Annotated in this window: 41 protein-coding genes and 3 pseudogenes; 15 read left to right on the forward strand and 29 right to left on the reverse strand. The window is 63.7% G+C overall.

Going from position 1 to position 47,625, the window contains the following annotated elements; translation table 11 throughout:
• Window positions 1–197: 197 nt before the first annotated feature.
• The gene (locus tag HX855_RS26990) at window positions 198–797 is read right to left on the reverse strand and encodes a helix-turn-helix domain-containing protein (protein ID WP_177090897.1); all 600 of its coding nucleotides are present in this window, start codon (window positions 795–797) and stop codon (window positions 198–200) included.
• 282 nt (window positions 798–1,079) lie between these two features.
• Between HX855_RS26990 and glnT the strand changes: the two genes are divergently transcribed.
• From glnT to HX855_RS27015, 5 genes are all read left to right on the forward strand, one after another.
• Window positions 1,080–2,414, forward strand: coding sequence for a type III glutamate--ammonia ligase (gene glnT / locus HX855_RS26995; RefSeq protein WP_177090895.1), 1,335 nt, complete (start codon window positions 1,080–1,082; stop codon window positions 2,412–2,414).
• 22 nt (window positions 2,415–2,436) lie between these two features.
• Entirely contained in the window at window positions 2,437–3,342 is a 906-nt protein-coding gene (locus tag HX855_RS27000) for a glutamine amidotransferase family protein (protein ID WP_177090893.1), read from the forward strand.
• A gap of 11 nt (window positions 3,343–3,353) precedes the next feature.
• Entirely contained in the window at window positions 3,354–4,028 is a 675-nt protein-coding gene (locus tag HX855_RS27005; protein WP_177090891.1) for a protein glxC, read from the forward strand.
• A gap of 15 nt (window positions 4,029–4,043) precedes the next feature.
• Window positions 4,044–5,366, forward strand: coding sequence for an FMN-binding glutamate synthase family protein (locus tag HX855_RS27010; protein WP_027603581.1), 1,323 nt, complete (start codon window positions 4,044–4,046; stop codon window positions 5,364–5,366).
• A gap of 199 nt (window positions 5,367–5,565) precedes the next feature.
• Window positions 5,566–6,891, forward strand: coding sequence for an ammonium transporter (locus tag HX855_RS27015; RefSeq protein ID WP_177090889.1), 1,326 nt, complete (start codon window positions 5,566–5,568; stop codon window positions 6,889–6,891).
• 311 nt (window positions 6,892–7,202) lie between these two features.
• On the opposite strand, the gene HX855_RS27020 is transcribed toward HX855_RS27015, so the two are convergent.
• The 9 genes from HX855_RS27020 to HX855_RS27060 form a co-directional block, all read right to left on the reverse strand.
• On the reverse strand, window positions 7,203–8,108 hold the full coding sequence (locus tag HX855_RS27020; protein WP_177090887.1) for a bifunctional 5,10-methylenetetrahydrofolate dehydrogenase/5,10-methenyltetrahydrofolate cyclohydrolase: 906 nt from the start codon (window positions 8,106–8,108) through the stop codon (window positions 7,203–7,205).
• A gap of 72 nt (window positions 8,109–8,180) precedes the next feature.
• Window positions 8,181–9,860: an APC family permease gene (locus HX855_RS27025; protein ID WP_177090885.1), complete on the reverse strand. Its 1,680-nt coding sequence runs from the start codon at window positions 9,858–9,860 to the stop codon at window positions 8,181–8,183.
• Between the two features lie 82 nt (window positions 9,861–9,942).
• On the reverse strand, window positions 9,943–12,252 hold the full coding sequence (locus tag HX855_RS27030) for a DUF1989 domain-containing protein (RefSeq protein WP_177090899.1): 2,310 nt from the start codon (window positions 12,250–12,252) through the stop codon (window positions 9,943–9,945).
• A 2-nt stretch (window positions 12,253–12,254) separates the two neighbouring features.
• Window positions 12,255–13,622 carry an NAD(P)-binding domain-containing protein gene (locus HX855_RS27035; RefSeq protein ID WP_177090883.1) on the reverse strand — a complete coding sequence of 456 codons (1,368 nt, stop codon included), beginning with the start codon at window positions 13,620–13,622 and terminating at the stop codon, window positions 12,255–12,257.
• 21 nt (window positions 13,623–13,643) lie between these two features.
• Complete coding sequence (purU, locus tag HX855_RS27040; protein WP_177090881.1) at window positions 13,644–14,510, reverse strand: formyltetrahydrofolate deformylase; 867 nt, start codon at window positions 14,508–14,510, stop codon at window positions 13,644–13,646.
• Window positions 14,511–14,541: 31 nt separating this feature from the next.
• Window positions 14,542–15,672 carry an aminomethyltransferase family protein gene (locus HX855_RS27045; protein ID WP_177090879.1) on the reverse strand — a complete coding sequence of 377 codons (1,131 nt, stop codon included), beginning with the start codon at window positions 15,670–15,672 and terminating at the stop codon, window positions 14,542–14,544.
• Between the two features lie 41 nt (window positions 15,673–15,713).
• Entirely contained in the window at window positions 15,714–16,730 is a 1,017-nt protein-coding gene (locus tag HX855_RS27050; RefSeq protein WP_177090876.1) for a DUF3445 domain-containing protein, read from the reverse strand.
• 12 nt (window positions 16,731–16,742) lie between these two features.
• Window positions 16,743–17,672 (reverse strand): PDR/VanB family oxidoreductase, encoded by a 930-nt coding sequence (locus HX855_RS27055; protein WP_177090874.1) that lies wholly within the window; start codon window positions 17,670–17,672, stop codon window positions 16,743–16,745.
• Window positions 17,669–18,115, reverse strand: coding sequence for a dimethylamine monooxygenase subunit DmmA family protein (locus HX855_RS27060; RefSeq protein ID WP_177090872.1), 447 nt, complete (start codon window positions 18,113–18,115; stop codon window positions 17,669–17,671). Before HX855_RS27060 ends, HX855_RS27055 begins: the two co-directional genes overlap by 4 nt.
• 246 nt (window positions 18,116–18,361) lie before the next feature.
• Here HX855_RS27060 and HX855_RS27065 point away from each other — a divergent pair, with 246 nt between their 5' ends.
• Genes HX855_RS27065 through HX855_RS27075 form a run of 3 tightly spaced genes read left to right on the forward strand, consistent with a single transcriptional unit; the run spans window position 18,362 to window position 20,804 of the window.
• Window positions 18,362–19,432 carry an ATP-binding protein gene (locus HX855_RS27065; protein WP_177090870.1) on the forward strand — a complete coding sequence of 357 codons (1,071 nt, stop codon included), beginning with the start codon at window positions 18,362–18,364 and terminating at the stop codon, window positions 19,430–19,432.
• Window positions 19,401–20,060, forward strand: coding sequence for a response regulator (locus HX855_RS27070; protein ID WP_177090868.1), 660 nt, complete (start codon window positions 19,401–19,403; stop codon window positions 20,058–20,060). Before HX855_RS27065 ends, HX855_RS27070 begins: the two co-directional genes overlap by 32 nt.
• A complete protein-coding gene (locus HX855_RS27075) occupies window positions 20,061–20,804 on the forward strand; it encodes a PAS domain-containing protein (RefSeq protein WP_177090866.1) in 744 nt (247 codons plus the stop codon).
• A gap of 157 nt (window positions 20,805–20,961) precedes the next feature.
• Here HX855_RS27075 and HX855_RS27080 read toward each other — a convergent pair whose 3' ends face one another.
• The 5 genes from HX855_RS27080 to ribBA form a co-directional block, all read right to left on the reverse strand.
• Complete coding sequence (locus tag HX855_RS27080; RefSeq protein ID WP_177090864.1) at window positions 20,962–22,116, reverse strand: ABC transporter ATP-binding protein; 1,155 nt, start codon at window positions 22,114–22,116, stop codon at window positions 20,962–20,964.
• Between the two features lie 15 nt (window positions 22,117–22,131).
• Window positions 22,132–22,941 carry an ABC transporter permease gene (locus HX855_RS27085; protein ID WP_177090862.1) on the reverse strand — a complete coding sequence of 270 codons (810 nt, stop codon included), beginning with the start codon at window positions 22,939–22,941 and terminating at the stop codon, window positions 22,132–22,134.
• Window positions 22,942–22,947: 6 nt separating this feature from the next.
• A complete protein-coding gene (locus tag HX855_RS27090) occupies window positions 22,948–23,877 on the reverse strand; it encodes an ABC transporter permease (protein WP_375140096.1) in 930 nt (309 codons plus the stop codon).
• A complete protein-coding gene (locus HX855_RS27095; protein ID WP_177090858.1) occupies window positions 23,862–24,887 on the reverse strand; it encodes an ABC transporter substrate-binding protein in 1,026 nt (341 codons plus the stop codon). The genes HX855_RS27090 and HX855_RS27095 overlap by 16 nt, the downstream gene beginning before the upstream one ends.
• 226 nt (window positions 24,888–25,113) lie before the next feature.
• The gene (ribBA, locus tag HX855_RS27100; RefSeq protein ID WP_177090856.1) at window positions 25,114–26,223 is read right to left on the reverse strand and encodes a bifunctional 3,4-dihydroxy-2-butanone-4-phosphate synthase/GTP cyclohydrolase II; all 1,110 of its coding nucleotides are present in this window, start codon (window positions 26,221–26,223) and stop codon (window positions 25,114–25,116) included.
• 69 nt (window positions 26,224–26,292) lie between these two features.
• Between ribBA and HX855_RS27105 the strand changes: the two genes are divergently transcribed.
• Window positions 26,293–26,586, forward strand: coding sequence for a DUF1330 domain-containing protein (locus HX855_RS27105; RefSeq protein ID WP_177090853.1), 294 nt, complete (start codon window positions 26,293–26,295; stop codon window positions 26,584–26,586).
• Between the two features lie 141 nt (window positions 26,587–26,727).
• Here the strand turns inward: HX855_RS27105 and HX855_RS27110 are convergent, their stop codons facing one another.
• The 7 genes and pseudogenes from HX855_RS27110 to HX855_RS27135 form a co-directional block, all read right to left on the reverse strand.
• On the reverse strand, window positions 26,728–27,291 hold the full coding sequence (locus HX855_RS27110) for an NUDIX hydrolase (RefSeq protein ID WP_177090851.1): 564 nt from the start codon (window positions 27,289–27,291) through the stop codon (window positions 26,728–26,730).
• Window positions 27,292–27,293: 2 nt separating this feature from the next.
• The gene (locus HX855_RS27115; RefSeq protein WP_177046610.1) at window positions 27,294–28,046 is read right to left on the reverse strand and encodes a GntR family transcriptional regulator; all 753 of its coding nucleotides are present in this window, start codon (window positions 28,044–28,046) and stop codon (window positions 27,294–27,296) included.
• A 74-nt stretch (window positions 28,047–28,120) separates the two neighbouring features.
• Window positions 28,121–28,192, reverse strand: a pseudogene (locus tag HX855_RS33955) (4-carboxymuconolactone decarboxylase); the annotation flags it as partial.
• An 11-nt stretch (window positions 28,193–28,203) separates the two neighbouring features.
• Window positions 28,204–28,689: a flavin reductase family protein gene (locus HX855_RS27120; RefSeq protein ID WP_177090849.1), complete on the reverse strand. Its 486-nt coding sequence runs from the start codon at window positions 28,687–28,689 to the stop codon at window positions 28,204–28,206.
• 12 nt (window positions 28,690–28,701) lie between these two features.
• Window positions 28,702–30,183: an aldehyde dehydrogenase gene (locus HX855_RS27125; RefSeq protein ID WP_177090847.1), complete on the reverse strand. Its 1,482-nt coding sequence runs from the start codon at window positions 30,181–30,183 to the stop codon at window positions 28,702–28,704.
• Entirely contained in the window at window positions 30,180–31,013 is an 834-nt protein-coding gene (locus HX855_RS27130; protein WP_177090845.1) for an alpha/beta fold hydrolase, read from the reverse strand. Before HX855_RS27130 ends, HX855_RS27125 begins: the two co-directional genes overlap by 4 nt.
• A gap of 42 nt (window positions 31,014–31,055) precedes the next feature.
• Entirely contained in the window at window positions 31,056–31,646 is a 591-nt protein-coding gene (locus HX855_RS27135; RefSeq protein ID WP_177090843.1) for an amino acid synthesis family protein, read from the reverse strand.
• A 164-nt stretch (window positions 31,647–31,810) separates the two neighbouring features.
• On the opposite strand from HX855_RS27135, the gene HX855_RS27140 reads away from it, so the two are divergent.
• Window positions 31,811–32,686, forward strand: a complete 876-nt coding sequence (locus tag HX855_RS27140) for a tripartite tricarboxylate transporter substrate binding protein (protein ID WP_177090841.1) — start codon at window positions 31,811–31,813, stop codon at window positions 32,684–32,686.
• Window positions 32,687–32,725: 39 nt separating this feature from the next.
• Here the strand turns inward: HX855_RS27140 and HX855_RS33960 are convergent.
• From HX855_RS33960 to HX855_RS27170, 7 genes and pseudogenes are all read right to left on the reverse strand, one after another.
• A pseudogene (locus tag HX855_RS33960) lies at window positions 32,726–33,262 on the reverse strand (methyl-accepting chemotaxis protein); the annotation flags it as partial.
• A 327-nt stretch (window positions 33,263–33,589) separates the two neighbouring features.
• Window positions 33,590–34,669 (reverse strand): annotated as a pseudogene (locus HX855_RS33965) (cache domain-containing protein); the annotation flags it as partial.
• Window positions 34,670–34,835: 166 nt separating this feature from the next.
• Window positions 34,836–36,248: an aspartate ammonia-lyase gene (locus HX855_RS27150; protein ID WP_177090837.1), complete on the reverse strand. Its 1,413-nt coding sequence runs from the start codon at window positions 36,246–36,248 to the stop codon at window positions 34,836–34,838.
• Complete coding sequence (locus HX855_RS27155) at window positions 36,235–37,224, reverse strand: LysR family transcriptional regulator (protein WP_218176063.1); 990 nt, start codon at window positions 37,222–37,224, stop codon at window positions 36,235–36,237. The genes HX855_RS27150 and HX855_RS27155 overlap by 14 nt, the downstream gene beginning before the upstream one ends.
• A gap of 20 nt (window positions 37,225–37,244) precedes the next feature.
• Complete coding sequence (locus HX855_RS27160) at window positions 37,245–38,615, reverse strand: MFS transporter (RefSeq protein WP_177090833.1); 1,371 nt, start codon at window positions 38,613–38,615, stop codon at window positions 37,245–37,247.
• Between the two features lie 247 nt (window positions 38,616–38,862).
• Complete coding sequence (locus HX855_RS27165) at window positions 38,863–39,585, reverse strand: FadR/GntR family transcriptional regulator (RefSeq protein ID WP_177090831.1); 723 nt, start codon at window positions 39,583–39,585, stop codon at window positions 38,863–38,865.
• A gap of 56 nt (window positions 39,586–39,641) precedes the next feature.
• Entirely contained in the window at window positions 39,642–41,378 is a 1,737-nt protein-coding gene (locus HX855_RS27170; RefSeq protein ID WP_177090829.1) for an IlvD/Edd family dehydratase, read from the reverse strand.
• 192 nt (window positions 41,379–41,570) lie between these two features.
• Here HX855_RS27170 and HX855_RS27175 point away from each other — a divergent pair, with 192 nt between their 5' ends.
• From HX855_RS27175 to HX855_RS27195, 5 genes are read left to right on the forward strand one after another with little or no spacing between them, the layout of a single operon-like run.
• Window positions 41,571–42,893, forward strand: a complete 1,323-nt coding sequence (locus tag HX855_RS27175) for an MFS transporter (protein ID WP_177090827.1) — start codon at window positions 41,571–41,573, stop codon at window positions 42,891–42,893.
• Between the two features lie 21 nt (window positions 42,894–42,914).
• Complete coding sequence (araD1, locus tag HX855_RS27180; protein WP_177090825.1) at window positions 42,915–43,907, forward strand: AraD1 family protein; 993 nt, start codon at window positions 42,915–42,917, stop codon at window positions 43,905–43,907.
• Window positions 43,908–43,918: 11 nt separating this feature from the next.
• Window positions 43,919–45,499 carry an aldehyde dehydrogenase (NADP(+)) gene (locus HX855_RS27185; RefSeq protein ID WP_177090823.1) on the forward strand — a complete coding sequence of 527 codons (1,581 nt, stop codon included), beginning with the start codon at window positions 43,919–43,921 and terminating at the stop codon, window positions 45,497–45,499.
• Window positions 45,500–45,538: 39 nt separating this feature from the next.
• Window positions 45,539–46,414, forward strand: coding sequence for an SMP-30/gluconolactonase/LRE family protein (locus tag HX855_RS27190; RefSeq protein WP_177090821.1), 876 nt, complete (start codon window positions 45,539–45,541; stop codon window positions 46,412–46,414).
• Between the two features lie 56 nt (window positions 46,415–46,470).
• Complete coding sequence (locus HX855_RS27195; RefSeq protein ID WP_177090819.1) at window positions 46,471–47,475, forward strand: substrate-binding domain-containing protein; 1,005 nt, start codon at window positions 46,471–46,473, stop codon at window positions 47,473–47,475.
• The last annotated feature ends 150 nt before the right edge of the window (window positions 47,476–47,625 follow it).

Below are 47,625 nucleotides of genomic sequence, written 5' to 3' on the forward strand. Positions count from 1 at the left end.
GGGCAGGGACGCCCCGTCGCGGCGGCCCGCGGAGCAATGCCGGAGTGCGGGCACACCGAGCCTAGGCGAGGTGCCGAGTGGTGGGGCAAGAGCCCTTTTGGTTACTTTTGGGGCTCTTTTCCAAAAGTGACCCGCCGTAAGGGCGGAACCCTAAGCCGCCGTTACCTAAATAACGGATATGTACTCGCTCCCCCCAATCACTCCTTGTCATTCCCATAATTCATGATCGACAACAACCGAATCGGCACCTGCACCAACGCCTCGGGCCCATGGGGAATCTCCCCCTCAAACGTCAAACTATCCCCGGCCTCCATCCGATACAGCTGATTCCCATGCCGGTAAATCAACTCACCTTCCAGCAAATGCAAAAACTCCGTCCCCGGATGGGCAAACGTCGGAAACTCCTCACTCGCATCGTCCATGCTGACCATATACGCCTCGAAGCTTTTCTTGGGCCCCCGCGTATGGTTGAGCAAGTGATAGGTGTGCCCCTTCTCGGTCCCCCGACGCACCACTTCCATCCCGTGGTCAGCCTTGACCAACAAGGCACTGCCATCCTGCTGGTCATACTCACTGAACAACTTCGATAACGGCAGCCCCAGCACATCACACAGGCGGCTCAAGGTATCGAGGCTGGTCGACACCTGGGCGTTCTCGATCTTGCTCAACATGCCCTGGCTGATATCGGCAATCTTCGCCACATCAGACAGCTTAAGGTCCTGCGCCTGACGCTGGCGTTTGATCTGCAACCCCAGGTATTGCTCCAGCTTGAGGCGAGGGGCGGTTTCGGTGGACATGATCATCGGCTCCTGCACGGTTTCCGCTCAGTAATATTATTTTCGCACTGGGAAAGTGCAAAGCATGGCGCTTATAAGGCCACCCCGCCACACGTATTCCTGCGGGGAAAAGAATTTTCCCATATATACAGCACAAAAGCGCTGCTCCGCGCACATCAATGCGCCATTCGCGAATCTGGCAAGGGTATTGCATTCCTATGGGGAAACTAACTTTCTTTTTAGGAATAAAAAGACAGCCTAGCCCCAACCCACTGTTTTGCCTTTCGCGAGGAGTGACACGCAATGTTGCCAGCAGAAACCCAGCGCATCATCGACAAGCACGGGATCAAATACGTGCTTGCGCAGTTTGTGGATATACACGGTGCGGCCAAGACCAAGTCGGTGCCGATCTGCGGGCTCAAGACGGTGGCCGAAGAGGGCGCAGGTTTTGCCGGTTTTGCCATCAGCGGCATGGGCATGGAACCCCACGGGCCCGACTTCATGGCCCGCGGTGACCTGTCGACCCTGACCCCGGTGCCATGGCAACCCGGCTACGGGCGAGTGGTGTGCGTGGGCCACGTCGACGGCAAGCCCCATCCCTTCGACAGCCGCTACGTGCTGCAACAGCAAGTGCAGCGCCTGCAAGACAAGGGCTGGACCCTCAACACCGGCCTGGAACCCGAGTTCAACCTGATGCGCCGGGACGAGCAGGGCAAGCTGCAATTGGTCGACCCCAGCGACAACCTCGACAAGCCTTGCTACGACTACAAGGGCCTGTCGCGCTCCCGGGTGTTCCTCGAGCGCCTGACCGAAGCCCTGCAGGCGGTGGATTTCGAGGTCTATCAAATCGACCACGAAGACGCCAACGGCCAGTTCGAGATCAACTACACCTACAGCGACGCCCTGACTTCCGCCGACCGTTTCACCTTCTTCCGCATGGCCGCCGGCGAGATCGCCAATGACCTGGGCATGATCTGTTCCTTCATGCCCAAGCCCGACCCGAAGCGCGCCGGCAACGGCATGCACTTTCACTTGTCCATCAGCAGCGCCGAGAACAAGAACCTGTTCTTTGATGCCAGCGACCCCAGCGGCATGGGCCTGTCGAAAATGGCCTATCACTTCGCCGCCGGCTTGCTCGCCCATGGCCCGGCCCTGTGTGCGTTCGCCGCGCCGACGGTCAACTCCTACAAGCGCCTGGTGGTGGGCAACTCCTTGTCCGGCGCCACCTGGGCCCCGGCCTTTATTGCGTTTGGCGCCAACAACCGTTCGGCCATGGTGCGGGTGCCTTACGGCCGCCTGGAGTTCCGCCTGCCGGACGCCGGCTGCAACCCGTACCTGGTCAGCGCCGCAATCATCGCGGCCGGCCTGGACGGGATTGATCGCCAGCTGGAAATCGACCACGTCTGCAACGAAAACCTCTACAGCCTGAGCCTGGAACAGATCGCCGAGCGCGGCATCAAGACCCTGCCCCAATCCCTCAAGGAAGCCTGCGACGCGCTGGAAGCCGACCCGCTGTTCGTCGAGGTGCTGGGCCCGCAGATCGTGGGTGAGTTCATCAAACTCAAACGCATGGAATGGGTTGAGTACAGCCGCCATGTGAGCGACTGGGAAATCCAGCGCTATACCGAATTTTTCTGACACCGTGTGACGGAGACTTGATATGTGTGGAATCGTAGGTCTGTACCTGAAAAACCCGCAGTTGGAACCCCAGCTCGGCAAGTTGTTTGAACCCATGTTGCAGGCCATGACCGACCGTGGCCCGGACAGTGCCGGGTTCGCCATCTACGGCGATGAAGTGGCCGATGGCTGGGTCAAGCTGACCCTGCAGGCGACCACCGAAGGGTTTGACTGGAAGAGCCTGATGGGTGACCTGGAAGGGCGCCTGGGGTGTTCCCTGGATTGGTTTCAGAACGCCAGCGCGGCCGTGTTGAAGATCCACGCGCAAGAGGCGCCTGTGCGCCTGGCCCTGGCTGAGCTGGCGCCGAGCGTACGCATCATGAGTGCCGGGCAAAGCATCGAGATCCTCAAGGGCATGGGCCTGCCCCGGGAAATTTCCCAGCGCTTTGGCCTGGCGAACATGCAGGGCAGCCACATCATCGGCCACACCCGCATGGCTACCGAAAGCGCGGTGACCATGGAAGGCAGCCACCCGTTTTCCACCGGGGCCGACCTGTGCCTGGTGCACAACGGTTCGCTGTCCAACCACTTCCGCCTGCGCCAGGAACTCAAGCGCGAAGGCATCCATTTCGAAACCGATAACGACACCGAAGTCGCCGCCGGTTACCTGACCTGGCGCCTGCAGCAGGGCGATTCCCTCAAGGAAGCGCTGGACCACTCCCTGGAAGACCTCGATGGCTTTTTCACCTTTGCCATCGGCACCCGTAACGGCTTTGCGGTGATCCGCGACCCGATTGCCTGCAAGCCGGCGATCCTCGCCGAGACCGACGACTACGTCGCCATGGCTTCCGAGTACCAGGCGCTGTCGAGCCTGCCGGGAATTGAAAACGCCAGGATCTGGGAGCCCGCACCGGCCACCTTGTACATCTGGGAACGCGAGTCAGCTTAAGGAGCGCACACATGAAAACCATCGATCTTTCCACCGCCAGCGTGCGTGACCTCAACCAGGCGCTGCACGCGCAGGCCATCGACAGCGAGTGGCGCGTCACCCATTCCAACGGCAAGCACAACCTCGCCGTGGGCGTGAACCAGGCGGTGTCCATCGATATCGAGGGCCACGCCGGTTACTACTGTGCGGGCATGAACCAACAGGCGTCGATCACCGTGCACGGCAACGTGGGCGTGGGCTGCGCCGAGAACATGATGTCGGGCTCGGTGCGCGTCAAGGGCAGCGCCTCCCAGGCGGCCGGCGCCACGGCCCATGGCGGCTTGCTGGTGATTGAAGGCGACGCGGGCGCCCGTTGCGGGATTTCCATGAAGGGCATCGACATCGTCGTTGGCGGCAGCATCGGCCATATGAGCTGCTTCATGGGCCAGGCCGGGCGCCTGGTGGTGTGCGGCGATGCCGGCGACGCGCTGGGGGATTCGCTCTATGAAACCCACATCTACGTCAAAGGCACCGTGGAATCCCTGGGCTCGGACTGCATTGAAAAAGAGATGCGCAGCGAGCACCTGCAAGAGCTGCAGGCACTGCTCGACCTCGCCGGTTTCGCCCATCAGGCGGCGGACTTCAAGCGCTACGGTTCGGCCCGCCAGCTGTACAACTTCAAAGTCGATAACGCCTCCGCGTACTGATCCAGGAGCTACGCCATGACAGAACAAACCCCTCCGGTACTGCGCGAGTCGGCCACCTTCGACCGCCTGACCATCCAGGAAATCCAGCGTGCCGCCGAAACCGGCATCTATGACATTCGCGGCGGTGGCACCAAGCGCAAGCTGCCGCACTTTGATGACTTGCTGCTGCTGGGCGCCAGCGTGTCGCGCTACCCGCTGGAAGGCTATCGGGAGAAGTGCGGCACCGACGTGATCCTGGGCAACCGCTTTGCCAAAAAGCCGATTCACCTGAAGATCCCGGTGACCATCGCCGGCATGAGTTTCGGCGCGTTGTCGGCCAACGCCAAGGAAGCCCTGGGCCGTGGCGCGACCATCGCCGGCACCAGCACCACCACCGGTGACGGCGGCATGACCCCGGAAGAACGCGGCCAGTCCCAGCACCTGGTGTACCAGTACCTGCCGTCGCGCTACGGCATGAACCCCGACGACCTGCGCAAGGCCGACGCCATCGAGATCGTCCTGGGCCAGGGCGCCAAACCCGGTGGTGGCGGCATGCTGCTGGGGATGAAAGTCACCGAGCGCGTGGCCGGCATGCGCACCTTGCCGATCGGCGTGGACCAGCGCAGCGCCTGCCGTCACCCGGACTGGACCGGCCCGGATGACCTGGCGATCAAGATTGCCGAACTGCGGGAAATCACCGATTGGGAAAAACCCATCTACGTGAAAATCGGCGCCAGCCGCCCGTATTACGACGTGAAACTGGCGGTCAAGGCCGGTGCCGACGTGATTGTCCTCGACGGTATGCAGGGCGGTACCGCCGCCACTCAGGAAGTGTTTATCGAACACGTGGGCATCCCGATTTTGTCGGCCATTCCGCAAGCGGTACAGGCTTTGCAGGAAATGGGCATGCACCGCAAGGTCCAGTTGATCGTGTCGGGCGGCATCCGTAACGGTGCCGACGTGGCCAAGGCCATGGCCATGGGCGCCGACGCGGTGGCCATCGGTACGGCAGCGTTGATTGCCCTGGGGGATAACCACCCACGGCTGGACGCAGAACTGAAAAAGATCGGCTCGGCCGCCGGCTTCTACGACGACTGGCAGAACGGTCGCGACCCGGCCGGCATCACCACCCAGGACCCGGAGTTGTCCAAGCGGCTGGACCCGGTGGAGGGTGGCCGTCGGCTCGCCAACTACCTGCGGGTGATGGTGCTGGAAGCCCAGACCATGGCCCGTGCGTGCGGCAAGTCGCACCTGCACAACCTCGACCCCGAGGACCTGGTGGCGTTGACGGTGGAATCGGCCGCCATGGCCCGGGTACCGCTGGCGGGAACGAGTTGGGTGCCGGGTTCCGGTTACTGAGTTCTACCCTGTAGGAGCGAGCTTGCTCGCGAAGGTCGTCAACGATAACGCCGGCATCCTGAATGCACGTGTTGTCCGGGCGTTTTTCGCGAGCAAGCTCGCTCCTACAGGTTTAGATCAACGGGCCCGCCAAGAGGCCCGCACACTAAAAGTTGCTCACTGCCAGGCACTTTCCCATTCTTTTGCAGGAGCTTTGAACATGGTCAATCGTCTTCTTGGCAAATCGCTTTTCGGCTTACTGGTCGCCAGTGCCTTCGCACCGTTGGCCCAGGCGGCCGACGCCCCCGTCTTGAACACCGGCAGCACCGCCTGGATGATCACCGCCGCGGTGCTGGTGTTGTTTATGTGCCTGCCGGGCCTGGCGTTGTTCTATGGCGGCCTGGTCCGCGCGAAAAACATGCTCTCGCTGTTCACCCAGTGCTTCGGCGTCGCCGGCCTGGTGGGCGTGTTGTGGGTGATCTACGGCTACAGCATGGTGGTCGACACCACCGGCATGGTCGAGGGGCAGGTGACCTTCAACAGTTTTGTCGGCGGGTTGAGCCGGGCGTTTCTGGCCGGCATGACCCCCGAGAGCCTGGTGGGGGATATTCCGGAAGGCGTGTTCGTGACCTTCCAGATGACCTTCGCCATCATCACCCCGGCGCTGATCGCCGGGGCCTTTGCCGAACGCATGAAGTTCTCGGCGGCGCTGCTGTTCATGGCCGTGTGGTTCACCCTGGTCTATGCCCCGGTGGCGCATATGGTGTGGGGTGGTTCGGGGGCCTTGATGCATAACTGGGGCGTGCTCGATTTTGCCGGCGGCACCGCCGTGCACATCAACGCCGGTGTGGCAGCGCTTGCCGCGTGCCTGATCCTGGGCAAGCGCAAGGGCTACCAGAACACCCCGATGCCTGCCCACAACCTGAGCCTGACCATGGCCGGCGCCGCCATGCTCTGGGTGGGCTGGTTCGGCTTCAACATCGGATCCGGTGGCGGGCTCAACGGCTTGTCCGGGATTGTCATGCTCAATACCCAATTGGGCGCCTGCGCCGGGATTCTCGGCTGGATGTTCACCGAGTGGTTCAAGGTCGGCAAACCGAGCGCCCTGGGCCTGGCGAGCGGTGCCCTGGCAGGCCTGGTGGGAATTACTCCGGCGTGTGCCTATGTGGGCGTCGGCGGTGCCCTGGCCATCGGCCTGCTGTGCGGGGTGTTCTGCTACTTGAGCGTGACGGTGCTGAAGCGTCGCTTTGGTTATGACGACAGCCTCGACGTGTTCGGCCTGCACGGCATCGGCGGGATGATCGGCGCCGTGTTGACCGGTGTGTTCTGCGTGCCGTCCATGGGCGGACTGGTGGAAGGCGTGACCATGGGCGGCCAAGTGATTGCCCAGATCAAGGGCGTGCTGCTGACCACGGTGTATTGCTTCGTGATCAGTTGGATCATTCTCAAAGTGGTCAATGCCCTGATCGGCCTGCGTGCCCACGAATCGGTGGAAGAGATGGGACTCGACCTCGCGGAGCATAACGAGCGGGCCTACAACCACTGAAATTCCTGCTGAATAAACACCGATCAAAAATGTGGGAGCGGGCTTGCTCGCGAAAGCGGTGTGTCAGTTAGCGAAGTATTGACTGATCCATCGCCTTCGCGAGCAAGCCCGCTCCCACAGGGGTTTTGTGGTGTTGCTCAGTGCAGCGCCTGCTCACGTGCTTGCAACCACTGATACTCCTGCTGAATAAACACCGATCAAAAATGTGGGAGCGGGCTTGCTCGCGAAGACGGTGTGTCAGTTAGCAGAGTATTGACTGATCCACCGCCTTCGCGAGCAAGCCCGCTCCCACAGGGGTTTTGCGGTGTTGCTCAGTTCACGGCCTGCTCACGGGGTTGGGCTGCCCGTTGCAGTTGGGCGGCAATCAGGGTGTTCTTCAGTAAGTACGCAATGGTCATCGGCCCCACACCCCCGGGCACCGGGGTGATCGCGCTGGCCACGGTGCGGGCGCTGGCGTAGTCCACGTCCCCCACCAGGCGCGTACCCGTGTCGGTGACGATGCGGTTGATGCCCACGTCAATCACCACCGCGCCAGGCTTGAGCCAGCTGGCGTCGATCAGATGTGGCCGGCCTACGGCCGCGACGACGATGTCTGCCAGGCGGCACAACGCCGGTGCGTCAACGCTGCGCGAGTGCACCACGCTGACCGAGCAGTGGGCCTGCAACAACAGGGTCGCCATGGGTTTGCCGACGATGTTCGAGCGGCCAATCACCACGGCGTGCAAGCCGCTCAAGTCGCCGCAGGTTTCGTGCAGCAGGCGCATGCAGCCGCTGGGGGTGCAGGGCGTCAGCACTTCCAGGCCTTGCACCAGCCCGCCGACGTTTTCGCGGTGAAAGCCGTCCACGTCCTTGATCGGGTCGATGGCGTGAATCACCGAGGCTTCGTCGATAGGCCCCGGCAGGGGCAACTGCACCAGGATGCCGTTGACCGCAGGGTCGGCGTTCAGCCGGGCAATCAGCGCCAGCACCTGCGCCTGGCCGGCATCAGCCTCCAGCCGGTATTCAAGGGAGCGGATTCCGACTTCCTTGGCCCGCAGCAGTTTGTTGCGCACGTAGACCTGGCTGGCAGGGTCTTCACCCACCAGCACGACCGCCAGGGCCGGGTAGATCTGCTGTGCGGCCAGCACCAGAACCTCTTCGCGAACTTCGTCGAGAACCTGGGCCGAGATGGCCTTGCCGTCGATATCGCGGGCAAGTACCGGGAAGGAGCTGGTCAAAAGCGTCACCGTTGTCTGGAGAAGTAAAGGCGCTGAGGGATAAATCCCTCAGCGATAGGCAGGCCAGGTCGCTCAGGCTACCAGTTGATGGCAGCCATACACCACCAGCACGCCGGCGATCAGCGTGGCATAGGGCAACCAGCCGGCGCGCTTTTGCCCCTCGTCGGCCTGGATATACAGGTCGTTGAGCATGGCGGCGGGGAAGCGGCCCTTGTCCTGCACGTAATGGCGGAACAGGAACACCGGCAGGATCAACAGGGCCAGCAACAGGCCGGTCACCAGCGTGCCCGCGCCCCAGATATCGGCCCCCAGGCCCATGCACGCCAGGTTGACGAAGCTCAGCACGCCACCCGCCGCCAACAGCACGGTGGGGGCTTTGTACGGGCGCACCCAGTCGGGACGGTCCAGGCGGTGGATCCAGCCGGCATTCAGGTTAAGGAAGTTGAAGATGATGTAGCTGACGTTGGACGCCGCAAGCACAAACACGTAGTCGGACATCAGCAACAGCAGCAGGTTGAACGTCAGGTCAGTCCACATCGCCGCCGTGGGCGCACCGTGTTCGTTGGTGCGTCCCAGGTATTTGGGCAGCCAGCCATCCACCGACGCCTGGTACAGGGTGCGCGAGGAACCGGACATCGAGGTCATGATCGCCAGCAAGGTCGCCAGCACCAGCATGATCAGCACGATATTGGCGACCACCTTGCCACCGCCGATGCTGTCCGCCATGGCCTGGCCAACCCCCATGCCGCTGTAGATCGCCGGTGACAACAGGCCGCTGTACACCGCCGGGGTGACGATTGCGCCGCTGGCGTCAAGCACCGCCGGGGTCACCAGTTGGCCCAGCCCCAGGCTGCCTTGAAACGCCAGGGGCACCAGGGTGAACACCAGGATGCACAGCAGGCCGGCGTAGAAAATCGCCTTGAAGGTGTCGCGCTTGGGGTCTTTGAATTCCCGGGTGTAGCACACCGCCGTTTCAAACCCGTAGGTGGACCACGCGGCCATAAACAGCCCGCCGGCCATCAGCGACCAGCCGGACATATCCCAGGGGCCATCGATCACTTGCCCGGCCGCATCATGGGCCAGGGGGTACAGCGGCAGGAAGTTGGCCTGGGCCGCATCCCCGGTGAACAACGGCACCACGCCCACCAGCAGCAAAGGAATCAGCGAGGTGACGCCCAGCACCAGGGTCAGGCGTGCCGAGCGCAGGATGCCGCCGTGCTGCACGGCAAACACCGTCAGCAGAATCAACAGGCCAATGCCGAAGGTCGCGTTGATCCGCAACGACAGCCCGCTCTTGATCCAGCCCAGGTCCAGCAGGGTCAGCTGCCAGGTGTTGATCAGTGCATCGGCGGGAAACAGCGCGGTCAGGATATAACCCGCCGCCAGCCCCGAACCGATGGACAGCACCGGCGACCAGGCCAGCCAGTTGCACCACACCGAAACCGGTGCGATCAGCTTGCTGTAGCGCACCCAGGCCACCGCGCCGTACACCGAGGCACCGCCGGATTTGTGAGGGAACAACCCGGCAATCTCGGCGTAGGTAAAGGCCTGGATAAACCCGAACAGGATCGACACGATCCACACGATCCACGCCGGTTTACCCACCGTCGCAGCAATGGCGCCAATCGAGAACAACACCAGGGCAGGCACGCCGCTGGCGACCCAGAAGGCCCCGCGCCAATCGATCTTGCGGTGCAGGCTGCCCACCGGGCTGGCGGCCTGCGGTACGGCCTCGAACGTCGTTGCTTCCATCTTCGTATTCCCATGTCTGCATAGCGGTTAAGAGGGGCAATCAAAGTGGGCAGTGAAAATGGGGTGGCGCACACAGGGGCGATCAGCTGCGTACCCGGCTTTTGTCCGGGTCGTAGAAAATCGCTGCGCTGACCGTGGCGCTGATGCGCTTCTGCAGGCCATCGACTTTGCCAATCTCAAGTACCGTGCCGGGCTCGGCGCAGACCACGTCCACCCGGCATAACGCAATGTTGCTGGCCAGCAGCGGGGAGCGGCAGGCACTGGTAATGACCCCGACCCGGGCCCGGCCCTGGTACACCGGGTCGCCATGGTGCGCGGCCTCGTTGCCGCTCAATTGCAGGCCGACAAGCATGTGGCTGGGGTGGGCACTGCGCCGCAACAGGGCGTCGCGACCGATGAAATCATCGGTTTTGCTTTTCAGCGGTACGCTGAACCCGATACCCGCCTCGAACGGGTCGGTCTGGTCGCTGAACTCGTAGCCGGCAAAAATCAGCCCGGCTTCGATGCGCAGCAGGTCCAGGGCTTCCAGGCCCAGGGGCACCAGGCCCAAGGGCTCGCCGAGTTGCCAGAGGCGGTCCCACACCCGTTCTGCATCCTCGGGGTGGCACCACACTTCGTAACCCAGCTCGCCGGTGTAGCCGGTGCGCGAAATCATCAACGGGCAGCCGTCGAAGCCGTCCAGCCGGCCCACCAGAAAGCGGAACCAGCCCAGGCCTTCCAGGCTCGGTTGGGTGGGCGGCGTCCAGACCATCTGTTTCAGCAGCTCGCGGCTCAGCGGTCCTTGCACCGCCAGGTTGTGGATCTGCTCGCTGGCGGACTTGATCCACACCTTCATGCCCAGTCGCAGTGCCTGCTCCCGCAGCCAGACCCCGGCGTAATCCTCGCCGCAGATCCAGCGGAAATTGTCCGGCCCCAGGCGCAGCAAGGTGCCGTCGTCGAGCATGCCGCCGTGGGGATGGCACATGGCGGAATACACCACCTGGCCCACCGCCAGGCGCCGCACGTCGCGGGTCAAGCAGTACTGCAACAGGCTCTCGGCGTCGGGGCCGATGATCTCGAATTTGCGCAGGGCCGTCAGGTCCATCACCGCCACCCGCTCGCGGCAACCTAAGTATTCCTCGGTCGCGCCGTAGCCGTCGTAGCGCAACGGCAGCCACCAGTTGCGGTAGTCGGTGAAGCTGCCGGTAAGGCGGCTTGTGCGTGAGTGGAACCCGGACTCACGGGTCAGAATCGGGTCGGCATCGGCCGTGGTTCGAGTGCTCATGGCGATGGAAAAACGCTCCTGCTCGCGGTAGAGACGGACATGAATATCCGTCGGGTTCCAGCCATTGGCCGGGTCGATGTCATCCGGGCACGAGGTACTGCCACACAACAGGTCGGTCATGGCCCGCAGCAGCACGTAATCACCGGGCCGCGACCAGGGCTCGTCCAGGGTCATCTGCTGGTGCGCATCAATGCCGGTGTTGAAGAAGAAATTGATCGCCGGCCAGCCGTTGCGCGCCTGCACACCGTGGGGCGCCAGGACCCGGCTGAGGTTGTCGCTGCAGTTGTCGTGCCCGAAATAGCCATGGGTCTCGTAGTAGCGTGCCGCACAGGCCAGGGCGAAGGAATCGTGGCGGCCGACGGTGTCTTGCACCACCTCCAGCATGGGCTGCATGTTCCGGTCGAAAAACTTCGAGAACAGCCCGGGTGCCGGGTAAGCGCTGCCGTTCAGCGTGCGGGTGACGGTCTGGTCCAGGTCCAGTTCCACGCCGCGGTCCAGGGCCCGGCGGTCGAGGGCGACGAAGTCCGAGCACTGGCGGCCCGCGACGTCCAGCACCTGCACGTACTGGCCCTTGGCGACGGTGTAGCTGTGGGCCGTGCCGGCGCGCAAGGTGAACTCGTCCAGCACTTCGCCCAACGGCTCGGGCAGGGCGGGCACCAGCAGCGGCGAAGGGTTGGCCCGTGTCACCCGCAGGCGCAGTTCGCTGGGCCGGTATTGGCTGTCCACGGCGGTGGGCCCGGCGGGGGCGGCGACAATCACCAGCAGCGGGTCATGGGCGATAAAAAGCCGGGCGTGGCCGGCCGGGCTGTCGGCGTCCCACAACGAGGCGGCGAGGGGCAATTGCTGGGGGTCGATGCCGCGCCGGTTGAGCGCCTGGCCGATGCGCCCGGAGACGCCACAGGCCGTTGAACCGTGCAGGCCCCAACTGGCCAAGGCGCTGCGCCCGCCGGCGTCGAGGGCCAGCAGTTCGCAGGTTTGCCGGCCTTCGACGTCGATCACTTGCAGGCTGTCGCCGGGCTGTAAATCCACCAGGGTGACTCCGCCGGCGGCCACGCGGTAGCGTTCCAGGTTCGGTGCTCGGGCGAACAGCCCGGGTTCGTGCGGACGGGAAACACGCGGTGAGTTCATCATCAGCCGACCGACTTGATAGGCGTCGCGGGCTCGCCCAGGTACGCCGCCATCGAGTCATCCAGCGCTTGCAGCCACGGCGTGTGGTGGGGCGGCGATTGGGTGCCGGTCATCAACGAACGGTAGGACTTGTCCCGATAGCCCATGATGTTTTCCGCCTTGTCGTGCTTCCAGTGCAGGAAGGTTTCGTTGACGGCGGCGATGTCGAAATTCGGGTAGTCGGTAGCGTCCACCAGGTGCTGGATGTAGGCGCCCTGGTACTCGAACATCTGCTGGTTGGTTTCCAGGGTCTGTTCCCGTGCGTGCCATTGCTGGCTGTCGGCGACCATCTCGGCCTGGCCGGGCAACGGGATGCGCCCCAGGATCACATCGCGGGCATACCAGGCCTGGGCATCGAACATGTTGAAGGAGTACCACTGGTCCTGCATGCCGAGGTAAATCAGGCGCGGGTTGGGTTCCCAGAACACGCCCTTGTAGAGGTTCATCGGCCACAGGCGGTTGTCGGTCTTCAGGCTCAGCTCGTCCGGCAGGAACGGGAAGTGATGCTTGTAGCCGGTGCACAGGATCACCGCGTCGATGTGCTTGCTGCTGCCGTCGACGAAGTACGCGCGGTTGTTTTCCAGGCGTTGCAACAGCGGTTTTTCTTCCCAGTTGTCGGGCCAGGCATAGCCCATCGGCGCGGTGCGGTAGCAACTGGTGATACTGCGGGCGCCATATTTGTAGCATTGCGAGCCGATGTCCTCGGCCGAATAGCTGCTGCCGACAATCAGCAGGTCCTTGTCCTTGAACTCCAGGGCTTCGCGAAAATCATGGGCATGCAGAATGCGCCCGGCGAACTGTTCGAAACCGTCGAAGTACGGGACCTTGGGCGTGGAAAAGTGGCCGCAGGCGTTGATCACGTAATCGAATTCTTCAGAGGTCAGGGTGTCGCTGTTGTAGTCGTGGGCCTGCAGGGTGAAGCGCTGGGTCTGGTGGTCGAAGGTGACTTGGCGCACCACATTATTGAAGCGGATGTAGTCGCGCACGCCGGCTTTTTCCACCCGGCCCTTGATGTAGTCCCACAGCACCTCCCGGGGCGGGTAGGAACCGATGGGCCGGCCAAAATGTTCTTCAAAGGTGTAGTCGGCAAACTCCAGGCATTCCTTGGGGCCGTTGGACCACAAGTAGCGGTACATGCTGCCGTGCACCGGTTCGCCGTTCTCGTCCAGGCCGGTGCGCCAGGTGTAGTTCCACATGCCGCCCCAGTCCTGCTGTTTCTCGAAGCACACCAGTTCGGGAATGGCGGCGCCCTGGTCGCGGGCCGACTGGAAGGCGCGAAGTTGAGCCATGCCGCACGGGCCGGCGCCGATGATTGCTACACGTAGAGTCATGAGCGTGCCTCCTGAAGGGGTTCAGCGAAAGATCACTGTCTTGTCCTGGTTGATGAACACCCGGTGCTCCAGGTGGTATTTCAGGGCTTTGGAAAGGGCGACGGTTTCGGTGTCGCGGCCAATGGCGACCAGCGAGTCGGGCAGGTGGGTGTGGTCCACGCGCTGGATTTCCTGCTCGATGATCGGGCCTTCGTCGAGGTCGCTGGTGACGTAGTGGGCGGTGGCGCCGATCAGCTTCACGCCACGGTCGTAGGCCTGGTGATAGGGCTTGGCGCCCTTGAACCCGGGCAGGAACGAGTGATGGATATTGATCGCCCGCCCCGACAGCTGTTGGCACAGGCCATCGGACAGAATCTGCATGTAGCGGGCGAGCACCACCAGGTCGGTCTGGGTGTCCTCGACGATGCGCATCAACTCGGCCTCCTGGCTGGCCTTGGTGTCTTTGGTGATGGGCAGGTAGATGAAGCGAATGCCTTCGCGTTCGGCCATGGCCCGCAGGTCCAGGTGGTTGGAGACCACGGCGGTGATGTGCATGTCCATCTCGCCCTTGCGGTGGCGGTAGAGCAGGTCGGTGAGGCAATGGTCGAACTTGCTGACCATCAGCAGCACCCGGGTGGGCTGGCGCGAGCTGAACAACTGCCAGTGCATGTCGAAGCCGCCGGCGAGGTCGCCCAGGCCTTCGCGCAGGGCGCCGATATCACCGCTGACCCCGGTGTTGAAACGGAACACCGCACGCATGAAAAACTGCCCGGTGAACTCGTCGTCAAACTGCGCCAGCTCACTGATGTAGCACTGCTGTTGGGCCAGGCAAGCGCTGATCGCTGCGACAATCCCGGACGCCGCCGGGCAGGTGATCTTGAGAATGTAATGTTCGCGGGAGGCGTCCATCGAAAGCTCCTGAAATAAAGTGAAGGAAGGCTCAGCCCTTGGCCGTGCGCTTGGTTTTTTCCGGGTCGTCAAACGGCAGGGCGTGGGTCAGGGCCGTGCCTTCAAGGCTGCCGCGCACCTGCACCGCAATGCCGGGCTCGGAGCAGGCGACGCTCATGCGCGCGATGGCCATCGAGCGTTTAGTGAGGCGCGAATACATGCCACAGGTGACCACGCCGACTTGCTGACCGCCTTGCCACAGGGTGTCGCCGGCCTCGGCCGGGCGTACGCCGTCGAGCAGCACCCCGGTGATCTTGAAGCGCTCCTGGCCGCGCAGGCGCAGGTGTTCTTCGGCGCCGCGAAAGGCTTGTTTGCCAGGGGAGACGGTAAAGTCCAGGCCCATTTCCCAGAGGGTGTCGCCGGCCTTTTGATCGGCGAAGGGGTACATCTGCGAGTTGTCGTAGGGGAAAAACATCAGCGAGCTTTCCACCCGCAGCCAGTCCAGGGCGGTGAAGGCGCACGGGATAATCCCCAGGCTCGCGCCCTGTTCGAGGATGGTGTCCCACAGCGCCGGCGCGTCGGCTGCCTTGCAGAAAATCTCGTAGCCGCGCTCGCCGGTGTAGCCGGTGCGGGAGATCATCACCGGGCGGTCGAACAGGCGGGTTTGCAGGTGGTGGAAATACGGCAACTGGCGGATGCCGGGCACGTGCTCGGCGAGAAAGTCCACCGCCAGCGGGCCTTGCAGCGACAGGTCGTGCAGGTCGTCGTCGAACAGCACCGCCACTTGCCGGCCCTGGGCGGAACGCACCAGCATTTCATGCCCGGTGCCGGCGCCGTGCACCACCATGAAGGCGTTGGGGCCGGTGCGGTAGACGATGCAGTCATCGACGAATTTGCCGTCCTCGTCGAGCATCGAGGCGTACACCGATTTGCCGGGGTAGAGCTTGGCGATGTCGCGGGTGGTCGCCCACTGCAACAGGCTCTCGGCGTGCGGCCCCACGTAGTGGACTTTTTTCAGCCCCGACACGTCCATCAGCCCGGCGCGGGTGCGGATCGCCTGGTGGTGGTCGGCCAGCTCGCTGCTGTAGGTCCAGGCGGTGCCCATGCCGTTCCAGTCTTCGAGGTTCGAGCCGAGGGCGCGGTGCCGCTCGGCCAATGCAGAAATACGCCATGATTGGGTCATGTGAGGGTCCTTTGGGTAAAAAGAGAGCCGGGAAATGAGGCTCAGGCCAGCGGGTCGAATTGGCTCAGCCACTCCACCAGCGTGTGTCGGTAGCGGGTCATGCCCTTGTAGTCGGCGATGGCGTCGGGCAGGTCGCGCAGTACGCGGTGCAGGCGACAGCCCCAGCCGGGTTGGGTGACCAGCTCATTCATGCTGATCAGGTAGGTGCGGATGCTGAACATCACCGCGTGGCTGCGGGGCAGCCGCGCCATCACTTGCAACTCGACCCGCAGGTGCACCTGTTGCCCCACGTTTTGTGCAGTGATCTGGCCGCGGTCCGCGCCCCATTGGTGAAAGGTTTCGGGGGAGGAATCCAGGCGCGGGTTGATGGTCAGGGTCCAGTTCAGGCGCCGCACCGGCTGGCCGGTCTGCAGGTTGAGCAGGTACTTCAGGGCCCGGTCGAACACGCCCATCTGATGGGCCATGGGCACCGGTGCATGCCACTGCTTGAAGCTCATGCCGGCATCGAATGCCAATGACCAGTCGGCCGGGCCGGTGATCAGGCCGGCGTCCATGTACAGGTCGCCGTCGCGCTGGTCGAGCAAGGCAAAATCCCCCTGCACCTGGCGCCCGATAAACTCCAGGGGTTCGCAGGGCAGGCTGGTGGCGTCGCCAAACACAAAGTGCTGGTCGATTGCCAACACGTGGTTTTGCCAATGCCAGCGGTCGGCGTCACGGGTCAGGCTGAACCATTGCGGGTAGTCGGCGGCGAGGTGTTCCATGAGCATCTGCAAGGCATCCCAGGCGGCCACTTGCATGTGCGGCATCACCAGGTAGCGGCGCGGGTCCTTGTCCAGCACCAGGGCGCGTTCGGCCATTTCCGAACGGTAGTGCTCGTCGATGTCGAAGCCATGTTCATAGATCGAACCCGGGTCCCGGGAGGTGGCCGGTTCGATGTTCACCGAGTACAGGTAGCTGTCCTCGATAAAGGGAAAGGGAAAACGGCGGATCGCCGCCGGGCTGTTGTGAAAGCTGAAGTCATCCCGATAGCTCAGCACGGGGCTCGATGGAAGAGGCATGGTCAACAACTCCTAGAGGTCCAGCGCAACGCATGGGCCGTTGCCGCGAGAGACGCAGGGCATCAGAAAGTCGGCCTGTTCGGCCGGGGTGAGGAAGCTGTCGCGGTGTTCGATGGCGCCGCCCAGGTGACGGGTCATGCACTGGCCACACACCCCGCCACGGCACAGGTTGGGCACTTGCAACCCGGCGGTTTCCAGGGCTTCGAGCAGGCTCTGCTCGGCCTCGACCCGCAGGCGCCGATCACTGCGCAGCAGGTGCAGGTCGAACGGCTGGCCCGGCTGGGCGCCCTTGAACGCTTCGGCGTGCACCCGCTTGGGCGGCCAACCGAGGCGCGTGGCCTGCTGTTCAACCGCGTCGAGCAGGGACTGCGGGCCGCAGGTGTAGACGTGGCAGCCCAGCGGCCGGTTGCCGAGGATGTGGCTCAGGTCCGGGCGGCTGGCGTAGGTGTGCAGGCGCCCACCGAGGCGTTGTTGCAGCTCGTCGAGGTAGGCGTCGCTCAGGCCCGGCCGGAACAGGTAATGCAGTTCGAACTCGGCCTGTTGCTGTTCCAGGGCCGCGATGTACGCCATGAACGGCGTGATGCCGATGCCGGCGGCGATCAGGATGTGCTGGCGCGCCGTGGCGTGGGGGGCGAACAGGTTGGCCGGTGGCGAGATCTGCAAGGTATCGCCGACCTGCACCTGCCGGTGCAGGTAGTGCGAACCGCCGCGGGAGGCCTCTTGCAGGCGCACGGCGATGCGGTAGTGCCGGTTGTGCGCGGGGTCGCTGGTCAGTGAATAGGCGTTGCGCACCTTGCCTTCGGCCAGTGGCAGGTGCACCTGCACGTAGCTGCCGGGCGAGAAGCCGGGCAGGGTGCCGTCGCAGGCCACCAGGGTGAACTCGCGCACCACCGGGGTGAGCATTCTTGCCGCGCTGACCCGTACGTTGAGGGCCGCGCTCATGGCTGGAACCCCGCATAAGGCTTGTCGGGGTTGTTGCACACCCCCAGGTAAGCCCCCAGGCGCCTGGAAAAATGCCCGCGCACCTCCAGCCCCACGTGGCAGCCAATGCAGTTCAGCAACGGCTCCGGTCCGGCCGCCTGGACCAGGCCACAGTGGGCGCAATACACCAGGCGTTGGCCGGGCAGCGAGCACGTCATGCTGATCTCGTGGTCTTCCAGGCCTGCGGCGCGGGCCTCGCCGTGGATGCGCCACACAAAGGCTTCATCCCCCAGCAGGTAGAGCCGGCACCCCACGGTGGCGCTGGCCAATACCTGTTGCAGGCGCCGGCTGAAGTCAGGTTGTTCGGCGTTCAGCAGCAGGGGCTTGTCCAGGGCCGCGGCAACTTCCTGGCCGACGGTTGCCGATTGCATCACCACGATGGGGCGGTTGTGGGTGTGCGTCATGGGGCTCTCCAAGGGGCGTTTTGTTTCCTGTTGGGAGAGATAGTTTCCTATGGGGAAAATCTTCTCAATCTGGAAAAAGGGCTATGCCTTTGGAGATAGTCCTTGCGCGACGGCCGTTCGGGGCATGGAAGTTGCTGGTCTTAACCCAACGTTGAGCAACCGGGCGGGGAGTGATCGAGAGTGCGAACACGACTGAAGGGCTGGCCGCTATGGTTGGGGCCTGTGCGCCCCGACCAGGCGCGTAGCGTGCGCAGGCTGTTGGCGCGGTTGCCCCTGGACCAGGCGCACGCTGACGGTGCCTTGTCGGGTTTTCTGGACCGTTTCGACGCACTGTTGCCCGCCGGCAAGCTCAACCTGATCCTCGGTGGCGAAGACCTGGGGCCGGCCCGGCGCGGGTTGATTGAAGGCTGCCAGGACGTGGCACGCTGCCCCTGGCGTGACGCGTCCGCGACCGACACGCCCCAGGCCTGCGACCCCTGCCGGCAACGGGGTGTGCACCGCCTGGTGTGCGCCTTGCCCGAGGGCCAGAAGGGTGTGTTGCTGCTCGACACCCCCAGGCGCGCCGGTGCCAGTTGGCGCCAGGTGCTGGAGGAGGCTGCGCAGGCGGTGGGGGTCACCGTGGGCCTGCGCAGCCATCACCGCGAGCAACAGCGCAAGCAGGCGACGTCCCGGCACGGTGCCCTGGCCCGTGAACTGCACGATTCGGTGGCGCAGCAGCTGGGTTACCTGTCGTTCCAGGCGCATGGGCTGCACGCCCAATTGGGCGAGCCGGCGCAAGCCAGTGCCAGCTTGCAGGACCTGTGCGCGGGCTTGAGCCAACTGCAGCGCCAGGTGCGCGAGCTGATTACCAGCGCACGCCTGACCATGGACGGACGCTCCCTGCGCCAAGCCCTGGCCGACTCCGTCGCGGAGTTCTCGCGGCGTTGCATCATCGTGTTCGAACTGGACAACCGCCTGGCCGACGATGCCCTGAGCCCGGAAACCGAATTGCAGATTTTGCAGATCATTCGCGAAGCCCTGGCCAACGCGGTGCGCCATTCCCACGCGCGGCACGTGCGCATCGAACTGCGCCAGACCCAGGAGGGCGACGCCTCGGTGTCGGTGGAGGACGACGGCATTGGCCTGAGCCAGGGCTGTGGTGAAGACAACCACTTCGGCCTGGCAATTATTCGCGAGCGCGCCGCCAGCATCGGCGCGCGGCTGACCCTTGAAGCCATCCGCCCCCACGGTGTCCGCGTGCACCTCGGCCTGCGCCGCAACCAAGACCTGCCACAGGAGCGTCTCGATGGACTGCACGACCTTATTACTGATCGATGATCACCCCTTGTTTCGCAAAGGCCTGGCGCAGTTGTTCGGTGCCAGTGACGATTTTGAAGTGGTGGGGCAGGCGGCCAGTGGCCGTGAAGGCATCAACCTGGCCGTGAGCCTGACGCCGCAGCAGGTCCTGCTGGATTTGCACATGCCGGGCCTCAGCGGTTTGCAGGTGCTGGATGAACTGCGCCAATTGCACCTCGATTGCCAGGTGGTGGTACTCACCGCCTCGATGGACCGCGCCGAGCTGTTGACGGCCTTGCGCCTCGGGGCCAGTGGTTACGTACTCAAAGAAACCGAGCCCGACGCGTTGCTGGCGTACATGCGCAATTGCCACAAGGGCGCGATCGTGCTGGATTCGACCTTGATTGCCCTGCTGGCCGATCAGGCCGAACCGGCGCCGCACTGCGAGGCCCCGGGCAGCGACAACCTTACCGAACGGGAAGGCCAGACCCTGGCGTTGATCGCCGCCGGCATGAGCAACAAACAGATCGGCCGGGAACTGGGGATCAGCGACGGCACAGTCAAAATCTACGTGCGCAGCCTGTTGCAGAAACTCGGCCTGCACTCCCGGCTGGAACTGGCGGCCAGGGTGCACAGCGGTGCATTGATGAAACACGAGGAGCGCCATTAAATGAGGGAACGCCCCGAAGCCGTCGTGCAGACCCCGCCGGCGCACCCCATGGATCGTTTTCCTGCCGCCTTGCTTGAGCTGCGCGACGACGGCCAGATCGACCACTTCAACCTGGCCTGGGCCGAGCTGATGGGGCCACCGGGTGCGGAGCGCAATCTGATGGATTACGTGCACCAGGAAGACCGCCCGTTATGGCGCCAGGCCTTGAATGAACTGCGCCGGCGCCCCGACACCTCATTCAACCAGCGCCTGCGGTTTGTGCATCCCTCTGGCGAGCTGCGCTGGTTCGAGGTCAGCCTCAAGCGGGGCGCGCAAGGCTTCTACCTGGTGGCCGGGGACGTTACCGCCCACAAACGCCGCGAGATTGCCTTGCAGGCCAGCCAGCGCAGCAGCATGAGTTTGCTCGACAGCATGCCGGGGCTGATCTATCGCGGGCGCAACAACCGCGACTGGACCATGGAATTCGTGAGTGCCGGGTGCCTGCAACTGACCGGCTACCCCGCCGAGCGGCTGGTAGACAACCATGAATTCACCTACAGCAGCCTGATCCTGGCGCAGTACGCCGATTACGTGTGGCGCGAAGTGCAAAACGCGCTGTCGCGGCACGAGCCCTTCGAACTCAACTACCAGATTCGCTGCGCCGACCAGTCGATCAAGCAGGTGTGGGAGAAAGGCGTGGGGATCTATGCCGATACCCAGGAGGTGCTGGGGATCGAGGGGGCGATTTTCGAGCGCAAAACCTAACGGGCAAACGCGGTTAAACCTGTGGGAGCGGGCTTGCTCGCGAAGGCGGTGTGTCAGTTAGCAGAGTATTGACTGATCCACCGCCTTCGCGAGCAAGCCCGCTCCCACAGGGGGTTTGTGGTGTTGCTCAGTTCACCGCAAAACCCCCAAGGGTGACTCAATGGGCGCCGGCGGCCTTGTTCAGGTCGCTTTCCGCCCACTCGGTGTACACACAGGCATCCGCCGTGGCCCAGCGCACCCGCACCGGATCACCGGCCTTGAGCGGCATGCCCGCCGCAGACAACGCCTTGACCGTCATCGAGGTGCCGCCCAGGGTTTTCACGCTGCAGGTCTGGCTTTCGCCGAGGAACAGCACTTCGCCCACGATCGCCGACACTTCATTCCAGCCCGCCGCCAACGGTTGCCCGGCGGCCTGTTCGACGCTCAGCGCCAGGGCTTTTTCCGGGCGCACCATCAGCAATACGTCCTGGTCGATGTGCAGCCCGGTGGTCAGGCGGATCGACAGGGGCTGCCCTTCGAAAGCACCGACGGCATTGCCCTGGGCCTTGAGTTTGAGGAAGTTCGAGTTGCCCAGGAACGAGGCGACAAACGCATTCGGCGGGTTCTGGTACAGGTCAAAACCGCTGCCCAGGCCGACGATTTTACCGTGGCTGAAAATCGCGATGCGCTGGGACAGGCGCATGGCTTCTTCCTGATCGTGGGTCACGTAGACAATGGTGATGCCAAGGCGCCGGTGCAACTGGCGCAGTTCGTCCTGCAGGTCTTCACGCAGCTTCTTGTCGAGCGCGCCGAGGGGTTCGTCCATCAGCAGGATGCGCGGTTCATACACCAGCGCCCGGGCGATGGCGACGCGTTGCTGCTGGCCGCCGGAGAGTTGGGAAGGGCGGCGGTGGGCGAACGCTTCCAGCTGCACCAGCTTGAGCATGGCGTCCACACGCTTCTCACGCTCGGCGCTGACCAGCTTGCGAATCGCCAGGGGGAAGGCGATGTTGTCGCGCACCGACAAGTGCGGGAACAGCGAGTAGCGCTGGAACACCATGCCAATGTCACGCTTGTGCGGCGGCACATTCACCAGAGATTGGTTGCCCACCAGAATCTCGCCGCTGCTCGGCGTTTCAAAGCCGGCGAGCATCGACAGGGTGGTGCTTTTGCCCGAGCCGCTGGAGCCGAGGAAGGTGAGGAATTCGCCGTCCTGGATGTCCAGCGAGATGTTGTCCACGGCGGCAAAGTCGCCGTAGTACTTGTTCAGGTTGCGCAGGCTCACCAAGGGCTGCTCGTGGCCTTGCGCGGACGTTTTGATCACTGCACTCATGTTCTTCTCCTGGGCTCAGAGCCGGGTTTCTGTGCGCCGGCGAACGGCGGCGGCAATCACCATGACCAGCACCGAGAGGCCGATCAGCAACGTCGAGGCGACGGCGATCACAGGCGTCAGGTCCTGGCGCAGGGTGGTCCACATTTTCACGGGAAGGGTTTGCAGGGTCGGGCTGGCCATCATCACGCTGAGTACCACTTCGTCCCATGAGACAAGAAAGGCGAACAGCGCGCCGGCCACCATGCCTGGGCGAATCGCCGGGAACGTCACCTTGAACACCGCCTGCAAGCGCGACGCGCCACAGATCACCGCGGCGTCTTCAATCGACTGATCGAACAGCTTCAGCGAGTTGATGATCGAGATGATGGTGAACGGCAGCGCCACAATGACGTGGCTGACCACAAAGGCGAACATCGTCCCGGTATAGCCGAGCTTGAGGAACAGTGCGTATACCGCCACCGCGATGATCACCAGCGGCACGATCATCGGCAGGGTGAACAGGCCGTAGAGCAGTTCGCGGCCGGGGAAGCGCCCGCGCACCAGGGCGAAGGCGGTGGGCAGGCCCAGCGCCACGGCAAACACCGTGGTCAGCAGCGCGACCTTGAGGCTGGCCACGGCAGCGTTCATCCAGTCGGGGTTGGAGAAGAACTGACCGTACCATTTCAGCGTCCAGCCCGGCGGCGGAAACACCAGCCATTGGGACGAGCCGAACGACAGCAGCACGATGAACACGATCGGCAACAGCAGGAACAGACCAATCACGCCGGTGGTGGTGTACAGGCCCAAGCGCATCCTGCGGCTCATGGCATTGGGAGTCAGGAGCATGACGGCTTACCTCGCGTTGCTGGCGCCAACCGGGGATTCCGGCTGAAGCTTCAGGTAGAAGTAGAACAGCACCAGCGTGATGAAGATCAGCAACGCGGCGCCGGCACTGGCCAGGCCCCAATTGAGGAACGACTGCACCTGCTGAATGATGAACTCAGGCAGCATCATGTTCTGCGCCCCGCCGAGCAGCGCCGGGGTGACGTAGTAACCGAGAGACATCACAAACACCATCAACCCGCCGGAGAACAGCCCCGGCCGGCACAGCGGCAGGAACACCCGGAAGAAGTTGGTCCAGGGGCTGGCGCCGCAGATGGAACCGGCCTGCAGGATCATCGGGTCGATGGCCTGCATGGTCGCCTGCAACGGCAGCACGATAAACGGGATCATGATGTAGCTCATGCCGATCACCACGCCGGTCAGGTTGTGCACCATCTCCAGGGGTTGATCGATGATGCCCATCGCCATCAGCGCCTTGTTGATCACGCCCGAGGCCTGCAACAGCACGAGCCAGGAATAGGTGCGGGCCAGCAGGCTGGTCCACATCGACAGCAGCACGATGTTCAGGATCCAGCGCCCCCAGCCACGAGGCACCAGGGTGATGGCCCACGCCAGCGGAAAGCCCAGCAGCAGGCTGAACAGGGTCACCAGGCCTGCCACCGAAAAGGTGTTGAGCAGCACCCGGGCATAGGCCGAGTTGGCGAACAGCTGTTCATAGTTGCCCAGGCCCGGCACCGGCTCCAGCACGCCGCGCAGCAGCAGGCCGATCAGCGGCGCCAGAAAGAACAGCCCGAGGAACAGCAGGGCCGGGACCAGGTTGCTTGCACCGCGCCAGCGCTGCGCCAGGGACGGCGTTACGGCTTTACCGCCCGCCTGGCCGGCAGCGCCCAGGGCGCTCCCGGTGGGCGTGGTTGCGGTCATTTTCATTTGACTAGCCATTCATTCCACCGTGTCGCAATGGCCGGGCCGTTCTTGGCCCAGTAGGCGAAATCGAGGGTGATCTGGTCCTTGGCATACGCCGTCGGCAGGTTGGGCGCCAGTACCGAATCCAGGCGCTGCACGCTGTCGATGTTCACCGGTGCATAGGCGGTCAGGTTGGAGAAATCTGCCTGGCCTTTGGCACTGCTGGCGCTGGCCAGGAATTTCATGGCCGCCGCCTTGTTTTTCGAGCCTTTAGGGACCACCAGGATGTCGGCCATCACCAGGTTCTGCTTCCAGCTTACGCCCACCGGGGCGCCGTCTTCCTGCAGTGCGTGAATGCGCCCGTTCCAGAACTGGCCCATGCTGACTTCGCCGGAGGCCAGCAGCTGTTGCGACTGCGCGCCGCCGCCCCACCAGACGATGTCTTTCTTGATGGTGTCGAGTTTCTTGAAGGCGCGGTCCAGGTCCAGGGGGTAGAGCTTGTCGGCGGGTACCCCGTCGGCCAGCAGGGCCAGTTCAAGCACACCAGGGCTTGGCCATTTGTACAGCGCGCGTTTGCCGGGGTAGGTCTTGGTGTCGAACAGGGCGGTCCAGTCCTGGGGTTTGCCGGCGCCGAGCTTGCTTTCGTTGTAACCGAGCACGAAGGAGAAGAAGAACGAACCCACCCCGTGGTCAGACACGAAGCGCGGGTCGATCTTGTCGCGCTGGATCACCGAAAAATCGAGGGGTTCGAGCAAGCCTTCGGCAGCGGCGCGCAAGGCGAAGTCGGCTTCCACGTCCACCACGTCCCACTGCACGTTGCCGCTTTCGACCATGGCCTTGAGTTTGCCGTAGTCGGTGGGGCCATCCTGGACCACGGTGATGCCGCTGGCCTTGCTGAACGGGTCGGCCCAGGCCTGCTTCTGCGCGTCCTGGGTGCTACCGCCCCAGCTCACGAAATTGACGCTTTCGGCCGCCAGGGCCGCATGACTGGCCGTGGCCAATAAACCCGCGAACAGCACCGCGGTTGCACGTTTGTTCAACACCATTTTCACGCCCTCATTTGTTTTGTTATTGAGCGGGCTGGGTAATGCCCGCCTATCGGGAGCAGTAGGTCCAACGGGGCCGTTAATCGGGCCCCAAAAGGCGACCGTGCCAAGGGCTGTTATGGGTGCTTTCCCTGGCGGGTGCACTTGGCAAAAACGTTCGGTCTATGGGATGTCATATTATGGTATTCCAAACTTTGTGCAAGCATTTTGCCTTACCCGTTATCCGTCATTCGGTGAAGGGAATGCTCTCGACCACCTCCAGGTCATAGCCGGTCAAACCGGCGTATTTCAGGGGCGGGCCGAGGTGGCGCAACTGGCCGACACCCAGGTCCTGCAAAATCTGCGCCCCGGTGCCGACTTCAGAATAGATGCGTGATTGGGAGCGGCTGAACTGCCGGGGCGCCTGGGTCAGTTGCGGCACCCGCTCCAGCAGCGCCTGGGACGACTCATGATTGGCCAGCACCACCACCACGCCGCTGCCCTCGGCGGCCACACGCTGCAGGGCGGCCCACAGCGTCCAGTTGGACGGGCCGCTGTATTCGGCGCCCACCAGGTCGCGCAGCGGGTCGATCACATGCACCCGCACCAAGGCCGGTTCGTCACGACGCAACTGGCCCATCACCATCGCCATGTGCACACCGCCGTCGATGCGGTCTTCGAAAGTGATCAGGCGGAACGTGCCATGCACCGTCGGCAAGTCCCGTTCGCCAATGCGCACCACCGTGCGTTCGGTGCTCAAACGGTAGTGAATCAGGTCGGCGATGGTGCCGATCTTGATCCCGTGTTGACGGGCGAACACTTTCAGGTCGGGGCGGCGGGCCATGGTGCCGTCGTCGTTCATCACTTCGACGATCACCGACGCCGGCGTATGCCCGGCCAGGCGGGCCAGGTCGCAACCGGCCTCGGTGTGGCCGGCGCGGGTCAGCACACCACCGTCCCTGGCGCGCAGCGGGAAGATATGGCCTGGTTGCACTATATCGGCAGGGCCGGCATTCATGTCGACCGCAGCCGCCACCGTGCACGCACGGTCGGCAGCGGAAATACCGGTGGTCACGCCAACAGCCGCTTCAATGGACACGGTAAACGCGGTACTGAACACACTGCCGTTGCTGGGCACCATCTGTTCCAGGCCGAGGCGCTGGCAATGCTCATCCGTGAGCGTCAGACAGATCAGGCCCCGAGCTTCCCGGGCCATAAAGCTGATAGCCTCGGCGGTGCAGCAGTCGGCAGGCAGCAACAGATCGCCTTCGTTTTCCCGATCTTCGTCGTCCACCAAGAGCACCATCTTGCCCTGGCGGTAGTCTTCGATGATGTCTGCGATGCTGTTGAAGGTCATGTAGCGTGCTCAGGTTGTTGGTTGTATGTATTATGGTATACCACAAAACTTAAACAAGAGGATGTCACGATGAAGGCGTACTGGATTGCCCATGTGAATGTGGCGGATGCTGAGCAATACACGCAGTACACCCAGCGCGCGCCGGCGGCGTTTGCGAAGTTCGGCGGGCGGTTTCTGGCCAGGGGCGGGCGCAGCGCCGCGATGGAAGGCGGGCCGGCGACGCAGCGCAATGTCGTGATCGAGTTCGACAGCTACGACCAGGCGGTGGCGTGCTACGAGTCTGAGGAATATCAGCAGGCGAGGGCACACCGAGAGGGCGTGGCCGAGGCGCAAATCATCATTGTTGAGGGCTTGGCACCCTAGGTTTATCAGGGGGAAGCCGATTCAAGTGTGGGAGCAGGCTTGCTCGCGAAAGCAGGGGGGCAGCCAATACCTCTGGCGACTGACCCACCGCTTTCGCGAGCAAGCCCGCTCCCACAGGTTGAACCGAGTCCGGTCTGAAGATCAGCGGATAAAGTGAATCCTGCCGCTGTCGTCGTTACCGATGTAGATGCCGTAGACCCCGGCCTGGCGTTCCTCGATATAGCGTTCGAGAATCTGCCGGATCGCCGGGTAGTAGATGCTGTCCCAGGGAATGTCCTCAGGGGCAAAGAACTTGTAGTCGAGGGTCTCCGGCCCGAACTGGCCGGTAATCTCCAGCGCGATGGCGCGAAAGATGATGTACACCTCGCTGATCTTCGGCACGCTGAAGATCGAATAGGGCGACACAATCTCCGCTCGCACGCCGCTTTCTTCCCAGACTTCCCGCAGTGCCGCCTGCTCCGTGGTTTCGCCACCTTCCATAAAACCTGCCGGCAACGTCCAGGTGCCCGGGCGTGGCGGGATTGCCCGCTGGCACAGCAGGTACTTGCCCTCCTGCTCAATGATGCAGCCAGCGATAATCTTCGGATTGACGTAGTGGATATAGCCGCAACCCCGGCACATCAGCCGCTCATGGGTATCGCCCGGCGGCAACTGGTGACCTAAATCACTGCCGCCGCATTTCGGGCAAAAGCCGGGGGTGAACACGGTCAGTGACCTATGCGAGGTTCTTTGAGCGCGATGGGCAGGGTGATCTCGGGGATCTTGCCGGTCTCTTCCTGCTTGCGCTTGAGATAATCCAGCGCCACGGCAGCCGCCGCGCGCACATGGTCGACGCACGCCTGGTGGGCCGCGAGCGGGTCGCCGCTCTTGATCGCCTGGACCATGCGTTCCATTTCCTGGTTGCTGGTGCCGCGACGGTTCTCCTGAGACACCGACGTCGCCCGCAAGTAGCTGATACGCGCCTGCAACTGGCGCAACTGGGTGGCGGCGACATGGTTGCCGGAGCCTACCAGCAGTACGTCGTAGAACCCCTGGACCGAGTCGATGACCTGTTGCAGCTCACCGTCCTTGAGGGCCTTGCGGTTTTCCTCGAGGGCTTTCTCCAGCGCCTTGATGTCCTTGGCCTTGGCCCGCAGGGTGAACAACTGCACGATCAAGCCTTCGAGCACGCAACGCAGTTCATAGATGTCGACGGCATCGGCCAGGGTAATGATCGCCACCTGCGGGCCCTTGGCATCGGCAAACTCCACCAGGCCTTCCGATTCCAGGTGACGCAAGGCTTCGCGCACCGAGGTGCGGCTGACACCGAGGCGGTCGCACAAATCGCGCTCCACCAGGCGGTCGCCCGGCAACAGCTGGAAGTTCATGATGGCGCTGCGCAGTTTCTCCAGCACGATTTCGCGCAGGGTAACCGGGTTGTGATTGACCTTGAAGCTGTCGTCGAGTGGCAGGCGTTTCATGGGGTCTGCTCTGAATGGGGCGGTTAACTGGAGGCCTCGGCATCGGCTTGGGCACAGGCTTCAGGGGCCGGCCAGGGCTGATTGAGGGCCAAAATCTTCGGCAAGTTTATCATGCTGCGTTCTTTAAGCGACAAACCCTCACGGCCTCCAGAACACCTCAGGCCAGGGTGGGCAACGGGCCCAGTTTGCCTTTGTGGTAGATCATCGGCGTCACCGGATGCTCGGGCAGGATCAGGTTCTTCACCGCGCCCACAATGATTGCGTGGTCACCGCCGTCATACTCGCGCCACAACTCGCACTCAATGATCGCGGTGGCCTTGGCCAGCAGCGGGTTGCCCAATTCGCTGAGGTGCCACTCGATGCCCTTGGCCTTTTCCTTGCCTTTGCTGGCAAACGCATAGGCTTCCGCGGTCTGGTCGGCAGACAGCAAGTGAATCGCAAAACGCTTGCTGTCACGCAGGATCGGGTAGGTGTCCGATCCATAGTTGGGGCAGAACAGTACCAGTGCCGGGTCAATCGACAGCGCGCTGAACGCACTGGCGGTGATGCCGACGATGCCGCCTTCGGGGTCGAGGGTGGTCACCACCGTGACGCCCGAGGGAAACGAGCTCATGACGTCTTTATAAATGCCGGGTTCGATCATGGTTGGGGTCTCTTAGCGCATCACGAAAGGATCAGGCATCGGGGCCTGGGAAAGGTTGATCCACACCGTCTTCAGCTCGGTGTAGGCCAGCACCGAATCGATGCCGCTTTCGCGTCCATAGCCACTGTTCTTGAAGCCGCCGATGGGCGCCATGGCCGATACCGCGCGGTAGGTGTTGACCCAGATGATCCCCGAGCGCACGTCCCGTGCCAGCCGGTGGGCGCGGCCCAGGTCGCGGGTCCAGATGCCGGCCGCGAGGCCGAACTGCGAGTCGTTGGCGATGGCCAGGGCTTCGGCTTCGTCCTTGAAGCGAATGACCGACGCCACCGGGCCAAACACTTCTTCCTGCATGATCTTCATCGAATTGCGGTCGCACTCGAACAGGGTCGGCTCGTAGAACCAGCCTTCGCCGAGGTTCTGCGGGCGCTTGCCGCCGGTGCGCAGGCGCGCGCCTTCGGCGATGGCATCGGCCACCAGGCCTTCGACCACGGCCAGTTGCTGCGCGGTGGCCATGGGGCCCATTTCGCTGGCGTCGTCTTGAGGGTTGCCGATGCGGATGCGTTGGGCGCGCTCCACCAGACGGTCGACGAACTCGTCGTAGATTTCAGCCTGCACCAGCAAGCGCGAGCCGGAGACGCAGCTCTGCCCGGACGCGGCATAGATGCCGGCAATGGCGCCGTTGATGGCGCTGTCGAGGTCGGCGTCGGCAAAGATGATATTCGGTGATTTGCCCCCCAGCTCCAGGGACAGCTTGGCGAAGTTCTCGGCGCTGCTGCGCACCACATGGCGTGCGGTGGCGGCGCCGCCGGTAAAGGCGATCTTGCGCACCAGCGGGTGGCGGGTCAGGGCGGCGCCGGTGCTGGGGCCATAACCCGTGACCACGTTGACCACGCCCGGCGGGATCCCGGCTTGCAGGGCCAGGCGCGCCAGTTCAAGGATGGTCGCCGAGGCGTGTTCCGACGGCTTGATCACAATGGTGTTGCCGGCCGCGAGGGCGGGTGCGAGCTTGATTGCGGTCAGGTACAGCGGACTGTTCCACGGAATGATCGCCGCGACCACACCCATGGCTTCGTGCACGGTGTAGGCAAACAGGTCGGGCTTGTCCAGCGGCAGGGTGCCGCCTTCGAGCTTGTCGGCCAGGCCGGCGGTGTAGTGGAAAAACTCCGGCAGGTAGCTGACCTGGCCACGGGTTTCGCGGATCAGCTTGCCGTTGTCGCGGCTTTCGAGCTGGGCCAGTTGTTCCTTGTTTTCGGCAATCAGGTCACCGAGGCGGCGCAACAGCTTGCCCCGCGCAGTGGCGGTCAGGCCGCGCCAGGCCGGGCTTTCGAAGGCGCTTTGCGCGGCGTTCACGGCGCGCTCCACGTCGGCTTCGTCTGCGTCGGGCAACTGCGCCCAGGGTTCGGCCAGCGCCGGGTTCAGGCTGTCGAAGGTCTTGCCGGACAGGGCGTCAACCCATTCGCCGCCGATGCACATCTGGAAGCGTTCAAGTGTCATGCCACGATCCCCTTTATCGGGTGTTGTTGGGAGTGTGCCGCTTCAAGGAAGTCCAGCAACAGCTGGTTGACCAGGCGCGGCGATTCGACTGGCATCATATGCCGTTGCTCCGGCAAAACGGCCACGGTCGCACCGGGAATGCGCTCGGCCAGTTGCCGGGCCATCTGCGGTGTGGAGCCGGGGTCCAGTTCACCGGTGGCGACCAGCGTCGGCGCCTGGATGCTGCCCAGGTCGTCGGCGCGGTACATGTCCTGGGTGGCGAACAGTTCATAGGTGGTCAGGTAGCCCTGGGGGTCATTGCCCGCCAGGGTCTGGCGCAAGGCGGCAATCTGCGCCGGGTTGGCAGCCTGGTATTCACGGCTGAACCAGCGCGACAGGGCGGCTTCGGCATTCGCGTCGGGCCCGTGTTCGGCGGCCTGGGCGGTGCGTGCGATCACCCCGGCGCGCTGCTCGGGGCTGCGGTTGAACACACTGTTGAGCACCACCAGGCTTTGCAGGCGTTCCGGGTAGTGCAGGGCAAAGGCGCGGGCCACCAGGCCGCCCATGGAAAAACCGATCACCGTCGCCTGGGGCAATTGCAGGTGATCGAGCAGTTCCAGCAGCTGGTCGGCGTAGCCCAGCAGCGGCGTACCGCTCTGCGGACGCGGGCTGGCGCCATGGCCGAGCATGTCATAGGCAATGACGCGATACCCGGTGGCGAGGCCGACCACCTGGCCGCCCCACATTTCTTTATTCAGGCCCACGCCGTGGATCAAAACCACAGGCTGGCCTTGGCCGGTCGCCAGGTAACTGGTGCCAGCCGGGGTACGTTCAGCGGTGAGCCGAATCATGGAGCGCTCCTGCATGCCTTTTTGTTTGAGTGACGGTCTTGCTTACTGGGCTTTTTCAGCCGCCAGCTCTTCCAGGTCGATGTAGCGATTGCCGATGCGCGGGTGCAGGCGACCACCGTCGGCGCAGCCCAAGACCACCACGATTTCATCGGCGCGGGGCGCGTCTTCAATCTTCATTTCCAGGGTGATGTAGTGGGAGCGCAGGCCTTCGTCATCCTTGTGCATCATCGGAATCTGAATCGAAGTGCCCGGGCCGCCGCGCTTGTTGGTAAAGCTCAGGTAGCTCTTGGCCTTGACCGCTTCACGGTAGTGGTTGCCGAAGCGCAGGGTGTGGATGATTGCCGAGGCGTGTTCGATCTCGCCGTCGGCACCCACCACGGCGGCCTTGCCGTAGGCTTCGATCTTGTCGGCGCCGCCGATAATGCCCACCAGGCGCTCCACCATCAATGCGCCCAGGTCGGAGCAATTGGCGCGGATTTCCGGTTTCAGGTCGTCGACGAAACCGCGGCCCAGCCACGGGTTTTTCAGCACAACGGCGAGGCCAACCATTTTGACCGGCGTGTCCGAGGCTTTGCCGCCTTCGATAAAGGTTTCTTCTACATAGCTGACGATTTTGCGGATTTCGAAACTCATGAACGGCTCCATCGGGTGCGGGTGATTTGCGTATGATGGTATACCATAATACGAGAATCGCAATAGAGTGATGTTCATTGCCCGGCGGGCCAGCTGACAAATGGCTGGTAATCGGCCTGCGCACAGGGTCAAATCCGGGCTTCGTCACTTTCTTCGAGGCCCCCATGCAGTGCGAATCCGCCCCGTTGCGCATCCTTATCGGCTTTTCCCCACGCAGTGCGTCCGACGATTTGTTGCGCAGCATGGCGCCCGCGCTGACTGCTGCGCTGGGCCGTGAAATCCGCATCGAGCTGATGCCCGGTGAACTCGGCGCCATCGCCGCCCGTGCCTTGATCGCCAGCCCCGCAGACGGCAATACACTCCTCGTCGCGACCTTCGGCACCCACGCCATCAACCCCAACCTGCGTGCCGACCTGGGCTATGACCCTTTGCGGGACTTCGCACCGATTTGCCTGGCCACCCGCTCACCGCTGGTACTCGGCACGCGCTTGTCCCTGGGGGTGCACAGCGTGCAGGCGCTGATTGAGTTGGGGGCGCGGCAGACGTTGACGTACGGCAGCTCGGGCGTCGGCAGCGCGCCGTATCTGGCCGGGTTGCTGTTCGAGAAACTGACCGGCGTCACGCTGCTGCACCGGGCTTACCCGGATACCCGCGATCTGTATGTGGCGCTGGAGGAGGGCAGCCTGGACCTGAGCTTCAATAACGCGGCCACCATGCTGCCGCAGGTGCGTGCGGGGCGTTTGCGCGCACTCGCCGTCACCACGCCGGTGCGATGTGCCGCATTGCCCCAGGTGCCCACGCTGGAGGAGGCCGGCTTGAGCGGTTATGGGCTGAATAACTGGCTGGGGTTTGTTGCCCCGGCTGGCACCTCAACCCACGCGATCGCGCGGCTGAACCAGGCCATTGCCGGCGCGTTGAAGGCGCCCGAGACCCAGGCCCTGCTGGGGGAGAACGGTATTGATGAAGTGAGCGGCACCCCGCAGGCGTTTGCCCGTCACCTGGAGGATGAGCTGACGCGCTGGGCGTGGCTGCGTGGCTAGGATTTACGCGCAAACCCTGGCCACGCCTCGTTGCCGGGCTTAGAACTTGAAGCGGCCCACCAAGCCCTTGAGCTGACCGGAAATATCCGTCAACCGCCCGGAGCCGGTCTGTGCGGAATGGGCAAAGCCTTCCACCAACTGGGCATCGGCATGAATCTGCGCGATGTGCCGGTTGATCTCTTCGGCCACCTGGTGCTGTTCCTCGGCGGCCGTGGCGATCTGGGTGTTCTGGTCGCGAATCGAGTCCACCGAGCCACGGATCTTGTCAAAGCTGTCCCGGGCTTGCTGGATGCGTTCCACGCTGGTGTGGGAGACCTGCAGGCTGCCCTGCATCTGCACGGTGACTTCCTGGGTGCGGCGGGCTAGGTTGCCCAGCAGGCTGTCGATCTCGCCGGTGGAGTCGGCGGTGCGTCGGGCGAGGGCACGGACTTCGTCGGCCACCACCGCAAACCCACGGCCCTGGTCACCGGCCCGCGCGGCTTCGATTGCCGCGTTGAGGGCCAGCAGGTTGGTCTGCTCGGCAATCGAACGGATGGTGTCGAGGATGGTGTTGATGTTCTTGCTGTCCTGTTCGAGCAACTGCATGGTCTGGGTCGACTTTTGCAGGTCTTCGCTCAGCTTGAGCACGCTGCCGGTGGCTTCGCCGATGTGCTGCTGGCCATCGTGCACATCCCGATAACCCTCGTCGGCGCTCGAGGCCGCCGCGCTGCATGACCGTGCGACTTCGTTGGCGGTGGCCACCATTTCGTTGAACGCGGTGCTCACCAGCTCCACGGCTTCACGCTGGCGGCCGGCGGCCTGGTTCATGTTGTGGGCGACTTCGCGGGTGTCGGCGGCGGCGGTTTGCAGGTCGGAGGAGGCGTTGCCGATACGCTGCACCAACTGGGCGATCATGCTCAGGAATTGGTTGAACCAACCCGCCAGGCTGGCGGTTTCGTCCTTGCCCTGGACCTTGAGTTGGCGGGTGAGGTCGCCTTCACCTTCGGCGATTTCCTGCAGGCCGTCGGCCACGCCACGAATCGGGCGCACGATCACGCGGGCGAAGCTGGCCCCCACAATGGCGAAGATTGCCGCCAATGCCGCCGCGATGGCGACGATCAGCCAGGTCAGGCGCGTCGCACCCGCCATCACTTCGTCACGCTTGATCAGGCCGATAAAGCGCCAGCCCAGGCCTTGGGAACTGACCACGTTGGCCATGTACGGCACGCCGTCAATCTCGACCTGGGTCACGCCATCGTCGCGCTTGGCCAGTTCCGCGTAGTTGGGGCCCAGCTCGGCCATTGGCTTGAAGTTGTGCTTGGCGTCGCTCGGGTCCACCAGCACGTTGCCGTTGGCTTCCACCAGCATCAGGTAGCCGCTGTCGCCCAGCTTGATGTTGCGCACCAATTCGGTGAGTTGCTTGAGGGACACATCCAGGCCGACCACACCCAGAATCGTGCCGGCCGTGTCGGCGACGGTGTGCACGGTGCCGATCAGCACCACGTCGTCCGGTGCCCAGTAGTAGGCGCCGGTGCGCACGGTGGTGCCCGGCGCGGCGATGGCGGCTTTGTACCAGGGGCGCACACGGGGGTCGTAGTTGTTCAGTTGGGTGTCGTCGGGCCAACTGGCGTATCCGCCGTCGGCGAGGCCCAGGGACAGGTAGGCGGTGCTCGGGTGGCTTTTGGCGAACTGGTCGAAAATCGTCAGCAGGTCTTTGTTCGTCGGGGTCAGGGGGATTTGCGCGGCGTCGGCGCCGGTGTAGTGCTTGAGGTCCTTGGCCGCGACAACGCGCGGGTCCTTGGCCACATACTCGACGTTCTGGCTGATGCCGTCGAAGAACTGCTTCATGCCATTGTCGATCTGGCGGATCTCGCGACCGCTGCTGTCGAGGAAGTTGGCCAAGGCCCCGTCGCGCACATTCAGCACAACGATTATCGCCACCAGGATGACCGGCAGGCACGCGATGGCCGCAAAGGCCCAGGTCAGCTTCTGCTTGATATTCATGACTTCACCCGCGGGTATTTATAGTTTTGGCAAGGAGAAAACAGTAGCGTCGAGCGTCGCATGTGTTGTTGTGCAGCGGTGCAGCCCATGCGTACCCCCGGTATATCGACTGCGGGGGCACGCACTTGAGGCCAGAGGAAGGGTTTAAGCGGGGAGGCCAGCGATCTCAGTCCTCGAACACAGGCCGTGATGCCCGTTCAATCGCGGCCATGGCTTCGGCCTGGCTCATCAAGCCGGACTCTTCCAGGATCGACAACAGCGAGCGACCTTGCGCCACTGACTGGCGTGCCAGCTGGCTGACGCGGGCGTAGCCCAGTTGCGGCACCAGCGCGGTGGCCACCGCCATGGAGTCGGTCAGGTGCTGCTGGTTGCGCTGCGCATCGGCGGTTATCCCGGCGATGCACTTTTCGCGAAAGCGCTGGATGCCTTGGGTCAGCAGCTCAATGCTGTCGAACACACGGGACGCCACCAACGGCTCGAAGTGGTTGATCTCCAGCTGGCCAGCCTGTACGGCCTGTGCCACCGCCACATCGTTGCCGATGACCGCGAAGCTCAGTTGAATCATCGCCATTGGCAGTACCGGGTTGACCTTGCCGGGCATGATCGACGAGCCGGCCTGGGCTTCGGGCAGCTTCAGTTCGCCGACCCCGCCCACAGGGCCGGACGACAGCAGGGTCAGGTCGGAGGCGATCTTGGCCAGGGACGCCGAGCAGGTGCGCAGTTCGGCGGATACCCGGGAGAACACATCCATGTTCTGCATCGCATCGAAGGCATTCGACGGCGCCTGGTACTCGATGCCCGTGATCTGCACCAAATGCCGGTACACCGAGGCGCGATACGCCGCCGGTGCGCCAAACCCGGTGCCGATAGCGGTGCCGCCCAGGGGCAGGGTGCGCAGCGTGTCTCGTACGTTGGAAAGCTGCGCGCCCAGGCGATGGGTGAGGTCGGCATACCCGGAAAACAGCTGGCCCAGGCGCATCGGCTGGGCGTCCTGCAAACAGGTGCGGCCCAGGTGCAAAACATCGGCAAACTGTTCGGCTTTCTGGTCGAAGCGGGCTGCCAGTTGTTGCACTTCATCGATCAGCGGGCCGAGCATCGCGTAGGTGGCGATCTTCAGCGCGGCCGGGTAAACATCGTTGGTCGACTGCGAGGCGTTCACGTGGTCATTGGGGTGCACCACCTCGTACGAGCCCGGGGCGTGCCCCATCAACTGCTGGGCGCGGTTGGCAATCACCTCGTTGAAGTTCATGTTGGTGGAGGTGCCGCCGGAGCCTTCCAGCAGATCGACGATCAGCGAGTCGTCGCACTGGCCGGCGATCACCTCGCTGCAGGCGTGCACGATGGCTTCGCACTGGGGCAGGGCGATCACGCCACAGGTGTGGTTGGCCAGCGCGGCCGCCCATTTGCACTGGGCGAAGGCATCGCGAAACGCCGGGTAGTGGGCGATGGTCAACGGTGACACGCTGAGGTTGTCGAACCCGCGAACCGAGTTCACCCCATACAACTTGCCGGCTGGAATGTGCACATCACCGACGTAATCGGTTTCCAGTCGTGCGGCGGCAGCATCAAAAGTACTCACGAGCATCACCCTCATCTATTTGAATTAATGCCTCCACTCCTTTGTCCAGGGCCTTGAGCCTGGGCAGGAACGAGTGGAGGATCACATTGCGCGCCGTTTCGCAGGCGTCGGCGAAAAAAGCGCTGTATTCATCGCGTCGCGCCACCAGGTACAGCGAGCGCTGCAGTTGCAGGTCCGGGGTGAGGTGCGCGGTCACTTTGTCCACCCAGGAAGACGCCTGTAAAAAGCACATCGGGCTGGTCACCGCCCAGCCGATGCCCTCCGCGACCATCGAGGTCAACGCATCGGCGTTATCCAGCTCCAGGCGGTTGGGCACCCGTACATTCAGGCTGCGCAGGTGGCGTTCGATCTGCAGGCCAACCTGGGACATCCGGTTGAAACGCACCACCGGCAGCACATTCGCCAACGCCCGTATGTCCTCCACCGTGTTGAGCTCGGTGCGCAGCTGGTTGGGCGTGATCACAAAGTACTTCTCTGAAAACAGCCGGTAGCGAATCACGTCGTTGGCGTCCATCAGCGGGTCGCTGGTGACGATCAGGTCGAGGTCGCGGCGCAGCAGGGATTCGCCTTGTTGCGGGCTGAGCCCCGTGCGAATCGACAACTGCGCGACCTTGCCCAGTAATTGCTTGGTGAACACCGAGCCGCAGGTCGCGGCAAAGGAGTCCACCAGGCCGATGCGCAGGTCCGGGTTCACACCGCGTCCGGCGTCGATCACCTGGGCCTTGAGGTGGGACAGTTCCTCGCTCAACACGGAACCCCGGTTGCGCAAGGCGATGCCAAACGACGTGAGGGCGAGCGGGCGGGTGGTGCGGTCCACGAGCACCACCCCCAGCTCCTCTTCCAGCTGGCGCACCATCTGCGAGACGCCGGACTGGGAAATGCCCATGCGCGCAGCGGCCCCCGACATGCTGCCTTCTTCGGCAACCGCGATGAATACCTGGACCGCATACATGTCGATAAGCCTGTTCGCTGACATCGTCATCCCTCTTCAACGGTTTATTTCGGGGTACGCCCCACGGGGCTGGACAGCGCCGGCGACAAGCCCGGGTCGCTATCGGGCGTGACGCCCGACAAGTCTTCCTTGCTGGTTTCCGGGGCAAACAAGTGGCAGAACACGCCGCCCACGATCAACACGCCGACGCATACGCCCAGCGCCGCGTGAACCCCCACCTGCTGCACCGCCACGGGCAGCAGGAAGGTCGCCACCGCCGAGCCAAACCGGCTCGCGGCCACGGCCAGGCCTATCCCCGAAGCGCGCAGGTGAGTGGGAAACAACTCCGGTGGATAGACAAACTCCAGGTTCACCGCGGCCGCCATCACGCAGGCGAAGAAGCCGAAGGCGAGGATGGTCCCGAGGGGCCCGAAGCCGGCGTAGGCCAGTACCGCCAGGCCCGCGGCGCTCAGGTAGAAGGTGCCGACCAGGAATACGCGTCGGGACAGGCGGTCGATCACCAGCAAGCCGAGCAGGGCGCCGACCAGCAGCAGCACGTTGTAGACCAGCCCACCGACGAACTTGTCCTGCACGTTCAACGCTTCCAGGACTTTGGGCGCGAACGTGCCCAAGGCAAAGAATGGAATCACCTGGCAGGTATAGAACACACAGCCCACCAAGGTGTTCTTGCGCCAGCGCGGGCTTAACAGCTCACCCCAGCTGCCACGCGGTTTTTTCGCACTGGCCTGGGCGACCGGTGCGGGCAGATACACGTTTGGCCCGAACTTGCTGCGCACAATGGCCAGCGCCTCCTCGCTGCGCCCCCGGGCCATCAGCCAGATGGGCGACTCCGGCACCCCCATGCGCAGCGGCAATATCAACAACGCGGGCACGCCACTGAGGGCGAGCATCACGCGCCAGGCATCCGGGCCGATATCGCGCACCGCAAACCCCGCCAGATAAGCCGCCACGTAACCCGCCGCCCAGGCCGCTGCCAGCACGCTGAGCAAACGTCCCCGATATCGGCGGGGCGCGAACTCCGTCACCAGGGATTTGCTCACCACATAGTCAAACCCCAGCACCAGGCCCAACAACAGACGCAGGGCCAGCAGTTGCTCGGGGGAGGTGACAAAGAACTGCGAAGCGGAAATCACCGCGAACAACAACATGTCCCAGGCGAAGATCGTGCGTCGGCCAAATTTGTCTGCAATAGGCCCGGCAAACAGGCTGCCGAGAAACAGCCCGGCCAGGGACGCGGCGCCCAGCAGCCCCATCCACAGCGCCGTCAATTGCAGCGGCCCGGCCGCCATGCTCACGGCGATCCCGATAATGCCCAGCACGAAGCCGTCGCTGAACTGGCCACCCGTGCCGCTGAAAACCGTCCGGATATGGAAGCGGCTCAGGGGAAGGTCTTCGAACGCTACTTGACCACTCATTCGTCTCTCCACTTGCTTTTATATAGGTGTGGGATCCGGTGCATCAGCGCCCGGTGAGAGCGAGTCTAGGGCGACGACTTCACGAAATCAGCAGGCGCCTGGTGAGTATCAAGATAGCTGATATTTGGCGCCGCTTTTCGTGAAGACAGGGCCGAACGTGCCCGTCAAACCGGTGGCCCGGATGAGCGGTACGGTCTGTGAGGGAAGGCAGGAAATGCTTGGCGTGGAGCGCCGAAGGAGGCCCGCGTTACAGCGGGGTCAGCACATTCATCACCGTATCCAGCGCGACGCGGGTGTCATCCAGCTGCACCAGGGAAGCATGCCGGGCGCCGAGGGCGTCGCGGTTCTGGATGGCGGTGAGGATGGCCTTGTGGCGGGGCAGGCTCAGGCCCTGGATGCCCGGGCGGCGGTTGGTGATGTTGATCGACTCGCGCAACGGCAACGAGAGCATGTTGCACATGTAGGCAAGCAGGTCGTTGCGGGTGGCATCGGCAATCGCGCGGTGGAAGTCCAGGTCAGCCTGCAACAGCGCTTCGTGGGTGTTCGCGGTTTCCATGCCCCGGTAGGCTTTTTCGATGGTGGCGATGTCGGCGTCGGTGGCGGTGGTCGCGGCCATGGCGGCGATTTCCGGCTCCAGAATCCGCCGTACACCGGCCAGCGTATTGAAGAATTCGCTGTGGGGCGTCGACTGCATCAGCCAGGACAGCACGTCCGGGTCCAGCAAGTGCCACTGCACCCGGGGGCGGACCACGGCGCCGACCTTCGGCTTGGAAATCACCAGGCCCTTGGCGCTCAGCACCCGAGTGGCCTCACGCAATACGGACCGGCTGACTTTGTATTCCTCGCACAGGCTTGCCTCCATGGGCAACCGTTCTTCCGGCTTGAAGCGCCCGGAAACGATGTGCATGCCCAAGTCCTGAACGATTTGGGCATGCATGCTCTTGCGCGGCTTGGTCGGCTGCTGGTCCATAACAGGAAGGCTACTCTGGCGAAATTGGCGGCATCATAGCATTCCTCCCGTCCCAATTAGTGGGAATGACGCGGCACTTCGGCGCCACGGCAGCCCACCAGGAAGTCGAAGTCGCAGCCCTGGTCTGCCTGCAATACGTGGTTGATATACAACTGCTGGTAGCCCCCGACAATCAACGGCTGGGGCGGCTTCAGGTCGGCCATGCGGGCTGCCAGTTCGGCATCCGGGATGTCCAGGTGCAGGCGGCCGTTGGCGCAATCGAGTTCGATCCAGTCGCCTTCCTTGACCGTGGCCAATGGGCCGCCGGCCGCCGCTTCCGGTGCCACGTGCAGCACCACGGTGCCGTAGGCGGTGCCACTCATGCGCGCATCGGAAATACGCACCATGTCGGTCACACCCTGGGCCAGCAGCTTGGCCGGCAAGCCCATGTTGCCCACTTCCGCCATGCCCGGGTAACCCTTGGGCCCGCAGTTTTTCATCACCAGGATCGAGTTGGCATCCACGTCCAGTTCCGGGTCGTTGATCCGCGCCTTGTACATGTCGAAGTTCTCGAACACCACCGCGCGCCCGCGATGCTGCATCAGTTCGGCGCTGGCCGCCGAAGGCTTGAGCACCGCCCCCAGTGGCGCGAGGTTACCCCGCAGCACACAGATACCGCCGTCGGCGCGGATCGGGTTATCGAGGGTGCGGATCACTTCGTCCTGGCCGTAGATCGGCGCGTCCCGGGTGTTATCGCCGAGGGACTTGCCGTTGACGGTCAAGGCGTTGGGGTGCGGGATCAGGTTGGCTTCACCGAGGCGGCGCAGCACCGCCGGCAGGCCGCCGGCGTAGTAGAACTCTTCCATCAAAAAACGCCCGGACGGTTGCAGGTCGACGATGGTCGGCATGCCACGGCCCATGCGGGTCCAGTCGTCCAGGTCGAGCTCGACGCCAATGCGCCCGGCGATGGCTTTCAAGTGAATCACCGCGTTGGTCGAGCCGCCGATGGCCGCGTTGACGCGGATCGCATTTTCGAAGGCCTCCTTGGTGAGGATCTTCGACAGTTTGAGGTCTTCGCGCACCATCTCTACCGCGCGCATGCCGGACATGTGCGCCAGCACATAACGGCGCGCGTCCACGGCCGGAATCGCCGCATTGTGGGGCAGGGACGTGCCCAGGGCTTCGGCCATGCAGGCCATGGTCGAGGCAGTGCCCATGGTGTTGCAGGTGCCCGCCGAGCGCGACATGCCGCCTTCGGCCGCGAGGAAGTCGTCCAGGGTGATAGTGCCCGCCTTGACCTGTTCGCTGAGTTGCCACACCACCGTGCCCGAGCCGATGTCCTGGCCCTTGTGCTTGCCGTTGAGCATCGGCCCGCCGGTGACCACGATGGTCGGCACGTCGCAACTGGCGGCGCCCATCAGCAATGCCGGGGTGGTTTTGTCGCAGCCGGTCAACAGCACCACACCGTCGATGGGGTTGCCGCGAATGGCTTCCTCCACGTCCATGCTCGCCAGGTTGCGGGTGAGCATGGCGGTGGGGCGCAGGTTCGATTCGCCGTTGGAGAACACCGGGAACTCCACCGGAAAGCCACCCGCCTCAATCACCCCGCGCTTCACATGCTCGGCAATCTGGCGGAAGTGCGCGTTGCAGGGCGTCAGTTCTGACCAGGTGTTGCAGATCCCGATGATCGGTTTGCCATGGAACTGGTGATCGGCAATCCCCTGATTTTTCATCCAGCTGCGGTACATGAAGCCGTTTTTGTCGGCGGTACCAAACCAGCTGGCGGAGCGCAGGACGGGCTTTTTCTCGGACATGGTCTGTTCTCTTATTGTAAGACTATATTGATCTAATCCTGGCTCAACATAGGCGTAAAATCGGCGGTTTGGAAGTATTGTTGATTAAATAGTAATACTATATAGTCCGATTCAACGAGGCTTGGCCCTGGCGTTTTTCTGCGAGAGGCGACCCGCGACGCTCTATAAAAATAACAATCGGAGACTGATCACATGAGCCAGGAACAGCGGCTGATACAGCGCATCACGCTGAAACTGATTCCCTTCCTGATCGTGCTGTACCTGATTGCCTACGTGGACCGCTCGGCCGTGGGCTTCGCCAAATTGCACATGGGCGCAGACGTCGGCATCGGTGATGCGGCGTATGGCTTGGGGGCAGGGCTGTTCTTTATTGGCTACTTCCTGTTGGAAATCCCCAGCAACCTGATGCTCGACCGCTTCGGGGCGCGGCGCTGGTTTGCGCGGATCATGCTCACCTGGGGCGCCATCACCATTGGCATGGCGTTTGTCCAGGGGCCCCACAGTTTCTACGTGATGCGCTTTCTGCTGGGCGCGGCGGAGGCCGGGTTCTTCCCGGGCGTCCTCTACTACATCACCCAGTGGTTTCCGGTGCGCCACCGCGGCAAGATCCTCGGGCTGTTTATCCTGTCCCAACCCATCGCCATGATGATCACCGGCCCCGTGGCGGGCGGCCTGCTCGGCATGGACGGCATCCTCGGCCTGCACGGCTGGCAGTGGTTGTTCATCGTCATCGGTACCCCGGCGATCCTGCTGACCTGGCCGGTGCTGCGTTACCTGCCGGACGGGCCGCACCAGGTCACCTGGATGGACCCGGCCGAGAAGGACTGGCTCACCGCCGAGCTGAACAAAGACCTGCAAGCCTACGGCCAGACCCGGCACGGCAACCCGCTGCATGCCTTGAAGGACAAACGTGTGTTGCTGCTGGCGCTGTTCTACCTGCCGGTGACCTTGAGTATCTACGGCCTGGGCCTGTGGCTGCCGACCCTGATCAAACAGTTCGGCGGCAGCGACCTGACCACCGGCTTCGTCTCGGCGGTGCCCTACCTCTTCGGGATCATCGGTTTGCTGATCGTCCCGCGCAGTTCCGACCGCCTGAATGATCGTTATGGCCACCTCGCGGTGCTCTACGTGCTGGGCGCCATCGGCCTGTTCTTCAGCGCCTGGCTGACGGTGCCGCTGTGGCAACTGGCAGCGCTGTGCCTGGTGGCGTTTGCGCTGTTCTCGTGCACGGCGGTGTTCTGGACCTTGCCCGGGCGTTTCTTTGCCGGTGCCAGTGCGGCGGCGGGCATCGCCTTGATCAACTCGGTGGGCAACCTCGGCGGCTACATCGGCCCGTTCGTGATCGGCGCACTCAAGGAGTACACCGGCAACCTCGCGTCGGGCTTGTACTTCCTGGCCTGCGTGATGGTGGTCGGTGTGGTGCTGACCGCTGTGGTCTATCGGCTGCTGGAGCGCAAGCACGTGCTGGCGCCCGAGCAATTCGCCGCCAGCGCCCGTGGCGCCACGCGTACTTAATCGACAATCAGGAGAACACTCATGGGTCTAGTGCAGTTTGAATTGAACAACGGCGAGCGTCGGGTGGGCGTGGTCGAGGGCGGGCAGGTACGCGAGGTGCACGCCGCACGCTCGGTACGCGACCTGGCACTCGCCGCCATCGAGGCTGGTGTCACTTTGCAGCAGCAGGTCGAGCGCCTTGGCCTCGGGGCCAGCCACGACTATGCCGAATTGCTGGCGGGCCAACGCATCCTGCCGCCCCTGGATCACCCGGACCCGGCGCACATGCTGGTCAGCGGCACCGGCCTGACCCATCTGGGCAGCGCGTCGGCGCGGGACAAAATGCACCAGCAGGCCGGTGACGAGAGCGCGATGACCGACAGCATGCGCATCTTCAAATGGGGCGTGGAGGGCGGCAAACCCGGCGCTGGCCAGCTCGGTGTGCAACCGGAGTGGTTCTACAAGGGCGACGGCGCCGTGGTGGTGCGCCCGGGCCAACCTTTCCCGGTGCCGGCCTTTGCCGAAGACGCCGGTGAAGAGCCGGAAATCGCCGGGCTGTACGTGATTGGCCACGACGGTAAGCCCTATCGGCTGGGCTATGCGGTGGGCAATGAGTTCTCCGACCATGTGATGGAACGCAAGAATTACCTGTACCTGGCCCACTCCAAACTGCGCAGTTGCAGTTATGGCCCCGAGCTGCGCCTGGGCGAACTGCCCCAGCACCTGGCGGGCACCAGCCGTATCGTGCGCAACGGCGAAGTGCTGTGGCAGAACGAGTTTCTCAGCGGCGAAGCCAACATGTGCCACAGCCTGGAGAACCTCGAGTACCACCATTTCAAATACAGCCAGTTCCTGCGGCCAGGGGACGTGCATATCCACTTCTTCGGCACCGCCACCCTGTCGTTTGTCGACGGCATTCGTACCCAGCCAGGGGATGTGTTCGAGATCAGCCAGGCCGAATTCGGCGCGCCCTTGGTTAACGGCATTGCGTGGGTGGACGGCGTCGTCGCCCCCGGTGGCGTAGGCACTCTTTAAAGGAGACAGGCATGACCCCCATTTGCGGCCACAACTACATCAAAGGGCAACGCAGCGCGGCGGGCAGCGTCACGCTTCAAAGCGTCGACGCCACCACCGGCGAGGCGTTGCCCTTTGATTTCTACCAGGCAACGCCCCAGGAAGTCGATGCCGCGGCCAACGCTGCCGCGGCGGCTTACCCGGTGTATCGAACCCTGAGTGCACAGCACCGCGCGTCGTTCCTGGAGGCGATTGCCGATGAGCTGGATGCCCTGGGCGATGACTTCGTCGCCCTGGTCTGCCGCGAAACGGCGCTGCCCGCCGGGCGTATCCAGGGCGAGCGCGGCCGTACCAGCGGGCAGATGCGGCTGTTCGCCAAGGTGCTGCGTCGCGGTGATTTCTACGGTGCGCGTATCGATCAGGCATTGCCGGAGCGTCAGCCCCTGCCACGCCCGGACCTGCGCCAATACCGCATCGGTCTCGGGCCGGTCGCGGTGTTTGGGGCGAGCAATTTTCCCTTGGCCTTCTCCACCGCCGGTGGCGACACCGCTGCCGCGCTGGCCGCTGGCTGCCCGGTGGTGTTCAAGGCCCACAGCGGCCACATGGCCACCGCCGAACGGGTGGCCGATGGGATCCTGCGGGCGGCCCGCAGCACCGGCATGCCCGACGGCGTGTTCAACATGATCTTCGGCGGTGGTGTGGGTGAGGCGCTGGTCAAGCACCCGGCGATCCAGGCCGTGGGGTTCACCGGCTCGCTCAAGGGCGGTCGCGCCCTGTGTGATATGGCCGCCGCGCGCCCGCAACCGATCCCGGTGTTCGCCGAGATGTCCAGCATCAACCCGGTCATCGTCTTGCCCCAGGCCCTGGAAGCACGGGCGGGCACAATCGCCCGGGACCTGGTGGCCTCGGTGGTACAAGGCTGCGGCCAGTTCTGCACCAACCCGGGCCTGGTGATCGGCATTGCGTCGCCGGCGTTCCGCGCCTTCACCCATCAGGTCGCCCAACTGATGGGCGGCCAGCCGGCGCAAACCATGCTCAACGCCGGCACCTTGCACAGCTATGGCAAAGGCTTGGACACGCTGCTCGCCCACCCTGGCATCACGCACCTGGCGGGCCAGGCGCAAGGCGGCCATCAGGCGCAGCCGCAGTTGTTCAAGGCGGATCCCAGCCTGCTGATCAACGGCGATGAGGTGTTGCAGCAAGAAGTGTTCGGGCCCACGACTGTGTTCGTGGCGGTCGCCGACCAGGCACAGCTCAGCGCCGCGTTGCACGGCCTGCACGGCCAACTGACGGCGACGATCATTGGCGAGCCGGCGGACTTCACTCAGTTCAGCGAGCTGACGCCGCTGCTGGAGCAAAAGGTCGGCCGCATCCTGCTCAACGGCTACCCCACCGGGGTCGAGGTGGGCGATGCCATGGTCCACGGCGGGCCTTATCCGGCAACGTCCGATGCCCGTGGCACCTCCGTAGGCACCCTGGCCATCGACCGTTTCCTGCGGCCCGTGTGCTTCCAAAACTACCCTGATAGCCTGCTCCCCGACGCGCTGAAGAATGCCAACCCCTTGCGCATTCAGCGTCTGGTGGATGGGCAGCCGTCTCGCGAGGCGCTGTAACCCTTACCCCCTGAGAACAACAAGAAAACCGGAGGTTTCATGTCGTGGACCGCAGTCACCCCGCACCGAGCGCGACTGGGAGAAGGCCCGTTCTGGGACGGGCCGGGCCAGGCGCTGTATTGGGTGGACATCATTGGCCAACAGGCATTGCGCCTGAAGGACGGGCACCTGCATGCCTGGCAACTGCCGGAGCCCGTCTCGGCGTTTATCCCGTGTGCCAGCGGTGATGCCCTGGTGACCCTGAGCAGTGGCGTGTACCGGCTCGACCTCGACTCGGCGCAGAACGATCCCCGCCTGACCTTGCTCTGCGTCGCCGACCCGCACCCGGGCAACCGGGCCAACGAAGCCCGTTGCGACGCCCGGGGCCGGCTGTGGCTGGGCACCATGCAGAACAACATCGGTGCCCAGGGTGAAGACCTGCCGGTGCTGCGGCGTTCCGGCGGCTTGTTCCGGGTGGATGTTGACGGGCAGGTCACGCCGTTGCTGCAAGGCCTGGGGATTCCCAACACCTTGCTGTGGAACGACGACGCCACCCACGTGCATTTCGGCGACAGCCTGGACGGCACGCTGTATCGGCACGGGATCAGCGACGACGGCCAGCTTGAACCGGCCCACCTGTGGTTCGGGCCCCACCCCCGTGGCGGGCCGGACGGCTCGGCCATGGACGCCGAAGGCTGTATCTGGAATGCCCGCTGGGACGGCAGTTGCCTGCTGCGATTGACCCCGGAGGGCGAAGTCGACCGGGTGATCGAGTTGCCGGTCAGCCGCCCCACCAGTTGCGTGTTCGCCGGCCCCGACCTCAAGACCTTGTACATCACCAGTGCCGCCAGCCCGCTGAATCATCCGCTGGACGGTGCGGTACTGGCGATGGAGGTGGATGTGCCCGGGAGAGTCTGCCACCGGTTTGCAGGATAACCAGAAGGCTTCACCGCTGTTTAACGCACTCAAAAACAACAACAAGGAGTCACCCTATGAATCGTCGTCGTGGTATCCGTTCCCTGTGCTGCGCCGCTGTGGCGGTGTCCGCCGTCAGCTTGAGCGGCCTGTTGCTGGCGGCTGAGCCGGTGAAGATCGGCTTTCTGGTCAAGCAAGCGGAAGAGCCCTGGTTCCAGACCGAATGGGCGTTCGCCGAAAAAGCCGGCAAGGACAAGGGCTTTGAAGTGATCAAGATCGCCGTGCCCGATGGCGAAAAAACCCTCTCGGCCATCGACAGCCTGGCCGCCAACGGCGCCAAGGGCTTCGTGATTTGCCCGCCGGACGTGTCCCTGGGCCCGGCCATCATGGCCAAGGCCAAAGCCAATGGTCTGAAAGTGATTGCCGTGGATGACCGGTTTGTCGATGCCAAGGGCAACTTCATGGAAGACGTGCCGTACCTGGGCATGGCCGCCTTTGAAGTGGGCGAGAAGCAGGGCAGCGCCATGGCCACGGAAGCGAAAAAGCGCGGCTGGGACTGGAAAGACACCTACGCGGTGATCAACACCTACAACGAACTCGACACCGGCAAAAAGCGCACCGACGGTTCGGTCAAATCCTTGAAGGCGGCGGGTATTCCAGCCGACCACATTCTGTTCGCCGCCCTCAAGACCCTCGACGTACCCGGCAGCATGGACGCCACCAACTCGGCGCTGGTGAAACTGCCTGGCGGCGCGAAAAACCTGATCATCGGCGGCATGAACGACAACACCGTGCTCGGCGGCGTACGCGCCACCGAAAGCGCCGGCTTTGCCGCGGCCAACGTCATCGGCATCGGCATCAACGGCACCGACGCCATCGGCGAATTGAAGAAAGCCAACAGCGGCTTCTTCGGCTCCATGCTGCCCAGCCCGCACATCGAGGGCTACAACACCGCCAGCATGATGTTCGAGTGGATCACCACCGGCAAGGAACCGCCGAAATACACGGCGATGGACGAGGTCACGCTGATCACCCGGGACAACTTCAAACAGGAACTGGAAAAGATCGGTCTGTGGAACTGACCGACCGCTGACGCTCCCCGGCGGCCCTGGTGACGGGACCGCCTGCGTCCATGAAACAACGCTCATTCCTGTGGGGGCTGTCGAGCTTTAGCGAGGCTGCGATGGCGTCGGCACAGTCGACAGTGAGGGTGCCTGACCCACCGCTATCGC

The organism is Pseudomonas sp. IPO3778, from assembly GCF_013386825.1.
GTDB lineage: Bacteria > Pseudomonadota > Gammaproteobacteria > Pseudomonadales > Pseudomonadaceae > Aquipseudomonas.

Coding starts and splice junctions, on each gene's coding strand:
- HX855_RS27135 (WP_177090843.1), bottom strand. CDS start 31,646: ATGAGTTTCGAAATCCGCAAAATCGTCAGCTATGTAGAAGAAACCTTT.
- HX855_RS27115 (WP_177046610.1), bottom strand. CDS start 28,046: ATGAAACGCCTGCCACTCGACGACAGCTTCAAGGTCAATCACAACCCG.
- HX855_RS27085 (WP_177090862.1), bottom strand. CDS start 22,941: ATGCTCCTGACTCCCAATGCCATGAGCCGCAGGATGCGCTTGGGCCTG.
- HX855_RS27055 (WP_177090874.1), bottom strand. CDS start 17,672: ATGAGCGCGGCCCTCAACGTACGGGTCAGCGCGGCAAGAATGCTCACC.
- HX855_RS27165 (WP_177090831.1), bottom strand. CDS start 39,585: ATGGACCAGCAGCCGACCAAGCCGCGCAAGAGCATGCATGCCCAAATC.
- HX855_RS27025 (WP_177090885.1), bottom strand. CDS start 9,860: ATGGAAGCAACGACGTTCGAGGCCGTACCGCAGGCCGCCAGCCCGGTG.
- araD1 (WP_177090825.1), top strand. CDS start 42,915: ATGGGTCTAGTGCAGTTTGAATTGAACAACGGCGAGCGTCGGGTGGGC.
- HX855_RS27005 (WP_177090891.1), top strand. CDS start 3,354: ATGAAAACCATCGATCTTTCCACCGCCAGCGTGCGTGACCTCAACCAG.
- HX855_RS27125 (WP_177090847.1), bottom strand. CDS start 30,183: ATGACACTTGAACGCTTCCAGATGTGCATCGGCGGCGAATGGGTTGAC.
- HX855_RS27045 (WP_177090879.1), bottom strand. CDS start 15,672: ATGACCCAATCATGGCGTATTTCTGCATTGGCCGAGCGGCACCGCGCC.
- HX855_RS27190 (WP_177090821.1), top strand. CDS start 45,539: ATGTCGTGGACCGCAGTCACCCCGCACCGAGCGCGACTGGGAGAAGGC.
- HX855_RS27000 (WP_177090893.1), top strand. CDS start 2,437: ATGTGTGGAATCGTAGGTCTGTACCTGAAAAACCCGCAGTTGGAACCC.
- HX855_RS27015 (WP_177090889.1), top strand. CDS start 5,566: ATGGTCAATCGTCTTCTTGGCAAATCGCTTTTCGGCTTACTGGTCGCC.
- HX855_RS27070 (WP_177090868.1), top strand. CDS start 19,401: ATGGACTGCACGACCTTATTACTGATCGATGATCACCCCTTGTTTCGC.
- HX855_RS27160 (WP_177090833.1), bottom strand. CDS start 38,615: ATGAGTGGTCAAGTAGCGTTCGAAGACCTTCCCCTGAGCCGCTTCCAT.
- HX855_RS27120 (WP_177090849.1), bottom strand. CDS start 28,689: ATGATCGAACCCGGCATTTATAAAGACGTCATGAGCTCGTTTCCCTCG.
- HX855_RS27195 (WP_177090819.1), top strand. CDS start 46,471: ATGAATCGTCGTCGTGGTATCCGTTCCCTGTGCTGCGCCGCTGTGGCG.
- HX855_RS27095 (WP_177090858.1), bottom strand. CDS start 24,887: ATGGTGTTGAACAAACGTGCAACCGCGGTGCTGTTCGCGGGTTTATTG.
- HX855_RS27080 (WP_177090864.1), bottom strand. CDS start 22,116: ATGAGTGCAGTGATCAAAACGTCCGCGCAAGGCCACGAGCAGCCCTTG.
- HX855_RS27090 (WP_375140096.1), bottom strand. CDS start 23,877: ATGGCTAGTCAAATGAAAATGACCGCAACCACGCCCACCGGGAGCGCC.
- glnT (WP_177090895.1), top strand. CDS start 1,080: ATGTTGCCAGCAGAAACCCAGCGCATCATCGACAAGCACGGGATCAAA.
- HX855_RS27185 (WP_177090823.1), top strand. CDS start 43,919: ATGACCCCCATTTGCGGCCACAACTACATCAAAGGGCAACGCAGCGCG.
- HX855_RS27075 (WP_177090866.1), top strand. CDS start 20,061: ATGAGGGAACGCCCCGAAGCCGTCGTGCAGACCCCGCCGGCGCACCCC.
- HX855_RS27155 (WP_218176063.1), bottom strand. CDS start 37,224: ATGTCAGCGAACAGGCTTATCGACATGTATGCGGTCCAGGTATTCATC.
- purU (WP_177090881.1), bottom strand. CDS start 14,510: ATGGACGCCTCCCGCGAACATTACATTCTCAAGATCACCTGCCCGGCG.
- HX855_RS27010 (WP_027603581.1), top strand. CDS start 4,044: ATGACAGAACAAACCCCTCCGGTACTGCGCGAGTCGGCCACCTTCGAC.
- HX855_RS27130 (WP_177090845.1), bottom strand. CDS start 31,013: ATGATTCGGCTCACCGCTGAACGTACCCCGGCTGGCACCAGTTACCTG.
- HX855_RS27175 (WP_177090827.1), top strand. CDS start 41,571: ATGAGCCAGGAACAGCGGCTGATACAGCGCATCACGCTGAAACTGATT.
- ribBA (WP_177090856.1), bottom strand. CDS start 26,223: ATGACCTTCAACAGCATCGCAGACATCATCGAAGACTACCGCCAGGGC.
- HX855_RS27170 (WP_177090829.1), bottom strand. CDS start 41,378: ATGTCCGAGAAAAAGCCCGTCCTGCGCTCCGCCAGCTGGTTTGGTACC.
- HX855_RS27035 (WP_177090883.1), bottom strand. CDS start 13,622: ATGACTCTACGTGTAGCAATCATCGGCGCCGGCCCGTGCGGCATGGCT.
- HX855_RS26990 (WP_177090897.1), bottom strand. CDS start 797: ATGTCCACCGAAACCGCCCCTCGCCTCAAGCTGGAGCAATACCTGGGG.
- HX855_RS27140 (WP_177090841.1), top strand. CDS start 31,811: ATGCAGTGCGAATCCGCCCCGTTGCGCATCCTTATCGGCTTTTCCCCA.
- HX855_RS27105 (WP_177090853.1), top strand. CDS start 26,293: ATGAAGGCGTACTGGATTGCCCATGTGAATGTGGCGGATGCTGAGCAA.
- HX855_RS27060 (WP_177090872.1), bottom strand. CDS start 18,115: ATGACGCACACCCACAACCGCCCCATCGTGGTGATGCAATCGGCAACC.
- HX855_RS27030 (WP_177090899.1), bottom strand. CDS start 12,252: ATGAACTCACCGCGTGTTTCCCGTCCGCACGAACCCGGGCTGTTCGCC.
- HX855_RS27050 (WP_177090876.1), bottom strand. CDS start 16,730: ATGCCTCTTCCATCGAGCCCCGTGCTGAGCTATCGGGATGACTTCAGC.